Genomic DNA, 57671 nt, shown 5'->3' on the forward strand with positions numbered 1-57671 from the left:
TAGTTGAGGTACGTCTGCTTAACAGACCACGAAGACGAACCCTCGCTGACAGACGTCACACACTCGGCAGCCTCCTCACCCGCAAACGCAGAGGGAACGAGGACCGAACCGGCGAGTAGCGCGGTTCCCGCGATGAGGGAGGCGGCTTTTTTTGTCATGCTTTTCATTGTTTTTCCTTATTCGGCGGCGGTAGGTGAGATTGTTCACGTATGAATGAGATCAAGTAGTTCGCGGGCGGCTGCACTGGTCTTCTTTCCCATTCCACGTTCTGGTACTACCTGGAACTGTCCGGGATGTGGGCGGAGAACCTCGATTGGCCAGTCGTAGACACCACTGAGGATTTCTTCCGTGTAGACCTCTTCGACGGTTCCCTGAGCCGCTACGCCACCTCTTGCGAGGCAAGCGATACGGTCACAGTAGGCGCCGGCCGCATTGAGATCGTGCAGGACGATGATCACAGCGGCACCGGCACGAGCCATGCCACGGGCGAGTCCCAGTGCCTGTTCCTGGTGTCCGATGTCGAGTGCTGCTGTCGGCTCGTCGAGCAGAACAACGGGGGTCTGCTGAGCGAGTACGCGGGAGAGTGCCACCCGAGCTCGTTCGCCGCCCGACAAAGTCATGATGTCGCGCTCGGCGAGATGATCGACCTCCGTAGCTTTCAACGCTGCATCGATCAGCGCCTCATCGTTCTTCGCCCGCTTCGTACGAGCCCATGGTCGACGTCCCATGGCGACGACATCACGAACGAGGAAAGCGAAGGACACCGAGACATCCTGCAGCATGACCGAACGGGTTCGCGCAAGTTCCAGGGGTGTCGCTGAGGTCGGGTCCAAGCCGTTGATCGAGATACTTCCACTGCGCACCGGAATATCACCGCAGATGGCGGAAAGAAGTGTCGATTTGCCGGCGCCGTTGGGGCCGATCAGACCGAGGACTTCTCCGGCGTTGGCGGTGATTGAAACGTCTTCGAGTAGAACGTGTTCTCCGAAGGCGATGCTCACGTCACGTGTTTCAAGGATGCTCATGTCAGGCCCTTCCCCGTCGCATCATGCGGCGCAACAGAATGAAGAATGTGGGGCCACCGACAATTGCGGTGAAGATACCGATGGGCAGATCCGCGAAGGCAATGAGTGTTCGGGCGGCGACATCCGACAGTCCAATGAGCACCGCCCCCGCGAGCGCGGATGCCGGCATCAGGATCTTGTTCGAGGGCCCAGTGATCCCGCGGAGTAGATGGGGGATGATCAGGCCAACGAACCCGATGAGTCCCGCATAGGCCACTGCACCGGCGGTCAAAAGGGTCGATGCTCCGATTGCGGCGATGCGTACGGTCTGCACGTTGACACCGATGTGTCCCGCTGCTTTGTCACCGAGGGCGAGAATGTCGAGTGCGCCTCCGAGGAGCAGGGCGATGAAGATTCCGACGGCGATGATCGGGAGGACGACCGTCACATACTTCCACTGTGCCCCGTTCAGGGAGCCCATCTGCCAGAAGATGATCTGTTCCCTGGACGTAGCCGGTGCGATGTAGACGAGCAGAGAGATGGCGGCACCACATACCGCATTGACCGCAATTCCGGTCAAAATGAGGTTGAGGACGTGGACCTGTCCGTCATGCCGGGCAAGCTGGTAGACGGCCACCGTGGTGATGACAGCTGTCACGAACGCCGCGGCAGGGACGGTGGAGGTACCGAGCCATGTCCAGTTAAACACGATGACCACGGCCGCACCGACGCCGGCACCGGACGTGACGCCAATGACGCTCGGCTCTGCGAGGGGGTTAGCGAACACCGCCTGCATGAGTGCTCCGGCCACACCGAGTGCGGCACCGACAATGATACCGAGCACGAGTCGTGGCAACCGGATGTTCCACAGGACCGACTGCTGAATCGAATCCTGGCCGGGACCGATGGCGAGGAGACGCGGTAAATCGGATGCCTTCAGTGTGTACTGTCCGACGACGACGGAGAAGACCATCGTTCCGAACAGCAGCAGCACGAGAACGATGAAAAGGATGATCCGGTTGCGACGTCTCTTCTGGAAGGCGTCACGCTCCCGGACTGCGCCTCTCTGATCCGTTTCCACGGTGGTCGTTGGTACCTGCACCTACTTCGACTCCGGCGCGTAGAGCTCGATGGCGAGGCGCTCGAGCAGGTCACCGGTCTGGGGGCCGAAGGCGAGTGCTTGGCCGTCCGGGACCGTGACGATCCGACGGTTCTGGCCCGCGACGGTTTGGGCAACTCCGGGGCGTTCGAGCAGGCCGTCGATCCCGTTGGTGGACTCGAGCCCCTTCTCCATCATGATGAAGACCTCGGGGTTGAGTTTGGCCAACGCTTCCGCATTCGCGGGAGATGCGGTGCGGATACCGTTCTCTGTGGCGACGTCGATGCCACCGACACCCTTGATCAGCTCGTTCACACCGTCTTCCTCGCCGAGGATGAAGAAGACACCACCTGTGCCTCGTGCATAGAGAAACGCCATACGCAGGGGATTTTCCGGGGTGATAGTCCGGATGTCCTCAACCGCGCGTTCGTACTCCTTGACAGAGCGTTCTGCAAGCACCTCCGCGTCGTCGGGAAGCCCGACGACGCCACCGAGGTTGACGATGTCCTCGTGTATTCCGTCAACGGTGTGCAAAGGCTCCATGACAACGACGGGGACACCTACCTCGCGGATCTGGTCGATCGCCTCACGCGGGCCGATGGAATGGTCGATGATGACGAGGCTAGGATTGAGTTCGAGTACCGCCTCGACGTTGATGTTGTGTCCGCCCTGGGTGACCACCGGAAGGTTGGCGAGAGAGGCTTCATCAGAGCTGACCGTCCGTCCGATGATCGCGTCACGCATCCCAAGCCCGATGAGAGTTTTCGTGTACGCCCCGTACAGGTCGAGTGCGAGGATCCGAGAGACATCATCGACGACGACATCGTACCCATCCGCATCCGTGAGTTCGACGGGAAGCTGGGGCTGTGGATCCTCGGTCACCGGGATGGGCTCCCCGACACCGGTGACAGCATTGACTCCCGTGAGAGATCGCGGATCCGGTAGATCAGCGGGATCGGGCAGCTCAGGAAGTGCAGCGCTGACGGCAGCTTCAGCCGCCTTCCCGCCGGTCTCGGGGCTATTGTCGGAGCCGGAGCAGCCTGCCAGCACGGTGGTGGTGCAGGCGAGAGCGACGATAATCGCACGTGCTCTTCCGGAGAACCGTATTCGGAGTCTGTGTCGTGAAGTCAGCAACTTGTGGGGCCTTTCGCGGGGAAAACGTGGACCAGAGGAGGAAAGGGTTTTCCGACTACCCGGCGGGGTTTCGGGAGACGAACGATGTCAGGGTACTGCCAGCGACGACGAATGCGGCGAGGATCAGCAGCAGGGGCGTGACCAGGGTTTCGGTCTCACTACTGGCGGCAACGTTCTCCGTCTCAGGGGACTTGTTGGGACCGCTGGACTTGATCTTAAAGCGCCCGGAACCTCCCTTATCAGCATGGAAACTTCCGCTATCTTCCCCTGCTGCAGCACCGGGCAGTCCCGCTTTTTTGGTTGAGGAACCGGAAGCACCGGCTGTTGTCGCACCGACCCGTGCCGCAGCGCCACCGCCGCCACCGGAGGCGGGTGCACCGCTGCCTTGCCCTGAGGCGCAACTAGCTGATCCGCCAAGTGTCGCGGCAAAGCTCAGAGGCGCCATTTCCTGGCCTGCCGGGTAGAAGTCGGCGAACGCGGTGGAACCGGCCTGGGTGAGACTCACCGAGCTGGTCTGACCGGACACCTCGGTGGGCGAGACGTCTAGCTGGCTGAACGTCAGATTGGCCAGGGCGACGCGACCAAAGTTGTTCGAGTTGCCTTCCATGTCGTTTGACGTGACATTGGCGATGAGGACGCCGGAAGCTCCGTTCCACTGAACCTCCGGGTCCGCGATAGTGAGGTCCAGAACTCCGCCGTGCCCGGTAAACCGGACCGATCCGGACATAAGCAGGGAACCAGCTCCAGTTGATGGATTCACTGCGCCGGAGTTACCGGAGAAGAGGAATTGCCCGTTGTTGTGTCCGACACCGTTGAGTTCCCAGCCGCCGTTGGCGATCGATCCGGAGATGTAGGTTTGGAAGGAAGTCTTCACTCCCCAGGCAGCCTGTGCCTCTACCACTCCGAGAGAACCGTCATCGGTGCAGACATCCCCACCACCGGTGTTCGCTCCGGCAGTCGTTCCTCCGGCGGCGGCCCCCCGAGGAGCGGAGGCAGCTCCAGAGGTTCCGGATCTGGTACCGGCCCCCGAAGTTGTACCGGTTCCTGCACCTGTGGTCTTACCAGTGGTTGTCTTCCCACCGGTTCCCCCGGTGGTCGCACCGGGCACGGACGTACCGTCTGTCGTTGTCCTGCTACCGGTGAGGGTGTTGCGGTCATCGGTGAAGCGCTTGTATAGCTTGTCACTGTTACCCATGAACTTGTCGGCGGTGCCCATGAGGTTATTGAGGGAGTCCAGGTGATCGTTGACGGAGTTGACTGCATCGATCCCGACCGACTTGGTTCCGGTGTTCTTTCCCCCGCTGGTCCCACTCCCGCCGTCTGAACCCCCCTGGGGTTGCTTCCCACAGACCTTTTCGAGGGTTGCTGCCAATGATATCGGGTCGAACTCCTGACCCGGCTCGTAGAAGCCCGCAAAAATCGAAGCACCGTCGGCGGAGAGATTCACGCTTCCGTTCAAGTCGAGGGATCCCGAGGTGAAATCAGGTGCCTGCGCAAGCTGGATGTCCATGAAATCTGCATCATTGGCGGACTTTTCGCCGGAGACCATTGTGGTGCCAGGCTCGAGCTCAAGGCCTCTGTAGTCGACTACGAGGGTGGCGGATGTTCCGTCCACGACGAGTTTCATGTCCGAGAGCGTGAAGTCGAGGGCGTATTTCCCGGGCCCCTGGCCGCCTTCCCCTTCATGACCGAAGAAACGAAGAGATCCTTGGAGGGGAATCGTCGCGGTATCCGCATCGACGACTTTCATCCTGTCTGGGTCGGGTGTCAGGACGAACTGCTCGGAGCCACTGTCATAGCTCATACCATCCAGCTCCCAGCCGCCCTTCGTCCCACCGGACTGGATATAGGAGCGGAAGGACTTCTTGAATCCCCACCGCATGGCCCCATCGATCTTGGTGTAGGACTCAGAGCAGTCTTCGGCTGTGGCAGGTAGGACGGGCAGAACCAGGAAGCCCGCAGCTGCGGTGGCAGCCGCGACCGCGGTGATGCGGCGGACGATTTTGGTGAATGGCGAACGCAAGGTCATGCGTCGTCCTTTCTGGAGCAATGATTATTTCTCTTTGGCTGTATCTACGAGGGGTTCCCGGACGAAGGGCCCGTCGGCGGAGCGACTATCCCCGGAGACCGGCTCGTCACTGGAGTGAGGTGCCGGGTCGCGTCGCGGACATACTTTATATCGTCAGGCTAGACTAACCTAAAAAATCCGTTCGCCTCGAAAACCCGAATCTTCCCCCTGTACTAAGGATAGCCGCAGCACTCATGACCGACACCACGTTTGATCGCCTCTACCCTGACGTCGACCCGTCCACCCCCCTCCCCCCGACCCGGGGAGAACGGGCAGGCATGACGGTATCAGTAATGCTGTTCGCATTCGGCGCAGCTGCCGGAGATCTCCTCGTCACAGGAGTCGGTTTCGGACTACTCATGTTCTGCTTCGCCGCCAACAGTCTCAAAACTCAGCGGAAGATCCGCAACGAAGCGCGATCCCGATTCCCCGGTGAAGATTGGGCGGAATATGGAAGGGTTCGAAATCTCCGCCTTGACCTGCTCGTTCCCCTTCTATGGCTGGTCGCAACCGCGGCGTGTGCGCTCGTGTTCTTCTTCACCCCGGCCAGCTGGTATCCGTGGGCTCCCGCGGGAGCTGCGGTGCTGACCGCGGCGATCATGTGGTTCATGCCGGGAATGTCCCCGATCTGGTCAACTCCGGAGCCGCCCGACTACTCGGATGAGGAACAGCGAAACATCAGCACACTCCCCTACCCGCAGGCTACAGAAATTCAGACCGCATAGTCTGGAAACACGATCCAGTAGCTGTTCTGACTGGGTTTTTCCATCGATATTGAGCTAGACAGAGCGGTCCGTCTACGATGGTTGCACAGTGCACCGACCAACGGAGACCCCATGAACACCCAACCGTCAAAGCAGCTCATATCTCCTTCGCAATCATTTCCTTTTCCTGAGGAAGGGAAGGCGGAGATTTTCCCCGTGGGAGACATCCGCACAGAGGCCGGAGGAGTCGTCTGGGATGCGAGAATAGCTGTCCAACGATGGGGTGAACTCCGCCGTGACACCGACGGTTCGACGAACATCATCCTCGTCGAACATGCCCTCACCGGCGATTCCGATGCCGTGAACTGGTGGAACGGACTCATCGGCCCGGGTTTATCCTTGGATACGGACCGGTACTGCGTGATGTGCACCAATGCACTCGGGGGTTGCTCGGGCACCACTGGCCCTTCGTCCCCCCACCCCGACGGCCGCCCCTGGGGCTCACGGTTTCCCGCGCTCTCTATCCGGGATCTCGTTACCGCGGAACGTCAGCTCCTTGATGTCTTGGGCATCAGTAAGGTCACCGCCGTGGTCGGGGGTTCGATGGGTGGGGCACGCACCCTGGAGTGGATCCTCATGCATCCAGAGCGGGTGGGGGCGGCTGCGATTCTGGCGGTTTCCGCCCGCGCCAGCGCCTGGCAGATAGGTATCCAATCGGCGCAGATATCAGCTATAACGAACGATCCGGAATGGCTGAACGGTGAGTATCATTCAACCAGCGGATACCCCCGACAGGGGCTGGCGGCAGCGCGCCGGATAGCACACCTGACATATCGCGGGGAGCAGGAGATCGACGAGCGTTTCGGGACCGACGCCCAGGACGGGGAGAATCCTCTCGGGGTCTTCCGGGATCCGGGGCAGCGTTTCGCAGTGCAGAGTTATCTCGACCACCAAGCCAGAAAACTGGTCGAGCGTTTCGACGCGGGCTCCTATGTGGTACTCACCGAGGCACTGAACCGCCATGACATCGGGCGAGGACGTGGTGGCCTGAACAAGGCACTGTCGGAGATCCAGGTACCCACCCTCGTCGCCGGTGTGGACACCGATATCCTTTACCCGTACCACCAGCAGGAACACATCTCCCGCAACGTCGGGAATCTCCTAGGCATGGCGAAGATCGTCTCGCCCGTCGGGCATGACGCGTTCCTCACGGAGACCCGCCAGGTCGCCCGGGTGTTTCGCCGGTTCCTGTTACTGGCGACCGGTGCAAATCCGGCATGATTCCAGACCTGGGAGTATCACTCAGTCAGCTGCCGAGAGGATCAACGGACACCGCGAGGAACGCCATCAATCCCCCAATGAACAGGGTAAACAGGGTATCGAAACTCCGTGACCGGACGGAGAACACCCCGAGCACCCGGGAGTCACAGATACCCCGGACGACACTGAGCCAGACCAACGCGCAACCAAGGAGAAAAGTCGCACGCCGCCAGTGCTCCGTGAGTGCGAAAATGGCCGCAATCAAGAACGCGGCGATGAGCAGTGCCATGAACACCCGTTGTACAGCACGCGGAACCGGAGACGGGGACAACCCAATGTCGTGTGGATTGTCGATCCCCGGCACATAGGAGGAGTTCATCGACTGCTGCCCAATCACTCCGCCCCAGCTAGGTTTTCCGCACGCTCCACGACATTCCGCACCAGGAATGCCCTGGTGAGCGGGCCGACTCCACCGGGATTCGGAGACACCGCACCGGCGACCTCCCACACGTCCGGGTGGACATCCCCGGCGAGTTTGCCGCCCCTGCGGGACACCCCGACGTCAAGGATCGCTGCACCGGGTTTGACCATGTCCGGCGTGAGCATGTGGGGGACACCTGCCGCGGCGACGATGATGTCAGCTGCTCGGGTCTCGGCGGCCAGGTCCCTTGTACCTGTGTGACAGAGCGTGGTGGTCGCGTTCTCGCTGCGCCGGGTGAGCATCAGACCGATGGGACGCCCGACGGTCACACCGCGTCCGATCACGACGACCTTCGCGCCGTTGAGTTCGATCCCGAACCGCCGGAGAAGGTGGATGGCGCCATTCGGGGTGCACGGCAGCGGCGCCGGTTCGTTGAGAACCAGTTTGCCGAGGTTAACGGGGTGCAGTCCGTCGGCGTCCTTGGCAGGGTCGATACGCTCGAGGACGGCGTTTTCGTCGAGGTGCCTCGGCAACGGCAGTTGGACAATGTAGCCGGTGCAGGCGTCGTCGGCGTTGAGCTCATCGATGACCGCGTTGAGTTCCTCCTGGCTGACGTCAGCGGGGAGATCCCTGCCGATCGATTTCACACCGATCTGCTCGCAGTCACGGTGCTTCATCTTGACGTAGCTGTGGCTCGCCGGGTCGTCACCGACCAGGACGGTGGCGAGTCCGGGGACCACGCCACGATCGGCGAGCCGATCCACTCTCCTCTTCAGGTCCTCGAAGATCTCGTCGCGATAGAGCTTTCCGTCAAGTTTCTGTGCAGTCACACGGACTATTATTCCACGGTCCGGGGAGTTAGCGCAGGTTCCGGGCCGTATCCGAGGAGAAAGCAGGCACACACTAGGATCGGGACCCATGAGTGAGACCGGTGATCGCGCAGTTCTTCATGTCGTCTTCGATCGTCCGTGCATCCCGCCGAACACGGGTAACGCGATCCGCATGTGTGCGGGTACCGGAGCGCATCTCCACCTCGCCGGTCCACTGGGCTTCAATCTCGAAGAGAAGAACCTCCGCAGGGCTGGCCTCGACTACCACGATCTCGCGGAGGTCAGCATCCACGAGAACCTTGTTGCGGCACTCGACTCGATCCCCGGAGCCCGGGTGTTCGCATTCACGACCTCCGCCACCCGGTGGCACGGGAACATCAGTTACCGGGCTGGTGACGTCCTGTTATTCGGCACGGAACCCGGTGGCCTGGACGACGAGGCCCTGTCGAACCCGAGGATCACGGAACAGGTGCGTGTCCCGATGCTCCCGGCACGGCGGTCGATGAACCTGTCCAACTGCGCGGCAGTGGCCACCTATGAAGCATGGCGCCAGCTGGGTTACCCGGGGGCAGTCTAGCCGGAAACCTCAGTCGCGGGTGACGTAGATGGCCGCTATGCCGGCCGCCGTCATCGGTACGTCGGCAGCTGTGTCCTCCTCATGCGGACCCGCCGGCCGTTCAACGCGGACCACAGACATCCCCGGAAACGGGGGTGGGAGCACCGTAAGTCCGGTCCCCGGACGGATTCCGTGGTCCGCGAGGTAGCGCAGGAGTTCCGGATCGCGGTCACTGACCCTGTCTACCGTCACCTCGACCCCTTCTTCAACCCCGGTGAGGACCTCTGAGGGGATGTCGACCATTGCCCCGTCAACATCGGGGATCGGATCTCCGTGGGGGTCACGCACCGGATACCCGAGGTGGGCGTCGATACGCTCAATCAGTTTGTCTGAAACCGAATGTTCTAGGACATCGGCCTCATCATGAACCTCGTCCCAGGTGTATCCGAGGGTAGTGCAGAGGAACATTTCGAGGAGCCGGTGCCTGCGCATCATTCCGAGGGCCAGTTGGGTTCCTTCCTTTGTGAGTGTCATGCCAGAGTAGGGCCGATGACTGACCAACCCACGATCCGTCAGCCTTCGGACGGCTTCGGAGGCTGTCGATGTCTTCTGTCCGGTCTGGGCGGCGACATCCTTGAGCATCGCCGGCGACCCGGTTCGTTCGCAGATGTCCCAGATGACCTTCAGGTAGTCCTGAGACTTATCGGGAAGGTCCGAGAGGTTGGTTTCTGGCATTGCTCTTCCTTTCTCGGAGCTCGGCTTATCGGCGACCAGCCAACAGTCGACCAACCGCGAGGCAGCCGATATAGAAGACACCTGCGGTCAGCGCGATCATGCCACCTGCCGACAGATCTGCCTTCACCGCGAAGGCGAGCCCCACTGCGCCAATGGCAATACCTGCTATGGGAGCTGCGATGAACAGGCCCAAGGTCGACCTCACGAGCGGCTGCAGTCCAGCGGCTGGGGCAGCGATGAGCGCGATGGAGAGAATCGTACCGACAGCCGGGATGACCACGACGATAGCAGCGCAGATCAACCCGAGGATGATGCCTTCGGCGATCGTGGCGCTATGCCCCGCTGCCCGGTATCCACTTCCATCGAAGGCGTAGAAAATTAGCTGCCTACCAAAGATCGCCAGAATGATGAGGGTGATGACGAGCACGACTGCGGCTGCGAGAACATCGGTCCGGTTGACACTCAGCACCGATCCGGTGAGAAATGACTCGATCTTCAGCGGTAACGGCTGGAACCACTTGCTCAGGAAATAACCGAGGGCGAACCCGAGAGTCAGGACGATGCCCGCCGACGCCTGGGAGGACTGCCCAGCGATACGGGTCAGCCGGTGCATCAGCCAGGACAGGGGAACACACGCCAGGAGTGCACCGGCGAAGAGGAAGAGCGATAGCACTGCATGCTGCGTATCATTATCTAGGTTCCAGTCTGCGGCGAGTCCCTTACCGAGAACGACACCGAGGATAGCTCCGGGAAAAGTACCGTGGGCAACTGACTCCACGAAGAAGACCCGCTGGTTGAGCACCGCCAGGACACCGACCAGACCAGCGAGCACACCGACGACGACGATCTCCAGGATCGGGAGCTGGAGGATCGTCCACAAGGTGGAATCGAAGAAGCTCATACTGCACCTCCGGCGGGAATTCTGACGGGAGTGGTGGTCTCGTCCGGATCAACGGGGACGTTGTTCCCGGCGAACCTGCTACGAATCCACCGGATCGGCAGGGAGAGGAAGAACAGGGCGATGACGGACAGCGCGACCGACGCCTGCGGAGACACCGGGTGTGGGGTGTCCAGAGTCATGATGATCATGCCCGCATAGCCACCGATGACCCCGACGGCGATGGCGACCGGGACCATGAGTGAAACGCGTTCGACCAGGAGTCGGGCGGTTGCTCCGGGGACCACAAGATAGCCGATGACGAGAAGCACCCCGACTGCGGAGGCGGAGGATACGACGACGGCGGCGATCGCGGCGTTGACCATGAGGTCCACGGTGAAGCCCGAGATCCCCGCGGCACGGGCACCGTCACGATCAAAGGCCGTGAAGATCTGTTCCTTCCAGGACAGGGTGATGATGGTGAGTGCAACGAGGCACACGACGATGGACTCGACGAACCGATCAGGGGTCACCTCGAGGAGGCGTCCGAACATCAGTGCCTCAAGCTGACCTGATCGGTCACCCTTGTACAGGGAGAGCACGATACCAGCGGAAAAAAATGAGGTGAGCACGACGGCGGTTCCGGATTCGGAGACCTTCGTGTTACGCCTGCCAACGGCGGTGAGTGCAATGACAATGAACACCGCGCAGATCGCGGCGCCAGGAATGATCATGTCGAGTCCACCGTAGACGGCGCCCGCGACGATTCCGGGGAACACCGAGTGCACCATCGCTTCGGCGTTGAATTCCAGGCAGCGGAGATTGATGATGACCCCGACGAGGCCTGCGACGACGCCGAGGAACATGAGCATGAGGAAGGGACGGAAGAGATACGGCGCGGCCGCGACCGTCTGGAGACCCGGGACATCCATCACGGCCAACCGAAGGGATTCGACAGCATTGGTGACGCCGACGATGACGCTATCCCACATGAAGTTCCTCCTCGAGTCCCGATCCGACGAGTTGGTCGGTGCTACGGCTGCCGTACGCCTGCTCAAGGTTGGCCGGGGTGAGGACCCGGTCTATCGGGCCGAAGGCGATCTGTCGACCGGCGAGAAGTGCGACATCCTCGCAACACTCGTAGGCGAGCTTGAAGTCGTGGGTGGACACGACCACCGCGACGCCTTCCCGTTTGACCGAGTGAATGATTCCCAGCAGGGCCTCACGGTTGGGTTCATCGAGACCGTTGAACGGCTCGTCGAGGAGGATCATCTTCGGGGAGGCCACGATGGAACGGGCGAGCAGCACTCGCTGACGCTGGCCGCCGGACAATTGACCGAACCTCAGATTTGCACGGTCAGACATGCCGACTCGCTCGAGGGCGGCATCGACCCGCTCACGGTGCGCTGCACTGGGGCGGCGGAGCCAACCGAGTTCCGCGTAGAGCCCCATCATCACGACCTGCCGGACGGTGACCGGGAACGTGGTGTCGAGATCCGCGACCTGCGGCACGTAGCCGATGGATCCTTTGGGGACCTTTCCATCCGTGCGTCCGAGGATCTCCATGGTCCCGGACACGCTGACCGTCCCGAGGATGCCACGCAACAGCGTGGTTTTGCCCGCTCCGTTCGGTCCAATGAGCGCGAGGGCTTCCCCGGGTTGTACTTCACCGGTAACTCCGGTCAGTGTCGGGGGGCCGCCATAGCTGAAACTCGCATCGACGTAGCGTAGCGCCGGAGTGGACTGTGTCGTGTCCATTACTATTCTCCCTTGATGGAACCGGTATTTATTATTGGTGAAAGTGAATGTGGTTAAGGTTCCGAACACACGAGAGCCGCATCCCGAGGAATGGGACGCGGCGAACTCGCTTCGATCTGGGGAAAGAGCCTGCGTTACAGGTCCTTCGGGGTGTATGCCTTAAGAATCTCCGGAACAGGAGCCACCGTGCCGCCCCAGGCACGAACGAGGTTCGTGACGTTGTGCATGATGGAGCCGATGTAGGTCTCACCGTCGGTACCGTCCGGACCGAGCGAGTCTCCGTAAAGGGCGTCATCACCGATGACGGCCTTGACGCCCGCGGCACTCGCGATAGCCTCAATCGACTTGGAGTTGTTGGAGTTTTCCGCGAACAGCGCCTTGGCACCGGACTCACGGACCTTGTCAGCCTCGGAAGCGATGTGCTCGGCGGTGGCATCAGCCTGATCGTTGAAGTCGCTCAGCGCCGTGCCGATGAAGTTGATGTTGAATTCCTTGGACAGGTAACCGAAGGCATCATGCGAGGTGAACAGCACCCGGTCCGAGTCCGGGACAGAGGCGAAGGACTCAGCAGCCCACTTGTCGAGCTCGTCGAGTTCCTTCTCAAAGCGGCCAACATGCTTCTTGAACAGGTCGGAGTTCTCGGGGGATGCTTCTTCCAGTGCAGCACCGATGTTCTTCACCTGAACCATCGCATTGTGCGGTGAAGTCCAGACGTGGGGATCATAGATGAACTCGGGCTCTTCGCCCTCAGGTGCGGCGAACGGCCACTCATTGATATCGACCTGCTCCACCCCGCGGTAGACCTTGTAGGGCAGCTCCTTCTCAGCTTCCAGCACGGCCTTCTCGTCATCCTTCTCACCCGAGGTGAGGAAACCGCTGGTGACGACGAGGGTGCCGCCGAATCCGGAGGCTTCGACAGCACGATCGAGGAAGTGCTCCAGGTCCACACCATTGACCATGAGGAGGTTCGCCTCCCCCATTGCCTGCATCTGCTGCGGCGTCATCTCGTGATCGTGGGCGGAAGCGTTGGGCGCCAGAATGCAGGTTAGATCCAGCTCCGACTTGGCCTTGCCCGGCTCAGCCCCGAAGTGCGTGGTATTCCCGTCCGAGCCAGTCTTGTTGAAGGACAGTTCCGCATCATCCGACTCGTCAGTGGCGATCTGGGTGACGTAGTCACAGATCTGAGTGGTGGTGGCCACCACCTTCACAGACTCACCCGACACCTTCTCAACCTCCCCGGTTCCGGCATTGTCGGAACCGGAATCCGAGCCGCACGCGGTCAGGACAAGCGATACAACGGTGCAGGCAGCGAGTGCCGCAGCTTTTCCGAGCTTCATGGTTCGCAGTCTCTTTTCAGCAGTTTCCGGGCCTACATCCACCGACCCAAGAAAAAGACCGGGATGTCGCCCACCAGTAAGTACATGGTAACCATACCTAGATCGGCCGACTATATAAACCTGAATCTTCAACTGGTTGAACTTAATTGTGCACTGCATGCATCAATTGCACATGAATCCCATTATTGCCCCAGCACACACACCTCAGTGGCGAATACCAACCTTGCAGCACAACCCCTCATCCAGGGGTGTCACCGCAACTCAGTCACTGTAGCCAACACAGGCAATCGACGACGACGTAGTAGTTCCAGCAGCCAGACCGCATCCTCGGTTTCCAGGTTGTCCGCCACCATCAGCACCGGCCCCTCCACCAGGTGCATCTTCACCGAGGCGAAATCCAGCAACCTGCCGACCGGCCCTGTTTCCAAGGTGATCTCCTGGATGTGCGGCAGCGCGACCATCGACACCCGGCGGGAGAATCGACCTCCGTGGAGAATTACGGCCTCCGGCAGATCTTGTCCATCGTCTCCCGGTCCACCGGCAAACGTCACCGCCCGGCGGCGCCAACAGATCGGCGACACCCATCTGGCCCGGCGCGGGCTCCGCAACACCGGACGCGTCCACCCCTCCGGTTGCGCCGATTCCTCAACCTCCGCGGCAGTCAACGGGCTGAGCAGTACCGCGATCCGGACCGCCTCCTCCCGGGTACCCACCGGGAGGATCTTCGTCGTCCCCCCGCCCTCCGACACCCCGTAACCCGCCACGCAAACACGGACCGACCACCACCCGGTGAGCCGCCACAGTGTGCGCTGGCGGATCTCCACGGAGTGTACCCGGGACAACTTCAGTGTCTGTCTGCGTCGATCAGCGAGCCCGTAGGTGATGTCCAGATCTTCACCGCCTTCCCGCCGGACGGTGAAGCGCCAGGAGTTGTCGATGATGTTCCACGTGGACGGAAGCGAGCCGATGAATACGGGCCACAGCATCCCCAAAGCTCCCGGATGGATGATGACGATGATGAGCGTCGGCAACGCAAACAGGAACCACCCGGAGAGACACGCCGCGACGAGCGACCTGACGACGGGGATCGGGGCCACGATGATGTCACCGGCAGCCACCGCCGAATCAGGTTCCGTATCCGGGAATCCAGTCGACGGGGCATCCTGCCTGCCCGCTCCGACCGTCTCTCCGCCCAGCAGGCCGAGGATCTCCACACGGAGCCGCTCGGCCATCTTCTTGCGCAGGTAGGAGATCTCGATGACGGAGTCCTCCCCGCCCGCCGTCTCGACGCGGACCGCCGCGAGTCCACAGATCCGGGCGACGACCGACTCCACGATGTCGACCGCCTGGATGCGGTCGTAGCGGGCGGTTCGGACCCGGACACCCACCACCCCCTGCCGGTGGACGACTTCTTCCGCGGTGAGCCGGTACCCCATGGCCCGCCACCAGATGCCGGAGACCAGCCAGATCAGCACACACACCGAGATGAACCCGCCGACCCCGATCAACAGGGGACGGGTATCCACGTGAATCTGCCCGGAGATCAGGCCCCTGAGGATCCCGAACACCGACTCCCCCATGTTTCCCGCCGCGATGGCCACGAGCGCGAGCAGGACCGTCCAGAAGCGCAGCAGTGGACTGATCCGGTGCACCCGCCGGTAATCTTCGGTAGTGGCGTCTCCACCATCTCCGGTGCCGTTCACAGCCCGCTCATCCTCTCCCGGGCTTTGACCGCGAGACGGTCCCGGAGAGCGTCAGCGGTCACCGAATCCAGTCCGGGAATTTCACTGTCCGACGTTGATGACGCGGTGTGCAGGGTGAGTGTCTTCAATCCGAATCGGCGTTGCACCGGCCCGGAACTGACGTCAACGAACTGCACACGGCCATAGGGGACGACGGTGAACGTGTACCAGATCCGCCCTTTGGTGATGAGCAGTTCATCCGTGGTTTCTGCCCACCCGAGGAGCCGGACCTGCGCGGGAATCAACCAGGCGAGGTATCCGGTGGCGATGAGCATGAGAACGACACCGATCCAGAGCAAGGGGGTCCACCACCAGGCCGCCACCGCGCAGCCCAGCGCCGCGACCGCGGGGACGGGGAGGACGATGAGCAGCCGGGCTTTCGCGAGCGCGGGGGACACCGGGTTGAGCGGGGTCGAATCAGGCGCCTCAATCATGACCCCCACTATGCCGAAATCCATGGCCCCCACGCATTCACCGGAAGTCCCTCGACCCCGTGGAGAGCAGTTCCGCGGCGGGGAACGGTTCGAGCCGGTCCGCCAGGATCGCCGCCGCACCCGAGGAGTTCTGGATGATACCTCGGATAATCAGGGAGTGGGCGGTCCGGGCGAGTCGTCGCTGCCGGGCCCAGAGCCCGGGTGAGACGATGATATTCATCAGCCCGGTCTCATCTTCCATCCCGAGGAAGGTCACGCCGCTGGCGGTCCGGGGGCGTTGCCGGTGGGTGATGATGCCCGCGACCCGGATCCGGGCCCCGTCCCGCTGTTCGAGCAGCCGATCTGCCGGGATGATGCCCCGGGCATCGAGCGCGGTACGTAAGAGAGCGACCGGCTGCCTGTCGTGGGTGACGCCGGTCGCGGCGATGTCGACGGCAAGTAGTTCGAAGGCGGTCATTCCGGGCAGTGCGGGAGCGGCGATCCCGGAGATCCCCGGCAGCATCCCATTCTTCTCCGTTGCGGCGACGCCGGCTTCCCACCGGGCCTGACGACGTTCGATCCCGAGGCAGTCCGTGGCACCGGATCTGGCCAGCGCCTCGGTCTGTGCGATGCTCAGGTCCGCGCGTCTGGCGAGGTCCGCGACCCCGGTGAACGACCCACCTGTGGACCGGGCCGCGATGATCCGTTGCACCGCCTTGACCCCTACTCCCCTGACAAGATCGAGCCCGAGCCGGATCCGTCCCCCAGGGCAGTCCGCAACAGCAGCGGAGTCGTTGACGGATACCGGGTCGACCGGGACTCCGTGGCGGCGAGCATCAGCGATGAGGGACTGCGGGGAGTAGAAGCCCATCGGTTGCGCCCGCAGAAGGCCGGTGCAGAACTCAGCCGGATAGTGGTATTTGAACCAGGCGGAGAAGTAGACCAGGGACGCAAACGACTGGGAGTGGGATTCGGGGAAACCGTAAGCGGCGAAGGCGACCATCTTGTTCCAGAGATTCTCCGCGACGTCCCCCGTAATGCCGTTGTTCTCCCTGAGCCCGGTGAAGAACCGGTCCCGGATGCGGGCCATGCGCTCCGGGGAGCGTTTGGAGCCCATGGCCCGCCGTAGCGCATCTGCCTCGGCGCCGGTGAACCCGGCGGCGTCGCGTGCCATCTGCATGAGCTGTTCCTGGAACAGTGGCACCCCGAGGGTCTTGGCCAGCGCGGGTTCCAGACAGGGGTGGTCATAGGTGACCGGTTCCTCGCCGTTGCGCCGCCGGATGTAGGGGTGCACGCTGCCGCCCTGGATGGGGCCGGGACGGATGAGCGCGACCTCGACGACGAGATCGAAGAATTCCCGGGGTTTCAGCCGCGGGAGGGTAGACATCTGGGCCCGGGACTCCACCTGGAACACACCGACGGCATCGGCGCGCGCGAGCATGGCGTACACCTCCGGTTCCGCGAGATCCAGCTCCCAGAGATTCACCGTCCTGCCACGGTGTTCAGCGACGAGATCGATCATGTGGTGCAGCGCCTCAAGCATGCCGAGGCCGAGGAGATCGAACTTGACCAGCCCGGCCGCGGCGCAGTCATCCTTGTCCCACTGCACGATGCTGCGTCCGGATTTACGCGCCCACTCCACGGGCACGACATCGGCGATGGGTCGGTCGCAGATGACCATGCCTCCGGAGTGGATCCCGAGGTGTCGGGGTTGTCCGATGAACCGTTCCGCGAGTGCGACGACATCCGCGGGTGGTTCCGCGGTTCCCTTCGCCCAAGCGTCACACGCTCCCTGCGGGTGCCCCAGTGCCCGGCCTGCGTCGCGGACAGCACCGCGGCGACGGTACGTGATGACGTTCGCGACCTGCGCGGCGTTATCTCTGCCGTAGCGGGCGTAGACGTACTGGATGACCTCTTCTCGGCGGGTGGACTCGATGTCGATGTCGATGTCCGGTGGACCGTCCCGTTCCGGGGAGAGGAAACGCTCGAAGAGCAGTCCGGCACCGACCGGTTCGACGTTGGTGATGCCGAGTGCGAAGCAAACGACGGAATTCGCCGCAGAGCCGCGTCCCTGACAGAGGATGCCGCGGCCCCGGCAGAAGTCCACCAGATCACAGACGATGAGGAAGTATCCGGGAAAGTCGAGCTTCTCGATGATGCTTAGTTCGTGTTCCAGTTGCTGGTGAACGAGGGACCTGAGGTCCGCGCCCCGACCGGCATACCGCGTTCGGGCACGGCGGAGCGTCAATTCTGTCAACCAGCTCATCTCCGTGTGTCCATCCGGGATATCAAAACGGGGTAACTCCGGAGCCAGGAGGTCGAGGGTGAAGGCACATTCGGCGGCAACCTCCACTGCGGTCAGGCACAGTCGGTCACCACCGGGGAGCGCGCGTGTGATGTCCTCCCCACTCCGGAGCCAGGTACCGCCCATGGGATGAAGATGTGCCTCCGAGTCCGCGAGTCCGGACCGGAGCCTGAGTGCGTGTTTCGCTCCGGCCACACGCACATCATGACGGGTGGCGGCCCGGGGCATGGTGCTGACCACGGTCCGTAGGCCACGCCGTTCGGCTTCTGCGAGCAGATGTTCGTTTCCGTCCACGTCGCCGGGACACATCGTCCAGGACAGCTGGACCGTGACCCGTTCGGCACCGAACGCGTCGATCAGTTCGGACAGACGTTCCGTCCAGGTGGAGTCGGCGAGGATCTGCCAGGTACCGGACGCCCGCTCACCGAGGATCGGGAGCGGCGGGTACACGGGCGACCCCTTGGCGCCGGCGGCCATGTGCGCGTCGGTGATGGCGTGGCTGAGTCGACGGTAGCCGTCCGCACCGCGACAGAGCACACAGAGGATCTCCCCCTCACCGAGGGTGAGCTCCGCGCCGAAGACGGTGCCCAGCCCGGTGCCTGCGGCGGCTTCGGCGAAGCGGACCGCTGAATAGAAGCCGTCACGGTCCGTGATACCGAGCGCGGTGAGCCCGATTTCGATAGCCCGTTCGACGAGCTTATCCGGATCTGACGCACCGGAGAGAAAGCTGTAGGAACTCTGGGCGCGCAGTTCGGCGAAGGGATGCTCGACAGTCGGAACAATCGGCGGCCCGGACACGGTGGCCACCTCCAACACGGCTGGGTCGGGAAAAATCCGCTCAGCCCTCCCTCCGGAGAGAACTTTCTCCAGTGTCGCCCAGTCCATCGGGCATCCATTGACCCCAACACTGCCACCATCACCCCATTCCATATAGAACACAGTAGCGAATAGCTTTCCATCGCATCATCCCTCATGCATGCGGCACCCACTCCCGCCCGGCCAGTCACCCGCCCACCCACACCCCCAACACTAGACCGAGCTGTACACGAACGGGACACACTGCTACGGTGATACAAGCGGAATGGCAGAATGCTCTGTCTAGCCCCCACCGGGGTGCCCGCGCACCACTTCTCCACCGCGTCAACCGGGTGGAACAGATAGATATACAGTCAGACCCCGACAGAAAGCTTGAACCCATGAACCTCCGCCGTTTCACCACCCTCGCCGCCGCCGGCATCTTCGCCGCGGGGTCCCTCGTCGCCTGCGGAAACGACTCCGCCGACTCCACCAGCGCCTCCGGTGACGAAAGCAAGAAGATCACCATCGGCACCACCGACGCCGGCGGTAAGGCATGGGAGGTCTTCGAGGAGGAGGCCGACAAGGCGGGCATCGACCTCGACATCGTCAACTACTCGGACTACAACACCCCGAACAAGGCACTGTCCGAGGGACAGCTCGACGTCAACCTCTTCCAGCACCTGAAGTTCCTCTCCGAGTACAACGTCGGCACCGGAGATGACCTCACCCCCATCGGCTCCACCGAGATCGTTCCGCTGGCTCTGTTCTGGAAGGACCACGATTCCCTCGACGGCATCGAAGGCTCGTCCGTCGCCATCCCGAACGATTCCTCCAACCAGGGCCGCGCCATCAACGTGCTGGTCCAGGCGGGTCTCGTGACCCTCAAGGAGTCCGGCCTCATCACCCCCACCCCGGCCGACATCGACGCGGACAACTCCAAGGTCTCCGTCACTCCGGTCGCCGCCCCGCAGACCACCACCGTCTACCACGAGGGCAAGCCCGCCATCATCAACAACACCTTCCTGGACCGGGCCAACATCGATCCGAAGTCCTCAGTCTTCCAGGATGACCCAACCTCCGAGGAGGCCGAGCCCTACATCAACGCCTTCGTCGTCCGCGCCGAAGACGCCGACAACAAGGGCCTCCAGGAACTCGTCGAGATCTGGCAGGGTGACGCCGTCACCGAGGCCGTCGCCGAGGAGTCCAAGGGCACCTCAGTCCCCGTCAAGCGCTCCGCCGCTGATCTGAAGGAGATCCTGGATCGCCTCGAGGACAAGCTCAAGGACCAGAAGTAGCACTACCCCAGCTTTCAGCTGGTCACCCCGCCGATCATGACGGAAATGACCAGCCCACCGGCCCCGGCGGAGTACCGTCGGGGCCGGTGGCACGCCGTGACGGCGGCATCCATCCAGCAGACACCTGCTCCTCCTCACAGAATCGAGCACACACCGTGGCAGACACCGACACCTCACAGCCGGGAACCAGGGTCGAGTTCCGGAACATCACCAAGGTGTTCACGAACAAGAAAACATCGACCACCGCTCTCGATGACGTCTCCCTGACCGTCGAACCGGGCGAGATCATCGGAATCATCGGATACTCCGGTGCAGGTAAATCCACCCTGGTCCGGATGATCAACGGCCTGGACACCCCCACATCCGGGGAACTGCTCCTCGACGGCGTCGATGTCGTCGGCATGTCCGAGAAGAAACTGCGTCAGCTACGGCGCCGGATCGGCATGATCTTCCAGCAGTTCAACCTGTTCAGCTCCCGTACGGCTGCGGGCAACATCGCCTACCCACTGAAGCTCGCGGGGGTCGGCGCCGCGGACCGTAAACGCCGGGTGCAGGAACTCCTGGAGTTCGTCGGCCTGGGCGACAAGGGTGACAGTTACCCCGAGCAGCTATCCGGTGGGCAGAAGCAGCGTGTCGGTATCGCCCGCGCACTGGCGACGAATCCGTCGCTCCTGCTCGCCGATGAGGCGACCAGCGCCCTCGACCCCGAGACGACCCACGATGTCCTGGACCTGCTCCGGAAGGTCAACCGGGAGCTGGGGATCACGATCGTCGTGATCACCCACGAGATGGACGTGGTACGCAAGATCGCCAACAAGGTGGCCGTGATGGAGAGCGGCAGGGTCGTCGAGTGGGGCAGCGTGTATGAGGTGTTCTCCAATCCACAGACCCCGGTGGCCCGGAAGTTCGTCGCCACGACCCTGCGCAATACCCCGGATCAGGTGGAGGCCGACGATCTCCTCGCCGGCGAGGGAAGACTGTTCACCATCAACCTCACCGAGAACTCGGGTTTCTTCACCGCCGCCGCCCATGCCCGCTCCGCCGGCGTGAGCATCAACATCGTCCACGGCGGTATCACCACCCTGGAGCACCACTCCTTCGGCAAGGTCACCGTCCGACTCACCGGCGATGACGCCCCCATCGAGACGTTCCGTGACGCCCTGGACCGCACCACCGACATCGAGGAGATCCTCAGATGACCACCACAACCCAAGCACTGGACTTCGACTGGGACCGTTTCGGCGGTACCTTCATCGACGCGATCGGTGACACGCTGCTCATGGTCATCGTGACCATGATCGTCGGCGGATTCCTCGGACTGATCATCGGCGTCCTGCTCTACAGCACCCGCTCCCAGGGGGTGCTGCGCAACAAGTTCGTCTACACCGCGCTCAACCTGCTGGTGAACTTCATCCGACCGATCCCGTTCATCATCCTCATCGCCGCGATCGGCCCCCTGACCCTGAAGGTCATCGGGACGACCGTCGGCACGAATGCGGTCATGTTCGTCATGTCTATCGCCGCAACCTTCGGGGTCGCCCGGATCGTGGAGCAGAACCTGGTGTCCATCGATCCCGGTGTCGTCGAGGCGGCCCGCGCGATGGGTGCCTCCCCCCTGAAGATCATCACCTCGGTGATCATCCCCGAGGCACTCGGACCGTTGATCCTGGGTTACACCTTCCTGTTCATCGCCGTCGTCGACATGTCGGCGATGGCCGGGATCATCGGCGGTGGCGGTCTCGGTGATTTCGCCATTACCTACGGATATCAGTCCTTCAACTGGTCGGTCACGCTGGTGGCCACTCTGGCGATCATCGTCATCGTGCAGATCACCCAGCTCCTGGGCAACTGGCTATCCAAGAAGGTCATGCGCCGCTAGCTCAGTTCAGGCAGTTCAGAGCTCCCCGTTACGCCGGTAGCGGAGCCGGTGTAACACGAGATCCCCGGTGTCGGGCGTCAACGGTGACTCCCGACACCGGGGATCTCCGGCTTCAGGTCACGTACCCAGCCACGGCGAGAGCCATAGCTACGGGGACGCTCCGGGAGTGAACGAATAGATGACGTATCTGTCCGTCAGTGACGCCCCAGGACGCGGAGCACGGCCCGACTCGCGGCGCGGGCGGTCGCACCACCGACGCCCCGCGCTCCCCCGGTGACCTTCCCGACGCAGTTACGGACGACGGATGAGCGACGTACCCCAGCCAGCGCGCGACGCCAGTTCTGTTCGTATGAACTGACCCGAAGCCACCGTCGCCCCGGATAGTTCTCGCTGACCTCGGCGACGCTGATCGCGCTGACAATATCGCCCGAACCACTCCCAAGATCCGCCGTCCGGTCACGGACGACGTCAGGACCACCGGCGCCGAGACAGCGGTGCGTTGTACCTGGCCATCACGGTCGGCATGAGGAACGTTCCACGGAGCCGGGCGAGCGCGTTGAGGTGCCAGGTCTTGTACAGCTCACCGGATTCGACGACCGATGCGATCCCTCGGGCGAGGGCTTCGGTGTCTCCGGGACGGACGAGGACGCTGCAGGGCCCAACGACCTCGCCGTCGGGTCCGGGGAGTGGCAGACAGACGAGCTCATCCATGCCGCCAACATCGGTGCCCACGACCGGGAGACCGCAGGCCATGGTTTCGAGGACGACGATGGGTTGCCCCTCGTTGAAGCTGGCGAGAACCAGACCATCGTAGGTGTGCAGCCGCTCTCGGATGTTCACTGTCCCCTCGAAGTTGACGTAGTCCTCGATGCCCAGTTCCCGGGCGTAGTCGACACACTTCTCGTAGTATTCGGGAAGGTGGTCCGTCGGCCCGAGGATGTCCACGATGATGTCTTCATGTCCCCCGGACACGAGAGCTGCGACGGAACTCAGTAGTTCGTAAATGCCTTTGATGGGAACGGCCGGGCGATACAGGCGAAGCGCCACTGCTTCTTGGACCCCGCGGCAATCTCGGCCAGTACCGCTTCCCGGATGTCCCGTCCCTCGGCGAAGTCCTCCCAGCGCATTCCGTTGGGGAGCACTCGGATTTGGCGGGGTCTCCCCCGAGCGCTGCAGCCTCCTCAATGGCCGAGGGATACAGGTAGGTGATGTGGTCGGCCGAAGGATAGAGGATCGCCCCCATCTCGATCCACCACCGGGTCCACAGATATTCCAGGGTGTTGGTAGGCAGCCCAAGGTGACTGCTCCGGGTGACCGGGAGACTCATCGTACGACCAGGGAGGGTGTTCACCGTGTCACGGATATAGAGGGATATAGAGGTTGTGTTCCGTGAGCAGGAAGGCACCGTCATGTTGCCGGGCCGCAACGGATGCGACGAGGCTCGCGTAGCCCGTCGTGTGGGCATGATAGATCTTCGCCGGTGCGTGGATGCGGTCGATGAGTGCGTAAGCGAGGGAGAAGAAGTCCCGGACGGTCCAAAACAGGTTCCCGACCGTGGCGTCGTCATGGTCGGGCGTCGCCCGGATGGCGGCCTCCATCATTGCCCGCGTCCGAATGACTAGCCAGAGCCGCCAGGTCCGGGTCTGCGGGTTGACGGATTCGGACCACAACTGCCACAACTGCGCGGGATCTCCATTGATTCCCGATTCGAGTGCGGAGACGAACCACTGGGTCACCTCGCCATCGGATCTGTCCCCCGCCCCGTGCGATCATGGACCGCGACGTTGAAGTCATCTCCTCGGGGGAGAGGTAGATGACATCGATCCAGGCCACGTTGGCCGGAACTCCGTAGAGGTACTCTCGATGGCGGTCGAGGCTCAGACGATGTGGATGACGTATGCAAAGTCCGGATTGTGGGTGCTGATGTCATAAACCACCACAGGCACCCCGCCTTTGAGAAAGGGATATGTCGATTCCATGACGATAGCGACATCGACCGAGTCCAGTTCGAACGAGGACTCGGAGACGACTCTCCGACACTCCCGGACCCCCACATCGCGGCGACGATATCTACGACCGTCAGGATGAGTAGCGCCAGAGCCAATGGAACGATACCAGCACCCCGAGCGCGCCCGCCCACCGCACGGACTGCGCGTGAACGACACCGACATCCGGCTAGCTCCGTGCGGAAAGTCTCAATACGACATCCACGAGCGTCCTGACTACCACCCGCGCAGGCCCCGTCACAAGTCAGCACGCAGCAAGCTCATCGACGAGGGCCGGGGTACCCGATGATCGGAAATATCGCCTGCCAAGTATCCACACAGCCTCCCCAGGGCAACTGCGTCACCGCCACCGGCGGCTGTCAGAAGTACTGGGATCTGCTCCACCGGGCCGGGCGCGGGACGGCAGGGACCTGCGGTGGCGTCAGCCAGTGACACCACGTCGATCCAGCGCACTGACGCAGGTATCCCGTAGCGGTGGGTACAAATGGACGATCCCGAAGCTCAGCTCCGGATTCGCCGCCAGCAACTGGTCGACAACCGTCCCGACCCCACCGATATGGAACGGGTACCCGGAATCGACGATGAGCAGCACATCGACCGAGGAAGTTCAGTTGTGTCATCTCCCGTCCGGCGAATGATCAGCGGATTCACTCACCCGGATCCAGACTCCGGAACCCGATCACGCACCAGGTGTCCGCCGCCGCGGGTTCCTTACCGCAGGATTTCAGGACCGGAGGCAGCTCGCGGTGCCGGAGCTCCACCGACCAGCGGCCCCCACCGGGCCGGGCGACCGTACGGCGCACGGTATCGGTACCGGCGGGATCTTCCACTGCGGATACTACGAGTTCACCCGGCGCCACCGGGTATCCTTTCGCGGACAGTTCCGCCGCCACATGGACCTCGGCGGCCTGACCGGGCCCGTCGTAGCATCCGCGGCCTCGCAGCCCAGGTAGTGGCAATTCACCACGCGCCAGGGTCGCCAGCATCGCCATCCCCTGATCTGTGCTCATCCGACCGTAGGAGTATCCCCAGGGCAGGAGAATCATCGACGGTGCGAACCGATGTCCGCCGGTATGCGAGGACTCCCACACCACATCGACCGTGTCGTTGATCCCCGCGGCCTGCTCCGCGCCCCCGACAGCGCAGGGGTCCCCGTTCCTTCTCCGGAGAAGCGTCTCCATCGAGGAGGCCGCGGCGCGCATGGCACTCGCCATCGGACGCCCCTTCACCGCGCAGCACAGGTCCCGTTTACCGTGGGTACAGACGAGAACCAGGGGGTGGGGGACCCGGCGCGCCCCCAGCGCGGTGTTGAGTTCCGGCCCGCTCAGATCCAGGGCGAAGATGTCTTCCATCCCGCCGGGTAAGTCGTAGGCCTCGATCGTCGGTGGTGGTGCATCCGGATCGGGCGATGAGGTGAAGATCAGGTACGCCCGGACAGGAGCCCCCTCTCGCGTGTCCCGTCCGGGACGGCGGATCAGGTGGAACGCGGCCCCTGCCGAGTCCACGAGTTCCCTGATTCGCCCTGTGAGTTCCGCTCCGAGGGCATCGCCGTCGAGCACATCCCGTCCCCATCCGTGGGCATGCTCGACGATGAGGTAGGTGGTTCCTTTCTTCGCGGTTCCCGGCAGTGGTTCACGATGATCGTCGGAGCACCTCGGGGGGCGTCCGGAATCAGTTCTGGAACTCATGTTCCAAGAATAACCGCGACCGGATCAGACGTAGGCGGGCGGCAACCGCAGCTCAACGGAGCGGGGGTGTTTTCGCAACAATTCTCTCACGATCGTGCTCAATTCGGCTGAGGGCTTTCGCCGATGCCCCGGCGACAGTTACCGTGAAGCCATGATTCTCCCGCCTGTGAAATTCTCGCCGCGACGCACCGCCGGGGTTCTCGTGCTGGCCGGAGTCCTCGTCGTCTCCGCCTGCGACGCCCCCGGCGACGAGGACCGTTCGGTTGAACCTGTCACTGCGGTGGGCACAGTCACCTCCACTATGACGAAGACGTCCGCGCCGATCAGCCAGGAGGCGACGGACACCACCGGCACCGCGCGGGCCGACGCCGGTCTCACCCCGCTGGGGGACGCCGACACCACGATGAAAACGTTGCGTCCGGAGCCGAGTTCACAGCTTGTGGTCACCGGGGTGCGACTGGGAACGCACGAGGGCTTCGATCGCGTGGTCTTCGACCTCACTGGTGACGGGGCCCCGGGGTGGTTCATCGACTACAACGACCGTCCTGTCCAGCAGGGCAGCGGTTTCCCCATCGAGTTCCCGGGTGATTCCGCACTCGAGGTCAACATTGACGGCACAACGTATCCCTTCACCCTCGGCATCGATCCTCCCCAGATCGGGACGACGGTGGGACCCGGTCCCATCGTCGCCGGGGTGACCTCCAGCGGGAGCTTCGAGGGGCGAACCCAGTTCGTCATCGGTGTGAACGGTGGCAAGCACCCCTATTCTGTACAGACTCTGGATAATCCCTCCCGGCTGGTCATCGACATCCTACGGAGATAGGGTCGGGCCGGTCAACGGTAGCTAGCCTCGATCAGCCACCGTCCCGCCAACCACATCAACAACCACGCCTGCCGAACTGTGTTATCCGATCCCCCACCGTCGGCGGTAATTTGTATCCGTGCGCACCTGACCCGGGTGTCCGGATCCCACCACCGTTCGTCTACGGGCCACGGCCCAGCCCACCCGGTGACCCGATACCGGGCCGCACCCCAGCACACCGTGTACGGCGCGCGATCGAGCAGGACCTCAGCCGTCACCTGTACCGGATGATCCGCAGCGTCAAGGAGACACACACGGGACGCCGGGTGCGCGGATCCCCCTCCCCGCCTGGCAGGATGTGGTCCGGGTAATGCCCCGATCCACGCGGAGTCCTCACGGACCGGAGCCTGCTCATCCCCGACCGGGACGAGTTCGACGCGCTCCACCGGACTCCGACCCCCGGAGGGCTGCGGACGGAGAACCGCATCCACCCCCAACACCGACTGCACCCGGGCGAGTGCCCGTCCTGCAGCGCGCGCCGACGGAGTACCGGTGTTCCACAGTCCCGTGGCTTCCGGGACGGTGACCTCCACCGGGTCAAGCGTCAACCGGATGATCCCGGAGTCCGGGGTCCCGTCGTCCGGGACTCCGGTGTCGGGGGTCTCCGCTGTGCGGGACGTGAGCCATCCGTCAAGCTGCCAACGCACCCGCTCCGCCGTCGATTGTTCGGTGAGCGGTTCGCGCGTACGCCAGATCCGCTCAAACACGCTCTCTTTCCCGTCAGTGAGGAGCGTGGCCTGCACCTTCAGGCGCCGGCAGCACAGACCGGCGTCGGCCAGGCGCCGGTGTAACCGCATGGCCAGTGCCCGGGCGAGGAACGCGGCCTCATCGACACGGGAGACAGGCGCATCGGGTTCGTGGTCCACCGCGAGCGGGGTCGTCGGAAGTGCAGGGACCACTCCCCGTCTGCTTTCTGCGCGGGACAAGCGGTGCAGGCTCTCACCCGCGGTTCCGAAGCGGGTCGTCACCGCTGCTGCGGGGAGGGCCGCGAGGTCACCGAAGGTCCGCACCCCGAGCTCCGTGAGGGTCTCCACGATGGCGGGGTCACAGTCGAGTGATTCCTCCGCGACCGCCAGCCGGAGTGACCGCGGCGCGAGGAACCGTGCCGATCTCCCCTCGGGTACCACCGCACCAACCCGGGCGGCGATGAGTGCAGTGGCAATCCCGTCGGCGATCCCGACGAAACAGTCCACCCCGGCCAGGGCCACAGCGTCGATGAGCCGCTGCGCCGCAGTGTCCTCCCCTCCGTGGTACCTTGCCGCGGCAGCAGCGTCGACGACGAGCAGTCCCGACCGCAGAACCTCCACGGACGCGGCGACGGCGTCGACGCCTGCGAGCACCTGCTCGAACAGACGGGCGTCACGATCAGGGTCATCATCGATCAGTGTCAGCGCCGGGCAGAGCTCACGCGCCCGCCGCAGTTTCATACCGCGGCGTACCCCGGATGCCCGGGCATGGGCCCCGCAGACCTTCACCACACCCCGGGCCGGCCCGGTCCCGGCCACCGCCACGGGAGCGCCGTCCGCGGGGGCAATCCCGGCGAGCACCGCCGCCTGAACGGGCCAGTCGGGGAACCATAACGCCAGAACCCTGGTGGAGCTCATCCCGCCCGTACCACCCGCAGACCGGCCTCCCGGTCACCAGGCCCCGCGGCTGCCTGCGTTCCGGTTACCGGGCCGCATCCCACCCGCAGCAGCACCCGGTGGGGTGGTGCACTTTTCGTCGTGATCTCCACATCAATGTCGAAGCCCCGGATACGACCGAATCCGACACTGATACCGTGGTAGGTGACGATATCCGCACCGATGCGTATGGCCGGTGACGGGACGTGTGCGCCGACAGTGAGCAGCGCCGCCGTGCCCCGACGGACCCTGGCCAGCAGTGGTCTGGCCTGTGTCGCGCTCACCCGCGCGTCCCCACTTCCGTGGTGGATCACCAGGTCCATTCCCTCGACCAGCATGCCTGTGACGGACAGTGGCCGGTCTCCGGGGTCCGGGATGACGACGACCGCATCGAGGACCCCGCCTGCATCGGCGACTCCGGTGAGCAGGAGATCCGGCCACCCAACCACGGCGACACGGCACCCGTCCGCGGTCGCGGTGGCGATGAGTTCGACGATGAGAGCGGGACAGTCCCCCACAGCCGTGATTGACCGACGCGGGATCCCACCTCCCGGAAGTAGGTTGGCGAGTGCTGTCGGCACCGGAATCACGCCGGGGAGATCGCGGGCGGTTTTCCCGGGGACGGGATGGGGCCGGTCACCGTCGATGGGCCCCGGGGATCGCACCGGACATAGGTCAGCAAAACGGCCAGTACCGGCCCCGCCACCCCCGCCATCCATCGTCGCGAGGGCGGACTTCAGGGCGCGGACACGTGCTGGGCGGTCCAGCCCAGTAAGGTCGGGGGCTTGCACCGCACCCCACCCTGTTCGAACACCTGTTCTATCCACGCCCTCAGTCAACCCTCCCGGGGCGGTGATTTCAAGCCCGCACCTGATGGTTGTCAGATCGACCCAGGTGGATGGGTGTGGAATCAGTCCAGCTGGCGGGACTGCGCCCACCGGGTCAGCGCATACCGGTTGGACTGCTGGGTCTTACGCAGAATGTTCGAGGCGTGTGTCTCCACCGTCTTGATCGAGATGAACAGTTCCGCACCGATCTCCCGGTAGGTGTAGCCACGGGCGAGCAGCCGCAGAACCTCAAGTTCCCGGCGAGTGAGCGCATCGACAAGCGGATCCGACGACGGCGCATCCCGCTGCTTCTCGACGGCCGCGTCCGCCTCGGGGGCATCAACCACCCCGGCCCCTGCACCGGCGTCCGGCGCGCAGAAGGCGTCGAGGACGAACCCGGCGAGCCGAGGGGAGAACACCGCGTCCCCGTCCCGAACCCGGCGCACCGCGTCCGCGAGCTCCTCCCCGGAGATCGTCTTGGTCACGTAGCCCCGGGCGCCCTCCCGGATCACGGAGATCACGTCTTCGGCTGCGTCGGACACGGACAATGCGAGGAAGATCGCGTCCGAACCACGCCCCCGGGCGCCCCGGATCACAGAGCTTCCCCCACCGTCAGACATATGGACGTCGAGAAGCACCACTTCCGGATGCACGGCGACGATTCCCGCCACCGCCTCCGCCACGGTGCCCGCCTCCCCGACGATGTCGACCACTCCGGCTAGTTCCGCCCGCACCCCAGCGCGAAACACCGAGTGATCATCCACCAGAAACACCGTGATCATGCCGTCATCCGTTCTCCTCGTCCGTCTCACCCGCTCACCACGAGACTACCCATCTGAAACAGGTACTCGGAGGATGACCTCCGTTCCGGCACCGGGCGCAGATTTCACCACCACCGTGCCGCCAACCCGCGTCACCCTGCCCCGGATGGATCCCGCCAGACCGTGATGCCCGTCCGGAACATCATCCGGGTCAAAACCACGTCCCCGATCCCTGACGTAGACGGACAATTCACCAGCGAGATGCTCCGCGTAGACGTCGATGTCCCGCACACCGGAATGCCGGGCAGCGTTGACCATGGCCTCCCTGGCAGCGAGGATGACCGCGCGGGTGGTCTCGGTGAGAGGGCTGTCCGCGCCGACGGTGACCGGTGCGATCCGGACGGAGTAGGTGTCCTCCACCTCCCCGCACGCGAGTTCCAGCGCGGCGAACACGGTGGCGGCGGCACCTGCCGCGGCGTTCTCCTGCTGTCCGAACAACCACTGCCGGAGTTCACGTTCCTGACTGCGGGCGAGTCCGGCGATCTCAGTGTCCTCCCCGGCGCGTTTCTGGATCAGCGCAAGTGTCTGCAGGACCGAGTCATGCAGCCGGGAGGCGATCTCGGCACGCTCGGCGGCCGCGAGACGTTCCGCACGTTCCCGGGTGAGTTCCTCCCACATCTTCAACCACAACGGCACCCCGAGAACCGCGACTCCCGCGAGAGTGAGCAGAACCGCCATGAGAGTCGTCCCGAAGGCCTGCCGATTCTCCCAGTTCACCAGAACGAGGATGATGCCGGTGAGCACGAGCGTCCCACCAGCCAGGAGCGTGGGTACTCCACCACGCAGCTCCGAGAAATCCATGCCGCGGTCATAGGTGCGCCAGACAATGACGGCTCCGAGACCAATGATCAGAAGCGGCCACCATCTCACCGCCGTCGAACCGGTGACAAGCGCGAAGGCCACCAGCGCACCGATAATGGCGAGCACGACCAGAAGATGATCCGTCCGTGATGTCTCCGGCGACCCCGGGACAGGCTCTCCGTCCGTCTGACTGAACAGCACCCAGATCAACGCGTAACAGAGCACACCCGCACCGCTGAGCAGGCAACTGAGGGCGAGCAGCAACCGCACGATCCGAACATCGACCCCGAGGTGCCGGGACAGCCCTGTCGCAACTCCCCCGATGACGCGCCCCTGACGGACCCGGGTGAAGCGGGGATAGGGCCGTGGTGGTGCCTGGGCCGGAGCAGGGGGTGTCGCCATGGTCTCAATGATCGCACCGGTCTCATCAGGGAGCATCAGGGACCACCCTGATTTCTTGTTTTTCAGGGTGGTCCCTGATGTGCCGCCACCGTTCCGGGGATCAGAATGAAGACATGGACAGCACACCTCCCCCTACGGCCCCCGATTCCCGTGACCTCAGCGACACCCTGCGTCAGATGTGGGCGACCCGTCCGCCCCGTATTCCCTCCGACCAGGGTGGAAACGGAAAGATCGCCGGTGTTTGCGAGGGAATCGGTACCCGTTTCAACGTCGATCCCACGCTCATTCGTATCGCCTTCGTCGTCGCCGCCCTGTGCGGTGGTGGAGTACTACTCTATCTCCTGGCGTGGCTCATCATGCCGCGCTGGTCCGTCCCGGTGTCCCCGGTCGAGGCGATCGTCCGGGCGAGTTCCGACCCCCGGTTGAAGAGCGAACGTTCACTCGGCTACACGCTGATCATCGTGATGCTACTGATCGCCTGGCCTGCCAGTTCCTCCGACCTGTTGTCCTCGTCGACTCTGCTCACGACGCTCCTCGGTTTCGCCATATGGTGGCTGCTGCACAGCCGTCAACCGGTCCCCCCGGAGGGGCTGCTCGTCACTTCCCCCGAAACCTCCGACACCGAAGCAGGCCCTGCCACCGGAAACCCGTCACCGGACTCCGGAGACAGTCGGATAAAGGTCTCGCCGAACCCCGGTCTCGTGCACCTGAAGCCTGCCAAGGGCTACGACATTCCGGATGCACAGCCGGTGCCGCCCGATTGGGATCCGCTGGGCACGGTACCCGAGCTGTGGAACCTCCCGGAGCCGGGTCCCGTCCCGACACCGCCACCCACCAGGAGCCGGTGGCTCACCGCAGGCGGGATCATCGCCCTCATGATCGGGGCTGCGGGCGGGATCGGGCTGATCTCGCTCAGCGTCGGCACGGCATTCTTCGCTCTTGCCATTCCTACTCTGGCCTGGACGTCCTGTCTCGGGGCACTCATCGGGGGAACCGGGATCGGCGTGGGGCTCCTCTCCCGAGGAGGTCTACGAAAATCCGCACTGATCCTGGGAATCGGCGCCCTCGTGGCCCTGACCATCACAGTCGGCAATACCCCCAGGATCAACTTCAAGGTCGGAGGTGACACCGGATCGACCCGCATCGCCCCAACGTCCGGGGCTACTCTCCCCGCTGACGTGGACAACGGCGTCGGGAAAACCGAACTGGACCTGCGCGGACTGCAACCCCTGGCCGAAAGCCGGAAGGTGGAGGTGTCCAACGGGGTAGGCAAGACCATCGTGTGGTTGCCGACCGATGTGCCAGTCACCGTGACCTGCTCGAACGGGGTCGGCAAGTTGGTGTGCACCCCGGGTGACTACAACCCCGGTGCCGAGGGCGAACGACTCACCCTCGACATCAGCAACGGAATCGGCACGGTCGTGGTCCACACCAAATAACCGGCGGGTCACTCCCGTCCACGGAGAACGGCCCGGAACCGCTCCCGCAGACCGTCGAACCGGCTACCACGGTCTCGGCCGTCGTGGCCGGTTTCCGAGTCACCGCCCTCCATACGGAGCAGCTCTCTGACCCGGACGAACCCCGGGAGACCGACCAGCAGATGCGCGACGAACACAGCGACCCATACTCCCGCGAGCTGCGCACCGTACAACGTGGGGGCGGGATCACCGCCCGCGATCTGCCGGTAGGCCACCATGAAACCAGCGGCGACGGGAACCGTGATGAGCACGGCGGTGAACAACTGACGACGCAGGTGCAGCACGAAACCACTGACCCCCGCGTCCCGGTCTGCCGCGTAGTCGGCACGACGGCGTTCCCACATCCGGGCACCGGCGGTGAGTGTCAGCAGGTAGAACACGGAGAGGGCCACCGCGAACAGCAGCGCGGTCAGCAGGGCCGCCGTGGCCGAGGATCGCTGGACATCGGTGTACACGCCGTCACGCGCGATGGGATAGATATAGCTGTCCGATAGCCCGCCGACTGCCAGGGCCGTGAGCGGAGACGCCACCCGGTCGAGTTCATCCGGGTCGCAGAGGCACGTGACGGATTCGGCGAGTTCGCGTGTCCCCGGGAGCAGGTCGGGGTCGAGACGCTCGAAGTCTCGCGGGGTGAGGGCCACGATGGGCCGGTTGTCCGGACGGTTCGGTGCACCGGTGCCGTCCAGCATTGACACCGCCGCGGGATCGTTCCCCTCCCGGATGACGGTGAGGCCGTCGGTGACACCGGAATCGGTGATGGCCTCCGTGTCCCCCCACACCACGGCGACCCCCTGGCGGAGCTGGCCGGTGGCCGGGATCGACTCCGGCTGCCCGACGATGAGCAGGACTCTGTCGTCGGCGACGGGGATCTGCGCGGTGAGACCCGGATTCTCCTCCATCTCCCCGGCGAGCACCCGTAGATCGGGGCGTACCTCGAACGCCTTCGAAATCTCCTCCATCTGGGCCTGGAATTCGGGATCCACGTCGGATGTCCGCAGCACGCTGACGGGCCGGTCCGGTTCATTCGCCGCGACCCCCAGCTCCCGCATCTCCCCGCCACTGCGGGCAGTCGCGAAGGTGAGCGCCATACCGAGGACGAGACCACCGACGACACAGAGCACCGCCCATCCCGGAACAGACGCCAGGTCCCCGGGCAGACCACGCCTCCGGTCCACCACAGCTCTCCCCTTCCCGAGGTCGCCGAGGGAGATCTTCGCGGGGATGATCAGGACGGCCCCGATGATCACCGCCCAAATCACGGCACACAACAGCAGAGACAGCAGCCCGACGGTGAACACCGTGCCAAAACCGACGAGCGTCGTCGCACTGAGCCTGACGAGGTACACCAGCCACACCGCGAGCACGCCGGCCCCGGCACCCGCGGCGAGCACGGAAGCGAACCGGATCAGCCCTGCCCGGCCGTCGACACGACGTAGCTGGCTCACGCTGAGAGCGACGCCCACGGCAAGCAGGAGCAGCATCGTCGCGACACTGAACTTCCCGAACGTGGAACCGGCGAAGTCACTGCCGGAACGGGGCAGCGCCACGGTGGTCTCCACGTCGTCGAGACCGGCGGACCGGAGAACATCCCCGACGGTGCCTGCGAGCTCGGGTGCCCCGTCACCGGCGAACAGCCACGTGTCCCGGGGGCCCGGGACCTCGAAGCCCTGCAGCGCCACGACCGGTGTCTTGCCCACCAGGGCACCGGCGGGGAATGTTCCCGCGATCGGATCGTCCTGCAGTCCGTTGAACACCGCCACATAAATGAACCACATACCCGACAGCTCCGAGTTGAACGGCGCATCCTTCAAGTTCTCCGGTAGTGCGGTGGAGACCAGGGTGCGATCCTTCCCAAGCTCAGCATCCAGCTCACCCGCCCCCTCGACGTGGAAACGACCGTCCGGGTCATGCACCGCGAACACCCCCGAACCATCACTACGAGATGCCAACACCGACACCCCACGGGAATCCGCCAGTTCGGCGATCTCGCGCTGCAGCTCCACCTGCTCCTCCGGATCGAGGTCGCCGGTACCTGTTGCCGTCGCCTGGAGCGTCGGCCCGGAATACCCCAGCCGCATCGCGGTGGCGATCGAGCCACCTTCGACCACCAGGAGCATGAAGATCATCACGACGACCGCGATCAGAGCACTGATCACACCGGGGAGGACGATACGTGCGGGATTCCTGTCCACGTTGACTGCCACCTATTCTTCGACGGGTACCGTCCGGGCCATGACCGGTCATCCGGCGCCCGGGGGCAGAGCTGACCACCTTGGAGGGCGGCTTTTCCCCACAGTAGCCCACGCGGAGTTCCTCCGCCCGGGTGGTTTCCCACTGTCCCGGACCGGAAGCAGCGGATCCTGTACCCCCGGATGCGGTACATGACCGGAATACGGCAGATCACCCGGTCAGCATCTCCTAACGTGGAGAACTGAGAGTTTCTCCGGACCTTCCCAGTATCCCCACCGCACCGTTCAGCCACCCGAATCGAGGAAAACCATGTCACCCCAGCACGCATCCGGCCCCGCACGCATCGCGCGGATCACATCCCTCACTCTCGGGGCCGTCATGTCACTGGGATTGCTCATGGCCTGCAATGACCCGGATGAGTCGACCGGGGAGGACACGGGCGGCCGGGTGACGGTCACGGACAGCACCACGGAGGTCCGGACCGAGACAAGCACGGAGACCGAGACCGCCGCCGGGACGACGAGCACACAGACACCGGAACCGGCGCCAGCGCCTGAGCCGGAGGCAGACACCCGGATGCACGGCTTTCTCGCCCCCGCTCCGACACCCGCCCGCCCTGCGTCCACGCACTTCTCGAACTGCCGGGAGGCCCGTGCGGCAGGTGCCGCACCACTCTACGAAGGCAGCCCCGGGTACAGCCGGAAGCTCGACCGGGACGGCGACGGCGTCGCCTGCGAGTGATCCCCGGGATGCGCTAGGAGGGACGTGGAAGCTACTCCCATTCGATCGTTCCCGGGGGCTTCGAGGTGCAGTCGAGAACGACACGGTTAACGTCGGCGACCTCGTTGGTGATGCGGGTGGAAATGCGCTCCAGCACGTCATAGGGAATCCGGGTCCAGTCAGCGGTCATCGCGTCCTCGGAGGACACGGGGCGCAGCACGATCGGGTGCCCGTAGGTGCGACCGTCGCCCTGGACGCCAACAGAACGGACGTCCGCGAGCAGTACCACGGGGCACTGCCAGATCTCCTCATCCAGGCCTGCTGCGGTGAGCTCAGTGCGGGCGATCAGGTCAGCGGCACGCAGCGTTTCTAACCTCTCGGCTGTGACCTCACCGATGATGCGGATGCCCAACCCAGGACCGGGGAACGGCTGACGGCTGACGATCTCCTGTGGCAGGCCGAGCTGACGACCAACCGCACGGACCTCATCCTTGAACAGCAGGCGGAGCGGCTCAACGAGCTCGAACTCGACGTCGTCGGGTAGACCACCGACATTGTGGTGGCTCTTGATGTTCGCGGTACCGGATCCACCACCGGACTCGACGACGTCCGGGTAAAGGGTGCCCTGCACCAGAAAATCCACCGACGATCCCTCTGGTGCAGACTCGAGTACACCGGTGACGGCACGCTCAAAGGAGCGGATGAACTCCGCACCGATGGCCTTACGCTTGGCCTCGGGGTCAGTCACACCGGCCAGCTTCGACAGGAAGGAGTCCTGTTCGTGGGCGGTGACCAGCTTCGCTCCGGTCGCGGCAACGAAGTCCCGCTCGACCTGTTCCCGCTCCCCTGCGCGCAGCAGACCGTGGTCCACGAACACACACGTCAGCCGGTCACCGATGGCACGCTGCACTAGCGCTGCGGCCACGGCGGAGTCGACGCCGCCGGACAGACCACAGATCGCGCGCCCCTCTGGGCCGATCTGGGCGCGGACCGCCTCGACGAGCTCGTCGGCGATGTTCGCGGCGGTCCAGTTCTGCTCGATCCCTGCGATCTCCGTGAGGAAGCGGGTGAGTACCTCCTGACCGTGCGGGGAGTGCAGGACCTCGGGGTGGTACTGGACACCCGCCATGGACCGTTCCGCGCACTCGAAGGCGGCGACCGGCGCACCCACGGAGGACGCGGTGACGGTGAAGCCCTCCGGTGCGGCGTGCACGGCATCACCATGGCTCATCCAGACTTTATGGATCGCTTCGAGGCCGTCGTGCAGTACGCCGCCCTTGACGTTGAGGTCGGTACGCCCGTACTCGCGGTCCCCGGTGTTGGCCACGGTGCCCCCGAGGGCGTGGGTCATGGCCTGGAAGCCGTAGCAGATACCGAACACCGGGATCCCCAGGTCGAGCAGCTCGGGACGCAGCTCCGGCGCGCCCTCCGCGTAAACCGACGCCGGGCCACCGGAGAGCACCAGCGCGGCGGGGTTCTTGGCCCTGATCTCCTCGACCGTGGCGGTGTGCGGGACAACCTCGGAGTAGATCCGTGCCTCGCGCACCCGGCGAGCGATCAACTGCGCGTACTGGGCGCCAAAGTCGACGACGAGCACCGGGCGGTGATTCGATGCGGTAGCTTGCTTTGAGTCAGTCACGGGACGTACTTTACCGCACCCGGAGCTGCACGCTGCTTCTTCCGGTACTGCGTCGTACCGACGGGACGAACGCCAGGGATCAGAAAACGGTGGAACGGACGGACAACTGAACTTTCTGGAAGCTCTTCAGGTCCGTGTACCCACACTTGGCCATCGCCCGACGCAACCCACCGACGTAATTGAGCAGGCCGTTGGGGTCGGTGGAAGGACCGTGCAACACCGTCTCCAGGGAGGGCTGCCGCGCCATCTGGTCAAGGTTGTCATCGGACGAATCCGCCGACTTGACGATGTCCGCCCAGGATGGTTCGACAGCGCCACGGGGGAACCGTGGGTGTGCCGCCGTGTGTGGCCAGAAGTAGCCACCCGCAGCGGCTTCGCGGGCCCGGGCGAGCGCGCGACCGAGCATGACTCCGTCGGCACCGCAGGCGATCGCGGTGACCGCATACCCGGAGGAATCAAACTCCCCGTCGGCGATGATGTGCACGTAGCGGCCGCCCGTCTCGTCAAGGTAATCACGACGGGCTGCTGCGGCGTCCGCAATGGCTGTGGCCATCGGGCAACCGATGCCCAGCGCGAGATCATTGGTGTTCGTCCCACCACCGACAATGATTCCCGCAGCTCCGGTCCGCATGAGATGCAGAGCGGTCGTATAGTCCGCAACCCCACCCGCGATGACGGGAACGTCCAGCGAACCGATGAACTCCTTGAGATTAAGCGGTTCACCCCCCGTCGCGACGTGCTCTGCGGAGATCATCGTGCCCTGGATGAACAGTAGTTCAGCACCCGCCTTGATGACCACGGGCGCGAGTTCCCGTGCATGCTGCGGAGTGACCCGGACGGCAACGGTCGCTCCGGAGGCGCGTACCTCGGCTATCCGCGCTGAGAGCAGGTCCTCGTCAATGGGGGCGGAATGCAGTTCCTGCAGGACCCGGGTACTCGGAGAACCGAAACCCAGCGGACCGGACATCCCCGTCAATTCCATGCGACAGGCCTCCACGATCTTCGCGATCGCGGCGTCGAGATCGGTGTGGCGCCCCCACAGCCCCTCGGCGTTGATGACACCGAGACCACCCTGGCGCCCCATCTCCACGATGAACTCCGGTGAAGCCAACGCATCCGTCGGATGGGAGAGGAACGGGTTGTCGAAGGTGTAGGCGTCGATGTGCCAGGAGGTGTCGATGTCCTTCGACGACCGTGTCCGACGGGAGGGAATGATCTGGATGTCCGCGAGCTCGTAGCTGCGGCGGGCCTCGCGCCCGATTCCGATTTCGACGATGTCACGCATGGGTGATGCTCCTTGGATGTTTTGGGTCCCACCGGTTGGTCAACTCCCGGTGGGCAAAGCGGTGGCTTCAGCGCTGATAGTAGTTGGGGGCTTCGACCGTCATCTGGATGTCGTGCGGGTGGGATTCCCGCAGACCGGCAGCCGTGATCTGGACGAAGCGCGCACGCTGCAGGTCCTCGATGGATGCGGAACCCGTGTAGCCCATCGCTGCGCGCAAGCCACCGACGAGTTGGTGGGTGATAGCGTCAATCGAACCACGGAACGGGACACGTCCCTCGATGCCCTCGGGAACGAGTTTCTCCTCGCTCTTGACGTCGGCCTGGAAGTAGCGGTCCTTGGAGAAAGACCGCTTTTCGCCACTGAGCCCACGGCCCTGCATCGCGCCGAGGGAGCCCATACCGCGGTACATCTTGTACTGCTTGCCATTGACGACGACCGTCTCACCGGGCGCCTCCGAGGTACCGGCGAGCAGCGAACCGAGCATGACCGTGGATGCGCCGGCGGTCAGTGCCTTGGCGATGTCACCGGAGAACTGCATGCCACCGTCGGCGATGACCGGCACGCCCGCCGCCTTCGCGGGCACGGCGGCCTCCATGATGGCGGTGATCTGCGGCGCGCCGACACCGGCGACGACGCGGGTGGTGCAAATGGAGCCGGGGCCGATGCCGACCTTGATGGCGTCCGCGCCGGCATCGATCATGGCCTGCGCCGCAGCGCGGGTAGCGAGGTTACCGCCGATGACGTCGACCTTGTGGCCGAACTCTTTCTTCACCCGGGACACCATCTCCAGCACACTCCGGTTGTGGGCGTGCGCAGTGTCCACCACAAGGACGTCGACACCGGCGTCGACGAGCGCCGCAGCGCGGCCCCACGAATCCTCACCGGTTCCGATGCCCGCGCCCACGAGCAGCCGCCCGGAGGAATCCTTAGACGAGTCAGGGTACTTCTCTGTCTTGACGAAGTCCTTCACCGTGATCAACCCGACCAGACGCCCCTCGTCATCGACGATCGGGAGCTTCTCCACCTTGTTCGCACTGAGCAGCTGGAGGGCATCTTCCTTCGCCACGCCCTCCTTCGCCACGACGAGGGGCATCGCCGTCATCACTTCGGCGACCTTCCGATTCAGGTCTCGTTCGAAGCGCATGTCCCGGTTGGTGCAGATACCCACGAGCGTGCGATTCTCGTCGATGACGGGGAGACCGGAGATGCGGTAGCGGGCACACAGGGCATCCACCTCGCCGATCGTCATGTCCGGGGTACAGGTAATCGGATCGGTGACCATGCCCGATTCGGAGCGCTTCACCATCTCCACCTGCTGGGCCTGGTCCTCCACAGACAGGTTGCGGTGCAGGACGCCCATACCACCCTGCCGCGCCATCGCGATGGCCATGCGTGCTTCCGTGACCGTGTCCATCGCAGCCGAGATCAACGGGATGTTCAGCCGGATGTTGCGCGTGAGTTGGGAGGATGTATTCACCTCGCTGGGTATCACATCGGAGGAGTCCGGGATCAGCAGGACATCGTCGAAGGTGAGTCCAACGAGAGCGACCTTGTTCGGGTCATCGCCCCCGGTGGAGACGTGGTTGTCAGTCAAGGTGAGTCATCCTTTTCTCGGGTGGTGGGGCTGAATAGACACAGGGTTCCCTCCCCAGAACGGCTTTCGGTGCCCATTCTCACGATCGGGCCCGGAGACACGTCCGAGTTGTATCGGTCCGGAGAGGTGCCATAACCCACAACAGTAGCGCGCAGGGTGGTCGCGGGGGTCACCGACCGTGGGTTCGTTTCGCCTGTCTTTGGTTGCTGTTTACCGGCCACACCCTTAGGGTGGCCTGTGTGAACTTTGATTCTATGATGCCGCCGGATCCTTTCGCGGGTGACCCGAACGACCCCGCGTCGTTCCTCGAGGCGGACGAACCACTGCCGCCGCTCAGCGATGAGGAACGCGAGCGGGTCCGCGAGGATCTCGAGCTCGTCGGCGAATTCCGCCGTGCATTGGAACCCCGGGGAGTTCTCGGAGTGTTCTTCATGTGCGAGGACTGTGACGAACAGCACTACTACGACTGGGATATCATGGCGGCGAACATGCGCGCCACCCTCGCCGGGGAGCTGTCCCCCGTGCATGAGCCATCCGCGCGCCCCGACCCCTCGGCGTATGTCCCCTGGGACTACTGCCTCGGATTCCTCGACGGGATGGAGGCGAAGTAGCACACGACCGATAGGTTGCTGTTCTCACCGACCAACGAAGGGAAAACCCCGGACTCCTCAGACAGGATTCCGGGGTTTCGCGGTAGCTGGGCCGGGTCACTGACCGGGTACGATGATCGCTTCAGTCGTCGAGATTCCGGGGACACCCGGAACCACCGGTTCACCGACGTTGTCGGCGGTCTGTCCCTCACCATCATCCGGCACCGGCAACGTCTCGGTGGTGTCGCCGGAACCGTCAGGAACCGGTAACGGAGAGGTGGACGGGGGAATCACCGGCTGCGGAACCTCGGGTGCCCCGGACGGGGCCGCAGGCAGAGGACTCGGGGCAGACGGGGGAATCCCGATGGTGGAAGTGACGGTGATCGTCGCGGGTTCCGGCGGCTCCTGCTGCTCGGGTGTGACCGTGACTGTCACAGTGCGGGGAGCCTGCGGGCGCTTGTCGGCGTCCGTCTTGGTGGCGTTGCGCGCGTTGATTTCCTTCGCCATGAGCTTGGCTTGCTCGAGAAGCTCCAGGGCACCGGCTACATCCCCGTTGGCGTTGCGATTGTCCGCTTCCTCCAGGGTGCTCGCAAGCTCCACAACGGACGCGTGATCACCGAACATGGCGGTGTTGACACCCCAGAGGGCACTACCGGGTTCCGCGTTGTACACGGCAGTACCGCCACCAGCGATGACGAGAGTCGCCGCCGCCGCGCCGATCAGGCCGTGGACGAAACCAGGGACCCCCCTGCGACGACCTGCGAGGCTGAGTACCTGTGCACCGCCATCGGCGGCAGGAGGTTCCCCCACCGCGGATTCTTCGACGGGGGCGAACCGCGTCGTCACCGGTGCCGCATCCGACAGCCGCAGCTTTTCGAGCGACGGCACGGGAGGCATCGGTGCGTCGACCTCCGATTTGAGACCGAGCAGCAGCCCGGCAAGTTCGTCGTCTCCCCCAGAAGGGTCAACGCCGCGGGCGAGGTCGTCAAGGAAGGCGTCGGTGAGGAACAGGTTGTCGTCCTGTCCCGCACTCACGCCTGCGCCCTCGGTTCGGCGGTCACTCATGCCTGGTGCTCCTGCTCATTCAGCTTCTTCCGCAATGCTCCGAGCGCCCTGTGCTGGGCAACTCTGACTGCTCCGGGGGTACTCCCCACGATTCGCGCAGTTTCTTCCGCAGACAGGCCCACGAACACCCGGAGGGTGACAATCTCGCGCGCCTTGTCACTCAATGAATCGAGAAGTGCGTGCACTCTGTTACTACCATCACTGACCAGCACATAGTCTTCCGGGGTGTCCCCGTCTCGGACGTAATCCGGAACATCATCGGTGGGATTCGACAGGTCCCTCGACAGCGACCGGTGTGCATCCGCGACCTTGTTGGAGGCGATCCCGTAGACGAAAGCCATGAACGGGCGCCCCCGGTCAACATAGTTGGCGATGGAGGTCGCCACCGCGAGACAGATCTCCTGGGCAACGTCATCGGGCGTGGGATGACGCCCGCCGCCGATCCGGGCACGGGCGTACCTCAGCACCATCGGATGCACGATCTCCATGATCCGCTGGAGCGCCGACCGGTCGCCACCGGCCGCCAACGGCACAAGTGCCGCCAGTTCGCGCTCTGCATCATTCACCCGTGGACCCCTGCATCTTCCGGCTTTCATGGACACCGTCAGCCCCGAATCTCCCCGGCAACAAAAAGCTGCGGGGAAGGCTCATGGGCTCACTGTCTCAACAGTCTAGTTCACGAGCCGGAACCCGGGTTCGACACCGTTCGCGCACTCCGCAGTATCACGCCCGCTGCTGCTCTCCGCGAAACCCCGAATGAGAACTCCTGACCGGCGGTGTCGACCTTTCTCTCTCCCGGGTTCGCCACCATCACGCCGAACGTCGAACACTGTGTGAGACGGCAGGCTCCGGCTCCGTTCTACATCCGCTCCGGGGTCCAGGAGACATTGGGGGGCGAATCGTCCCCGTCCGGGATATCTAGCTCTCTTCCCCGACGGGGATGCCGAACTCGGAACAATAATTTTCCATCACGGTCAACGCTCCGACAATCATCAGTTCGAGCTGTTTGTCCAGCTGTATGTCCGTCAGCCCGGCGCCGGTGAAGATGGCGCAGTCGGTATTGAGGAAGACACCCTCATCGTCACTGTTCATGACGGCGGTGATGTAGTGGGTGCCGGCGTTAGAGGCCTTCGCCCACTCAAGCACCTCGTCCTCCCGCTCAACGGGAAGCCGCCCGAAGGTCGAGGCGCTGACCACCACCGATGTCTCGAACGCGGCGATGAACATGAAAGGGAGGTTGTTGATGAAGCAGTAGTACCGGGGGGCACCGCCCTCATCGCGCTGCACCTTCAGTTCCTGGCGGGCAAGGGCAGCCTCCAACCGTTCCGGGGTGACCGGGGTAGGTTCATCAACGGCGTTATTCGATTTGAACCAGGCCATCAGTTGTCCTCTTCTTCGGTGGCGGGCAGGAGGTCGGGCAGATCCTCGGCAAGCTTCGATGCCGCGTGGAAACTGCTCTGGAGTGACCCCACGAGGTAGGCGTTGAGCTGGTCATCGGTGAGACCCTCGGAGGTCTGGAGAGCGTTCTCGAAGATGACGTTCGGCCCGTTCCCGGCAACGACGGTCTTCGGTATCACCAGATCCCTGTTGAGCATGTTGGCTGCGGTCACAGCCCGTTCGACGGCATCATCGTCCGTCAGTTCCCCGCGCCACCAGCCTGCGACACGGAGCAGATTATCCTCGATGGTGATGAAGAAGATGATGTCCTGGAAACCGACGACAATGTCACCGTCCTCGTCCCGGTCGAAATTGAGTTCCTCGCTCCTGAGGAAGCTCTCCACCCGGGCGTGGGTGACCATGGGTAGCGCCATGTGTGGTGTGTCCCTTCATAATTGGGTCCCCGCCTGGCACAGCAGGATCCGGGGCGACAGGAGTGCACCCTCCACTGTAGTTTTACCGGGCTCATTTTGCTGTACAGGTTCCGAGGGACGCGATTGTCAGTTGTTCTCGATCTCCCTGATCCGTTGTTCGGCAGCCCTCCGCACGGGATGACCGATGAAACGCTTACCGGACAGAACCTCGAGGGCCTCACGCGCGATCGCCACGGCTTCTGAAGGCTCGTCACCGTAGAACCGGGCATCGGACGCCATCATCAGGGCACGTGCCCGGTCCACGGGCTCGCCGAGGCGCTCGAATCCGGACGCCGCCGCAGTTGCGTAGTCCACCGCGGCGAGGAACCGCATCGCATAGAGATTCATGTACGCCTTGTCGACTAACCAATCGGCCTCCCTCCACTCCGGGGTCTTCGGCCCCGGGTGTTCGGGATCGTTGACCAGGGCACGCAGGGTGTCGAGGAGACCATCGACCACGGCCATGTCGGCGTCACCGACGTATCCGGGCTGATTCACCGCCGTGGCACAGCACTTGTAGAGCGCCAGGGCATAAGCCTCGCGGTACTTGTCCACCCGCTCCTGCAACTGCTCGTCAGCGCTGTCCCCCGCCGTGAGACGGGTGCCCGCCTCCTGCCACATGGAACGGGACACCTCAATGATCCGGTGCCAGGTTGACACCGCACGACGGGTTTCCCGGGCGTGGTCGAATGCGACGGCGGCCTGCTGAAGCGCCCCGAGCTCCCGCTCCCGCTCCTTCCGCCGGGCCATGTGCGCGGCGATCTTGAGCAGTTCCTCACCGGCCTCATCATGGAACTCAAGTTTGGCGAAGACCTGGACCAGTGACTGCCGCAGATCCAGCTCAGCCCGCGAGCCGGGATACTCGGAGGTCTTCATCAGCGCGGTCTCGAGAACTTCGGCGGCCTCATGGTACCGGCGTGCGGAGATCAGCAGTTCCGCGAGTGTCTGTGCCGCGATGAACGTCAGGCCGGGTAGTTCCGCGGCAGCGCAGAGGTTGAGCATTTGCCGGGCGCAGTCGATGCCCTCGTCCAAGTAACCGGCGTCGCGGGCACCCCGGGAGAGGAACTGCAGGGCCGCCAGTCGGACACCGACGGGTTCCGCGGACGGGGTCCGCATGGCCGTATCGGCTGCCTGGCAGGCCTCCATAACCCGACCGGAGTTGAGGGCCGCGGCGGCGTCCTCGATCAACCGGTACGCGGGATCCTCCGTCGTAGCGGCCGCCGCATCGGGCTCGGCGGCGAGGTCGATCCCGAGGAACCACTCCGCGTCCTCGACGGCACGGCGCCACGCATGCTCCAGGTCCTTGGGCACACCGGCGGCCTCCGGGCTGGTGCGCAGCCCGGGATGGTCGAGGAGCAGGTGGACCGCGTGGTGCCAGTGGACGGTCTCGATCTCGTGGCCCACTGCGGCGTTGGCGGCGAGGGCTTCCGCAAGACCATTGCCGCGCCACCAGCCGGTGACATCGATGGGGACCACCGGCGGCTCATCATCCCCGCCACCGTCCCGGCCGGGAGCCGCGTCCGCGGCGGGACCGGCGGTGGTCTCCGTGGAAGCGACGACCCTATAGTCGGCCTCGTCGGGGGTGAACATACCGGACACGTCGGCGACGGTACCCTCCGCCGGTGCGGGCAGGGGAGCGACGGGTTCTGGGTCGATGAGCCTCTGCAGCGACGCGACGTGCACGGCGTGTTCCATGCCCGGGCGGGCGTCGAAGTGTTCGGCGATCATCGTGGCGAGAGTGAGGAACCAGGCGCGCGCCTCGGCGAGGGTCGGACGGGTAAGTGTCTCGATGCCGGTCACCCACGGCAGGTTCTCACCGGGCAGCGTGACGTCCAGTGTGCGGTCCGTGGCACCGGGAATCCGATCGAGGAGAACGACGGCGGCGGCGGCGAGATTCAGCAGGTCCCGGTGGTCCTCGGCACGTTCCCACCAGGGCAGGTGACGGATGAGGATCGCTTCGGCGCGCTCGAGGCGTTCCGGCCTGCCTGCGGCGCCGGACAGCGCGAGATAGCGGAGGTGGTCCGCGTGCTGGGCGAGATCAGCCGGGTCTCGGCGGTAGCGGCGGTATCCGCGCACGTGGGCGGACCAGGCTCTGGCGTCCTGCCCCGTCCGCAACCATGGTTCGAGTAGCTCGGTGAGCAGGCCCTCGGGCTGCGACGAGCAGCTGTCCTCCATGTCGGGGAGTGCTGCCTCGCCGATCTCCCGGGCGGTCTCCCACTCACCACGACTGGCGTGGTACTCGACCCGCTGTTCGGGGCTGCAGCCTGCACAGTCGGCGAGCTCGGAGTCAGGGAGGTTCAGCCACTCGGCGTAGGCGTCCTCCACTCCGTCCTCGCCGGTGTTCCGGAGAAATCCCAGGCGGCGCATCGCCACAGCACGCCCCGGGTCCCCCAGCTCCGCGTAATATCCGCTCATCAGATCGAGTAGTGAACGGTACTGGGCCACGGGCACATCCGGGTTGTTCGCAACCGCAGACAGCACGTACTTGAGGTTCCAGGCGTGCTTGTGGTGCAGGCCGGCGCTGAACAGATCGGGTCGGCGTGAACGCATCTCCTCGACGTAGGAGAAGGGCGCGATACAGCGGTAGGTCCGCCCGTCCATGCAGTAGGCCGTACAGAGTTCAGCGTGGCAGATCAGGGACTCCTCCAACCGGTCACTGTCAACGGCGAGTTGGGCAGCCTCCGCCCAAAGTTCACTGCAGGTGCTTCCCCACGGTGTGCTGTCTGCACGCTGCATGAGGAGGCGAAGTTCATCGTGCTGATTATCGGGCTCGGTCATGGGGTGCTCCTGGTCGTCAGGTACGTGGTTCATGCGCGGTCCCCGGCATTGAGGGACGCACTGATCAGTGCGGTGAAGAGATTGGAGGACCAGGCCCGCACCTGGGCATCCATGCGGTGTCTGCCGCTGAGTAGGGCCTGGACGTAGAAACCCCGGATCGCCGATTCCACGACCACCGGGCTACCGCCCCCGGAGGCCGCACCGGCGAGCTGGTGGATGATCCCGGCGTTGGCATTCAGGATCAACTGGGGCGCGTGGTCATCGGCCTTCTCGGGGTGCATGAGATCGACCAGCCCGGCGAACAGACCCTCGTCGCGCCGCTGCCGCTCCTCGAGCGCCCGGCCCGCGGCATCCGGGTTGGGCAGGAACAGGACAGCCATCGTGGCGGGCAGGAACTTCCGCACGACGATGTTCAGTTTCTGTCCCTCGAGGGCGAGTTCAGCGGCGTCCACGAGGGGGATCAGTGCCGCCTCGGTACCGAGGTCGACGTTCTCAAGCACACCGAGAACGTCCCGGGGGTCGAGTTCGGCGATGTCCTCCTCCGGACGGTCGAGCCTGATCTGCCCGATGACCTCCTCGTCGTAGGAGAAACCGGCGTTGACGATGCACAGTCCGTTGGCCTCGGCCACGGGGCGCAAGGCGCGAAAGCGGTCATCGGTCGCCGCGTAGGCGATCCGACCGTGTTCGGCGAGGATCTCGTCGAGGGTGAGCATCCCGAGCGAGGTGGAGAACGGGACGCTGGAGGCCACCAGCGCGCGGGTCTCCGCGTCGGTCACGGCCAGGGCCTTCAGGCCCGTGAGATGGAGGGCGAGGAACTCGCGGAACCGGGCGGGCTCCCGCTCGGCGAGGTTGTTCATCCAGGTCCGGACAGCGGTCCCTATGCCCTGACGGGTCTCCTCCAGCAGTTCATCGTCGAACAGCCCCTCGCGGGAGGCGGTCGGTTTGAGGTGCTCGGCATCGGCAACGACACGGACGAAGTACGCCCACTCCGGCACGACGTCATAGGCGCGGTCGGACAGCAGCATCCTGCGGAGGTACACGCGGTGGTGCTGCTCCTGTCCGGGATGTCCCGCGCGCGCGGACACGAACGCGATCCCGTGGAGACCGGCCGCGGGAACGTCGAGGAGAACCTGGTCGAAGGGTTCGAAGCCGAACTCGTCACGACACCAGCGTGCGGCGGCGGCACGACTCATCTCCCAGGGCGCGGTGGTCTCGCTGAGGAGTTCCGGTTCCGCTCCTCTGCGGGCAAGCGTGACAGTCACCGGGAGGTGACTGCCGTAGGACAGGATCCGGCGGCGCAGCACCTCGTATTCGGCGTGCCGCTCCCCCGGCATCACGTCGAGGGTCACGGTGGTGCCGGGGCCGGTGAGTTCCGGGGGGAGTTCGTCGTCGGTGACCACGGTAGCGGACCAGGTTCCGTCGTTGGAGCCACGCCAGCACACCGGTTGCCCGGGGGTCGCGGCGGAGCGACTGTGGACGGTGATCTGCGGGGAGATCATGAAGCAGGACAAGAGTCCGATACCGAACTGCCCGATGAAGTCGCTGCGGGACATCCCCCACTCGTCGCGTTTCGACGACGCCCCGATGGTGGCGAGCAGCCCCGCAGCCTGCTGCGGAGTCAGGCCGATGCCGGTGTCGGTGACCGTGATCGTGGTGCCGTCGGTGACGATCCGGATCACGGCGGGGCAGCCGGGGTCGATAGCACGGTGTGCGGTGATCGCGTCGACGCCGTTCTGCAGGAGTTCCCGGACGAAAACCTGGGGCCCGGAGTAGAGGTTCCGGCTGAGGATCTCGACGATCCCGCCGAGATCGACCTGGAAGTTGTGGCTTTCAGCGCGTACGCCGTCGGGCTGGGTCATGGATCGTTCGATGCCTTTCTCGGACGGTCTCCGGGGACTGCACCAAGAATACGGTTTCTCCGTGAAAATGGAGCAGATCCGGCCCCTCCTTCCACCGGACGTCGGGCGTTCGGTGTGGTGGGGCCGGGTCTGTGCCGGTGTCAGTCCTTCAACCTAGTGATGGTGGTGCCCACCGGCCGCGGAATCCTCTTCCTCGGCGGGCTTCTCCACGATCGACGCCTCGGTGGTGAGCACCATGCGGGCGACGGACGTGGCGTTGACCACCGCGGAGTGGGTCACCTTCACGGGATCGATGATGCCCGCATCGATGAGGTTGCCGTACTCGAGGCTGGCGGCGTTGAAGCCTTCACCGTTCGGTAGCTCCGCCGTCTTGGAGACGACCACGGAACCGTCGACTCCTGCGTTCTCGGCAATCCAGAACGCGGGCTTGACCAGTGCGCGGGACAGGGCGAGGATGCCGACCTTGGCGTCACCATCGAACTCCTCGGCGTAGGCCTTCAGCTCGTGGGCGATCTGCACGAGTACGGAACCGCCCCCGGCGATGACACCCTCCTGCGCCGCCGCGCGGGCGGCGTTGATGGCGTCCTCGACGCGGAGCTTGCGCTCACTGACCTCGGTCTCGGTGGCGGCGCCGACCTTGATGACGGCGATGCCGCCGGACAGCTTCGCCAGGCGTTCCTGGGCCTTCTCCCGATCCCACGAGGAGTCGGTGGACTCGATCTCGCGGCGGATCTGGCCGCGACGGTTCTCCACGGCTTCCGCGCTGCCCGCGCCATCGACGATGACGGTGGAGTCCTTCGTCACGGTGATGCGGCGTGCGGAACCCAGCGAATCGAGACCGATCTCGGAGAGGTTGATACCGACCTCCGGGTCAACGATCGTTGCATCGGTGACGACGGCGAGATCATCCATGAACGCCTTGCGGCGGTCACCGAAGTACGGGGACTTCACGGCGACGATCTTCAGCGTCTTGCGGATCGAGTTGACCACCAGCATCTGCAGCGGTTCACCCTCGATGTCCTCGGCAACGATGAGGACCTGCTTACCGGAATCGACGATCTTCTCCAGCAGGGGAAGGAAGTCGGGCAGGGAGGAGATCTTGTTGCGCACCAGGAGGATCAGTGCGTCATCGAGGATCGCCTGCTGCGCGTCGACGTCGGTGATGAAGTACGGGGAGAGGAAGCCCTTCTCGAAGGAGATGCCCTCGGTGATGTCGAGGGTGGTGTCCATCGTCTGGGACTCCTCAACGGTGACGACACCGTCCTTGCCGACCTTCTCCATCGCGCCGGCGACCATCTCGCCGACCTCCGGGTCACGGGAGCTGACGGTCGCGACATTCGCGATGTCCGATGTGGACGCGACCTCGTTAGCGCGTTCCAGCAGCAGCTCGACGGTGCGCTCGGCACCGGCGGCGATACCGCGGTTCAGCTCGATGGGGTTCGCACCGGCCGCGACGTTGCGCAGACCCTCGTTGATGAGCGCCTGGGCGAGCAGCGTGGCGGTGGTGGTGCCGTCGCCGGCGATGTCGTTCGTCTTCACGGCGACGGACTTCACCAGCTGGACGCCGAGGTTCTCGAAGGGCTCGTCGACGTCGATCTCGCGGGCGATGGTCACACCGTCATTGGTCACGGTCGGGCCACCGAAGGGCTTGTCCAGCACGACGTTACGGCCGCGCGGGCCGAGGGTGACCTTGACCGCGTCGGCCAGGGTGTCCACACCGGCCTGGATGCCCTTGCGGGCCTCCTCGTTGAATGCGATCAGTTTAGTCATGGAAAACCCTCTTACTTGGTCACGATGGCGAGAATGTCACGGGCCGAGAGAATGAGGTACTCCTCGCCCGCGTACTTGATCTCGGTGCCGCCGTACTTGGAGAAGATGACGGTGTCACCCTCGTTGACGTCCAGCGGGATGCGGTCGCCCTTGTCGTCGAAACGGCCCGGACCGACGGCCACGACAGTGGCCTCCTGCGGCTTCTCCTTGGCGGAGTCCGGGATGACCAGGCCGGATGCGGTGGTGGTCTCAGCTTCGTTGATCTGGACGAGGATCTTGTCCTCGAGGGGCTTGATGTTGACGTTCGCCACGATGAATTCCTCCATGTGCTCGGGAAGTTGAATGTGATTGTGCCGGTTGAGCTTGCCCAGCACAGCCGTCGTCGCGGGTGAACAACTGTGTGTCAAACAACCTACTGGCACTCTACCCTCGCGAGTGCCAGCACTCAACCGTGTGGGGTGCCACCGCGTGGCGATGGCGATATCCGTTCAGCACACCGGTGTCCGCAGGGTCACGCACTCCCCGACCACGAGGGCAGTGCCCGCAGCGCCCCGTCGAGTTCCGCCGCGACATCTCCGGAGTAGACCCGCACCCACCGCTGGTCCGTCCCCGTACGCCCGAGGGAGTCAGTCACCGTCAACGTCACGCGGTAGGTCCCTGGCCACCGCCACACATGCTCCACGTAGCCGTCCCCCACAGGATCCACGACCGTGCCGTCCCCAAAATCAAGTCGCTGGCGGACGGGGCCATTGACAAATACACGGGACAGCATCCCCGTCAGCCCGGCGGGCTGACCAGCAAACCAGACGCCCGGCGCGTCGAGGACCGCATTCGGCGCTGTTAATTGATCGGTGACCACAGCGAGAACCGCAGCTGCGGCGCCATCTGCGGCATGGCTGATGATCGTCCGCCGCGCGCGTACCTCCGTGTCAGTCACCGTGATCACGTTCCGCGCTGAACGCACCTCGGGCCCCGGATCCGCGACGGCGTCCCCGGCGGGCCGTCCCGTGGGATCGGTCAGGATCGCTGCGACTGCGGAGGGGTCCCGGGTCGGCGGGAGCAACCACCGTTTCTCCCCGTCGCGAATTACCGCCACCCCGACGCGCGACTCGGGATTGGCCCTGGTGACCGCCTGCACTATCCGGGGAATCCCGCTCGCAAGATCCGCGAGAACCGCCGGGTCGGAGGTGTCGATGACCAGTATCTCTTCGACGGGCCGCGTCACCGCGACGCGTTCCCCACCATCCAGCTGCGCCCGTGCCCGGGCCGTCCAGGCGGACACCGTGTCGATCATCGCGCGGTCCTCAGCATCCTCATCCGGATTTCCGGTGAGGTAACTGGTGTGGATGTCCACCGACGTTCCACCCGGATCGCAGAAGATGTCGTTCCGGTAGCAGTAGTCGATTCCTTCCTGCCCCGGGGCATTGAGCGACGGCACAGGCTCCCAGGGCCACACAGGTGGCAGCGCACGACCGGGTACCGTCGGCGCACTGCCGATGTTCCGGGGAACTCGTCCATCCCGGATCGGGTTACCCAAGTACAGCACACCCGGCAGATGGGCCGCGTCAGCGAGTGCCCGCTCAGCACCGTTGAAGACCATCGCCCCCTGCGAGTATCCGACCGGTATGACCACCGGCTGACATCCGGCCGCCTGCAGGTCGGCCACCCGGTGCACGGCGGACCGCCGCCCCTGCTCAATGGAACCCATGAGTTCATCGAGGCGCCACGCCTCGACGGCCGGGTATTCCTCCGGGGCCAACGCGTCGACGGTGAACCCGTGGAGATCAGCGCGGTCCAACAACCGGGCGATACTTGCGCCCTCCCAGCCTGTCGACGGGCCGGCGGCCCCGGGATACGTCCGTGGGCCACTGAACTCAGATCCGGAACCCCGGGCGGTGAGAATCACAGGCTCCGGACAGAGCGGAACCATGGGCGCGGTGACGGTTTGGGCGGCAGCGATCCCTATGGCGCCCATCGACACCCCGGTGGTCAGCAGCGCGAGTGCCATTCGGATGATTCTGCTGCGAGACATGGGGCACTCCTGACAATTGCCGGTGGTTTTCCGCACGATCCTAGCGGAACCGCAGCACCCCTATCAGGTTGTGCGACGTCAGAGCTCCGGGTTGTCGCCTCAGGTACCTGCTGGCAACAGCGCCGAAGCGGCGGACGTTCTCCATCGAACGCCGCCGCAGGCACCCCCAGCTGGAGTTCCACACCCATCAGACCGCGGTGCGTCCAGCGAGATGAGCTTTTTCCGTCAGAGCTTCGGGGACCCCAATCCGAAAATCGTCTCGAACAACAGGACAACGAAGCTACCCAGCAGTGAGAGTACGCCGAGGATGGCCGCGAGCGTAAGCGGTCCAGGCATCGAGGACCCGGAGTCACTTCCGTCATCGCCACCCGGTTCGGGTACGTCTCCGGTGGGCTCTTCAGCTGCCGCGATTGCGGTGCGCAGTTCCTCGAATCGGGCATCTGCCGCAGCGGTTTCCGCAGCCGAATTGATATGAACCGTCCTGATATCGCGGCCGGTGTTGCCTGCGCCGTCCGTGACGGTGAGTACCACCCGGTAGTCACCCGGTGCCGTCCAGGTGTGCTGGGTGAACTCGCCCACCGGGATGTCCTCCACAGCGCCGTCGCCGTAGTCCACGGTGTAGGTCGGATCGCCGTCGACGAAGACATCGGACAGCATGCCCGTCACGTCGGCGGGAACGCCGGGCTCCCAGACTGAGGGCACGTCCAGAACGGCGTTCGGGATCTTCGCATCAGCTTCAGCGGCGTCAATGATGGCGTCAGCCGCAGCAGCCCCGTCGTAGTTGTAGACATTGCCACCCAACTGGCCGAACAGGCCGTCGACCCTATCCGCCAGGTAGGGATTGTTGGTGACGAGATTGACGGAGATGTCACCTCGTCCCTCAAAGTCGCCGTCGGCACCATCAAGGAGAAGATCGATGGGGTCCATCGGCGTTTCCGCGTCCCGCGCGGCCCGGTCATCCGAGTATGCGCCGCCACACGAAGTGAGCGCGCCGCGTTCCTCCTTGAGTTGGTCCGCGAGATTGACGGTCACAGCAGACTCACGCGCCAGATTGATGATCTTCTGTGCGGTCAGCCCGGTGACGCATTCCGGATCGTGCGGTGGCGCGTCAGAGATAGCGATGACACTGTGGTTGGCGCCCGCGCTCCACTCAGCATGCAAGAACACATCCATCAGGCCGCTGTAGAGGTCTTCCGGTTCATCTGCACCCCCACTAGTGGTCAGAGAATCCAGACCCCGTTGGAACTCATCGAAATCAGTGGTCAGCGGGACCACCCATCGACTCGCTCTGGGGGCACCACTGCCGTCATAGAAAGGCGTGGACCAATCGCGGTACTCAGCAAGTCCGATCTTCGACTTAGGGTTGGCGGCCAGTACTTTCTCCGCGATCTTCGCTGCATTCCTGCGGGCACTGTCGATGTCATCAGTCATCGAACCGGTGGTATCGATGAGCAGCACCTCTTCCAGAGGTTTTGTCACTGGAGTCACTTCAGCGGTAGCGATCTTGCGCTGGGCGTCACGGGTCCATGCGGAGAACCACCGCCGCACCTTGGCGTCGTTCTCCGCCTGCCCCCTGTAGCCGTTGAAATAGCTTGTATGAGCCTTAAAAGAGGTACCTCCCCCATCGCAGAAGAAGTCCCCTTCGTAGCAGTAATCCACTCCCGTCTGGCCCACAACGTTCTGGGAGCGCCCGAAGAGACGTCCACTGACGTCGGCGGCAGCAGTACCGAAGTTGCGGGCCTGACCAGCCTCGCGCTCCGGATTACCGATATAGAGGACACCGGGCACATAGGTTCCCTCGACCAGCGTCTCCTCCACCCCATTGAAAACCATCGCACCCTGTGAATAGCCGATGGGAATGACCACCGGCTGGCAACCGGCCGACTTCATCGCCTGGATCCGACGGATCGCCGCCTTCCGCCCCTGCGCCAGCGAGGCGTTGAAGCTACGACGGTCCAGGAAGTCCTCCGGGCCGACCGACACCGCCTCATACTCCAGATCGCTCAGGCCAGACACCCTGAATCCGTTGAGTTCCACGTCATCACCACTCAGGAATAAGCGGATGCGTTCCCCCTCCCAGCCGTTGGATTGTCCGTTCGCACCGGTGTAATCGACCTGACCGACGTTCCCTTCCCCGGATCCGCGGGCGGCGAGCACCAGGGCATCGGCACAATACGGCCGATCCACCCCGTCGGCAACGGCCACTGCCGGACTGACAATCCCAGCACCGAATGTCGCAGCCACTGTAACCAGCGTCAGAATCCCCCGAGCCATATTTAAGCGTGTCACCATGAATCCCTTTCGCTCACCTAAAATTATCCTTATAGTCGCAAAACTATACTGCGGAATGTTCTTAGGCAAGGGGAAGGAAACCCTCATTTTTCAGGGTGCGGATGATCGTGAATGATGGACTTCCCTGTGCTGTGTTCGTATGCACCCAGAGTCCCCATTTCCGCTAGCGGACATCCGCGGGCGACAACATCCACAGCGCCGACGTCTCCCTTCCACGAAATCACCACGGAGAAAACGTCATGCCGGAGCATGCGGCTCCGGTATTGGACGCACAGAGGGGGTCAACGAGTCCCCAGTATCACCTACCGGATAGCCGAGACCCCCGCGCGAAGAAGCTACTCGTTGTCGCCGTCAGCCTCCCGGCGAGCGATGTTCAGTACCGCACCCCGCCAGAGGGCGTACTCGTCGGGTTCATCCTCCCGATAGTTGCGCACCGCGCGGATCCCGCGGTCGACCTTCGCGATATCCCTCTCCGTGACATCCGCGCCGTCCGCGCCGATGAAGATGACCGGCCCACAGATTGCCGACACCGGATCGGTGAGGAATCGGGAGTTTCCTGTCGCGGCCTGGTTCCGGGCCATCGACGCCACCGGATTCGGCTCGGCGCCATTCGCTTTCGCCCCCGCCGAGTACAGCGCAGCCAGGGTCTCGCCGTCATCCTGGAACGCGACATAGACGCGGTCATTCTCCAGATCACCGAGGAAGCGGGCGGCCTCCTCGATCTCGAAGGTAAGGGTGCGGCTGGTCAGATCGGGGTAGACCAGGTAACCGATGCTCATGCGGGGGATACTCCAGGGGTTTCGTCGGGACAGACAAAAGTTCAACGACGCCACGGTATCCCGCCCGACGCACCGGAAACGGCGGTGTCGGGACATCTTCCCCGACAATTCACCGGCGCGTACCCGGTTGTTTCCCGGGGTTACACCTGCGGGATCTCAACATCGAGGCCGGGGTCCGTCCCCGCCGACAGCTCACTCGGCCCAGCACCCGCAGCGATCCGGTGCGCGGCGAGAGCCGCGATCATCACGCCGTTATCTGTGCAGAGCTTCAGCTCCGGAACCCGCAGCTCGACACCGGCGGCACGGCAGCGTTCCTCCGCAAGTTCCCGCAGCCGGGAGTTCGCGGCCACTCCCCCGCCGAGAAGCAGCACCTTCGCCCCGACATCCCCGCACGCACGGACCGCCTTCCGGGTGAGCACGTCGACCACGGCCTCCTGGAAGGACGCACACACGTCCGGCACATCAATGACCCGCCCCTCGCGCTCGGCGGCCTCGACGTGGCGAGCCACCGCCGTCTTCAACCCGGAGAAGGAGAAGTCGTGGCGGGAATCATCGCGGCGCATCATGCCCCGCGGGAAGTCCACCGCCCTCGGATTCCCCTGCTTCGCCAACCTGTCAATGACCGGGCCACCCGGATACCCCAGGCGAAGCAGACGCGCCACCTTGTCGTAGGCCTCACCCGCGGCGTCGTCAAGCGTGGACCCCAGCTCACGCATCGGCAGCCCGACACCGTCAACCTCGAGCAACTGCGTGTGACCGCCGGAGACCAGCAGCGCCACCGAATGCGGCAGGTCCCGGCCATCGAGTGTCGCCACCGCGACATGCCCGCCGAGGTGGTTGACCGCGTAGAACGGCACCCCCCACGCCGCCGCGAAGGCCTTCGCCGCACTCGCGCCCACGAGCAGCGCACCGGCGAGCCCGGGGCCGATGGTGCAGGCCACGGCATCCGGGCGGTCGATGCCCGCCTGCCGGAGTGCCTCCCGGGTGACCGGACCGATCGACTCCAGGTGCGCACGCGACGCGATCTCGGGCACGACACCGCCGAAACGGGCGTGCTGATCCATCGACGAGGCGACGGCATCCGCGAGGATTTCCAGTTCGGGTGTCAACCCCGGACCGTGCGTGATGCGCACGATGCCGACACCCGTCTCGTCGCAGGAACTCTCGACGCCCATGACGATGGTGCGGCGGATCGTGTCGTCACCGTTCTGTGCCGGTTCCGGGATGGTCGACGTGTTCACAGGTCGTGTCCTCACAGGTTGTCCTCGGTGGCCGTCCGCGCTGATGCGGGATCGCGACGCATGGTGTACGCGTCCGCACCGGACGGCTGATAGTAGTTGCGGCGCACACCCAGACGGACGAAACCGTAACGCTCGTACAGGGTGATGGCCGGTTCATTGTCGCACCGCACCTCCAGGAACACCGGGCCGGAGCGTTCATCGGCGGCGGCGAGCATGGCCTCCAGCAAGTGGCGGCCGATACCGCGACGCTGGTGTGCGGGGTCCACGCCGATGGTGTGTACCTCGAACTCGGGGTCATCCGGCGGGCCGGCCATGGCGAGGATCGCGTAGCCCACGAGCTCACCCGTTCCCTCGGACATGGCGCCCGCACCACCGGACTGATCCGCGCCCCCGGTCTCCACCGCCGCGAGACAGAGGCAGAAAGGGTTGCCCATCTCCGAACGGAACGCCGCGGCACTCCACGGATCATCCCCGGGGAAGAGGATCCGCTCAAGCTCGGAGCACCGCTGCGCGTCGCTCGGGGAGAGACGCCGGATAATGACGGAACCCATCACAGTTCCACGTCCGGCACAGCCGGGCTGATCGGTTTCGGCTTCGGCGGCACCGCGTCCGGGCGCCGCAGATAGAGCGGGACGATGGGCTCCGGTTCCCGGGCCAGATCGGCCGCACGGACGAGCGACACCGGCGACGGGGAGAGGTCCAACGCCGGTACCTCGGCGAGTGTGTCGACGCGGAGCTTCTCCGCCAGGCTGTCCGGGACGCTGAGCGAACCGACGACGCCGACGAGTTCAGCGACGTCGGCGGGCTTGTTCACCGCCGGACCCCCGACGCGGACAGGTCCCGCACCGGTGTCGGTGCACTCGTAGCTGGCCCAGTAGACCTCCCGCCGACGCGCATCGGTGGCGACGAGAAGCCGGGACTGTCCGGGATTCTTTTCCGCAAGCTGGATCGCAATCGAGTCCAGCGAGCACACACCGTGCACCGGGATACCGAGCGCCTCCCCGAAGGCGGTCGCGGTCACCATCCCTACCCGCAGACCGGTGAACGGCCCCGGCCCGCACCCGACGACCACCGCGTCGAGATCCGCAGGCTTCAGTCCCGCCTCATCGAGACACTCCAGGATCGACGGCGTCAGACGCTCACCGTGCTGGCGGCAGTCCGGGAGGATGCGCTCGGCAACGGAGCGGGCAGTCGGGGCGGTGGTTCCGTCGACCGATCCACCGGAGGCCGTGACGATACCGGTGACGATGGTCGGTGTGGACGTG

49 protein-coding genes and 1 pseudogene (1 of these 50 running past the window's edge) are annotated in these 57671 nt (G+C 64.4%); 10 read left to right on the forward strand and 40 right to left on the reverse strand.

The window, feature by feature from the left end:
- Nucleotides 1–203: 203 nt before the first annotated feature.
- The 4 genes from JDV76_RS00055 to JDV76_RS00070 all read right to left on the reverse strand — a co-directional run bounded on the left by JDV76_RS00055 (nt 204) and on the right by JDV76_RS00070 (nt 5266).
- Nucleotides 204–1025, reverse strand: coding sequence for a heme ABC transporter ATP-binding protein (locus tag JDV76_RS00055; RefSeq protein ID WP_198734854.1), 822 nt, complete (start codon nt 1023–1025; stop codon nt 204–206).
- A 1-nt stretch (nt 1026) separates the two neighbouring features.
- Nucleotides 1027–2085 carry a FecCD family ABC transporter permease gene (locus JDV76_RS00060; RefSeq protein WP_248140703.1) on the reverse strand — a complete coding sequence of 353 codons (1059 nt, stop codon included), beginning with the start codon at nt 2083–2085 and terminating at the stop codon, nt 1027–1029.
- Between the two features lie 21 nt (nt 2086–2106).
- Nucleotides 2107–3066 (reverse strand): heme/hemin ABC transporter substrate-binding protein, encoded by a 960-nt coding sequence (locus JDV76_RS00065; RefSeq protein ID WP_232958728.1) that lies wholly within the window; start codon nt 3064–3066, stop codon nt 2107–2109.
- A gap of 226 nt (nt 3067–3292) precedes the next feature.
- Nucleotides 3293–5266 carry an HtaA domain-containing protein gene (locus tag JDV76_RS00070; protein WP_198734855.1) on the reverse strand — a complete coding sequence of 658 codons (1974 nt, stop codon included), beginning with the start codon at nt 5264–5266 and terminating at the stop codon, nt 3293–3295.
- Between the two features lie 233 nt (nt 5267–5499).
- Between JDV76_RS00070 and JDV76_RS00075 the strand changes: the two genes are divergently transcribed.
- Together JDV76_RS00075 and metX are read left to right on the forward strand one after the other, a co-directional pair.
- A complete protein-coding gene (locus JDV76_RS00075; protein WP_198734856.1) occupies nt 5500–6030 on the forward strand; it encodes a hypothetical protein in 531 nt (176 codons plus the stop codon).
- Nucleotides 6031–6141: 111 nt separating this feature from the next.
- Complete coding sequence (gene metX, locus JDV76_RS00080; protein ID WP_198734857.1) at nt 6142–7290, forward strand: homoserine O-acetyltransferase MetX; 1149 nt, start codon at nt 6142–6144, stop codon at nt 7288–7290.
- 25 nt (nt 7291–7315) lie between these two features.
- Here the strand turns inward: metX and JDV76_RS00085 are convergent, their stop codons facing one another.
- Together JDV76_RS00085 and JDV76_RS00090 are read right to left on the reverse strand one after the other, a co-directional pair.
- The gene (locus JDV76_RS00085) at nt 7316–7648 is read right to left on the reverse strand and encodes a DUF3017 domain-containing protein (protein WP_198734858.1); all 333 of its coding nucleotides are present in this window, start codon (nt 7646–7648) and stop codon (nt 7316–7318) included.
- 14 nt (nt 7649–7662) lie between these two features.
- Nucleotides 7663–8520: a bifunctional methylenetetrahydrofolate dehydrogenase/methenyltetrahydrofolate cyclohydrolase gene (locus JDV76_RS00090; RefSeq protein ID WP_198734859.1), complete on the reverse strand. Its 858-nt coding sequence runs from the start codon at nt 8518–8520 to the stop codon at nt 7663–7665.
- Nucleotides 8521–8608: 88 nt separating this feature from the next.
- Here JDV76_RS00090 and JDV76_RS00095 point away from each other — a divergent pair, with 88 nt between their 5' ends.
- A complete protein-coding gene (locus JDV76_RS00095; RefSeq protein WP_198734860.1) occupies nt 8609–9097 on the forward strand; it encodes a tRNA (cytidine(34)-2'-O)-methyltransferase in 489 nt (162 codons plus the stop codon).
- A 9-nt stretch (nt 9098–9106) separates the two neighbouring features.
- On the opposite strand, the gene JDV76_RS00100 is transcribed toward JDV76_RS00095, so the two are convergent.
- The 8 genes from JDV76_RS00100 to JDV76_RS00135 all read right to left on the reverse strand — a co-directional run bounded on the left by JDV76_RS00100 (nt 9107) and on the right by JDV76_RS00135 (nt 19173).
- Nucleotides 9107–9811 (reverse strand): metal-dependent transcriptional regulator, encoded by a 705-nt coding sequence (locus tag JDV76_RS00100; RefSeq protein WP_198734861.1) that lies wholly within the window; start codon nt 9809–9811, stop codon nt 9107–9109.
- A gap of 25 nt (nt 9812–9836) precedes the next feature.
- The gene (locus JDV76_RS00105; RefSeq protein WP_232958693.1) at nt 9837–10712 is read right to left on the reverse strand and encodes a metal ABC transporter permease; all 876 of its coding nucleotides are present in this window, start codon (nt 10710–10712) and stop codon (nt 9837–9839) included.
- Nucleotides 10709–11620 carry a metal ABC transporter permease gene (locus tag JDV76_RS00110; RefSeq protein WP_198735299.1) on the reverse strand — a complete coding sequence of 304 codons (912 nt, stop codon included), beginning with the start codon at nt 11618–11620 and terminating at the stop codon, nt 10709–10711. Before JDV76_RS00110 ends, JDV76_RS00105 begins: the two co-directional genes overlap by 4 nt.
- 49 nt (nt 11621–11669) lie before the next feature.
- On the reverse strand, nt 11670–12446 hold the full coding sequence (locus JDV76_RS00115) for a metal ABC transporter ATP-binding protein (RefSeq protein WP_198734862.1): 777 nt from the start codon (nt 12444–12446) through the stop codon (nt 11670–11672).
- 134 nt (nt 12447–12580) lie between these two features.
- A complete protein-coding gene (locus JDV76_RS00120) occupies nt 12581–13783 on the reverse strand; it encodes a metal ABC transporter substrate-binding protein (protein WP_198734863.1) in 1203 nt (400 codons plus the stop codon).
- A gap of 251 nt (nt 13784–14034) precedes the next feature.
- Nucleotides 14035–15486, reverse strand: coding sequence for a PH domain-containing protein (locus tag JDV76_RS00125; protein ID WP_248140705.1), 1452 nt, complete (start codon nt 15484–15486; stop codon nt 14035–14037).
- Nucleotides 15483–15959 carry a PH domain-containing protein gene (locus JDV76_RS00130; RefSeq protein ID WP_198735301.1) on the reverse strand — a complete coding sequence of 159 codons (477 nt, stop codon included), beginning with the start codon at nt 15957–15959 and terminating at the stop codon, nt 15483–15485. The genes JDV76_RS00125 and JDV76_RS00130 overlap by 4 nt, the downstream gene beginning before the upstream one ends.
- A gap of 37 nt (nt 15960–15996) precedes the next feature.
- The gene (locus tag JDV76_RS00135) at nt 15997–19173 is read right to left on the reverse strand and encodes an error-prone DNA polymerase (RefSeq protein ID WP_232958694.1); all 3177 of its coding nucleotides are present in this window, start codon (nt 19171–19173) and stop codon (nt 15997–15999) included.
- 266 nt (nt 19174–19439) lie between these two features.
- Here JDV76_RS00135 and JDV76_RS00140 point away from each other — a divergent pair, with 266 nt between their 5' ends.
- The 3 genes from JDV76_RS00140 (at nt 19440) to JDV76_RS00150 (ending at nt 22215) form a co-directional block, all read left to right on the forward strand.
- Nucleotides 19440–20336 carry a MetQ/NlpA family ABC transporter substrate-binding protein gene (locus tag JDV76_RS00140; protein WP_198734865.1) on the forward strand — a complete coding sequence of 299 codons (897 nt, stop codon included), beginning with the start codon at nt 19440–19442 and terminating at the stop codon, nt 20334–20336.
- Nucleotides 20337–20491: 155 nt separating this feature from the next.
- A complete protein-coding gene (locus JDV76_RS00145) occupies nt 20492–21535 on the forward strand; it encodes an ATP-binding cassette domain-containing protein (RefSeq protein WP_198734866.1) in 1044 nt (347 codons plus the stop codon).
- Nucleotides 21532–22215: a methionine ABC transporter permease gene (locus JDV76_RS00150; protein ID WP_198734867.1), complete on the forward strand. Its 684-nt coding sequence runs from the start codon at nt 21532–21534 to the stop codon at nt 22213–22215. Before JDV76_RS00145 ends, JDV76_RS00150 begins: the two co-directional genes overlap by 4 nt.
- A gap of 468 nt (nt 22216–22683) precedes the next feature.
- On the opposite strand, the gene JDV76_RS00155 is transcribed toward JDV76_RS00150, so the two are convergent.
- The 4 genes and pseudogenes from JDV76_RS00155 to JDV76_RS00175 all read right to left on the reverse strand — a co-directional run bounded on the left by JDV76_RS00155 (nt 22684) and on the right by JDV76_RS00175 (nt 25909).
- Nucleotides 22684–23262 carry a glycosyltransferase gene (locus JDV76_RS00155; protein WP_198734868.1) on the reverse strand — a complete coding sequence of 193 codons (579 nt, stop codon included), beginning with the start codon at nt 23260–23262 and terminating at the stop codon, nt 22684–22686.
- A 308-nt stretch (nt 23263–23570) separates the two neighbouring features.
- Nucleotides 23571–23960, reverse strand: a pseudogene (locus tag JDV76_RS00160) (DUF3492 domain-containing protein); the annotation flags it as partial.
- A 682-nt stretch (nt 23961–24642) separates the two neighbouring features.
- Nucleotides 24643–24813 (reverse strand): DUF3492 domain-containing protein, encoded by a 171-nt coding sequence (locus JDV76_RS12975; protein ID WP_198734871.1) that lies wholly within the window; start codon nt 24811–24813, stop codon nt 24643–24645.
- Nucleotides 24814–24868: 55 nt separating this feature from the next.
- Entirely contained in the window at nt 24869–25909 is a 1041-nt protein-coding gene (locus JDV76_RS00175; protein ID WP_198734872.1) for a sucrase ferredoxin, read from the reverse strand.
- A 151-nt stretch (nt 25910–26060) separates the two neighbouring features.
- On the opposite strand from JDV76_RS00175, the gene JDV76_RS00180 reads away from it, so the two are divergent.
- Nucleotides 26061–26732, forward strand: coding sequence for an AMIN-like domain-containing (lipo)protein (locus tag JDV76_RS00180; RefSeq protein ID WP_376992975.1), 672 nt, complete (start codon nt 26061–26063; stop codon nt 26730–26732).
- An 11-nt stretch (nt 26733–26743) separates the two neighbouring features.
- On the opposite strand, the gene JDV76_RS00185 is transcribed toward JDV76_RS00180, so the two are convergent.
- From JDV76_RS00185 to JDV76_RS00200, 4 genes are all read right to left on the reverse strand, one after another.
- On the reverse strand, nt 26744–28375 hold the full coding sequence (locus JDV76_RS00185; RefSeq protein WP_198734873.1) for a DNA polymerase Y family protein: 1632 nt from the start codon (nt 28373–28375) through the stop codon (nt 26744–26746).
- A complete protein-coding gene (locus JDV76_RS00190; protein ID WP_198734874.1) occupies nt 28372–29184 on the reverse strand; it encodes a hypothetical protein in 813 nt (270 codons plus the stop codon). The genes JDV76_RS00185 and JDV76_RS00190 overlap by 4 nt, the downstream gene beginning before the upstream one ends.
- Nucleotides 29185–29303: 119 nt before the next feature.
- Nucleotides 29304–29999 carry a LuxR C-terminal-related transcriptional regulator gene (locus tag JDV76_RS00195; protein WP_198735303.1) on the reverse strand — a complete coding sequence of 232 codons (696 nt, stop codon included), beginning with the start codon at nt 29997–29999 and terminating at the stop codon, nt 29304–29306.
- A gap of 48 nt (nt 30000–30047) precedes the next feature.
- Nucleotides 30048–31280: an ATP-binding protein gene (locus tag JDV76_RS00200; protein ID WP_272487602.1), complete on the reverse strand. Its 1233-nt coding sequence runs from the start codon at nt 31278–31280 to the stop codon at nt 30048–30050.
- Nucleotides 31281–31357: 77 nt separating this feature from the next.
- On the opposite strand from JDV76_RS00200, the gene JDV76_RS00205 reads away from it, so the two are divergent.
- Entirely contained in the window at nt 31358–32683 is a 1326-nt protein-coding gene (locus tag JDV76_RS00205; RefSeq protein WP_198734875.1) for a PspC domain-containing protein, read from the forward strand.
- Nucleotides 32684–32691: 8 nt separating this feature from the next.
- Here JDV76_RS00205 and JDV76_RS00210 read toward each other — a convergent pair whose 3' ends face one another.
- Nucleotides 32692–34914: a hypothetical protein gene (locus JDV76_RS00210; RefSeq protein WP_198734876.1), complete on the reverse strand. Its 2223-nt coding sequence runs from the start codon at nt 34912–34914 to the stop codon at nt 32692–32694.
- Between the two features lie 307 nt (nt 34915–35221).
- On the opposite strand from JDV76_RS00210, the gene JDV76_RS00215 reads away from it, so the two are divergent.
- Nucleotides 35222–35653, forward strand: coding sequence for an excalibur calcium-binding domain-containing protein (locus JDV76_RS00215; RefSeq protein WP_198734877.1), 432 nt, complete (start codon nt 35222–35224; stop codon nt 35651–35653).
- A gap of 31 nt (nt 35654–35684) precedes the next feature.
- Here JDV76_RS00215 and guaA read toward each other — a convergent pair whose 3' ends face one another.
- The 3 genes from guaA to guaB form a co-directional block, all read right to left on the reverse strand.
- Nucleotides 35685–37271 (reverse strand): glutamine-hydrolyzing GMP synthase, encoded by a 1587-nt coding sequence (guaA, locus tag JDV76_RS00220; protein WP_198734878.1) that lies wholly within the window; start codon nt 37269–37271, stop codon nt 35685–35687.
- A gap of 79 nt (nt 37272–37350) precedes the next feature.
- A complete protein-coding gene (locus JDV76_RS00225) occupies nt 37351–38556 on the reverse strand; it encodes a GuaB3 family IMP dehydrogenase-related protein (protein WP_198734879.1) in 1206 nt (401 codons plus the stop codon).
- Between the two features lie 67 nt (nt 38557–38623).
- A complete protein-coding gene (guaB, locus tag JDV76_RS00230) occupies nt 38624–40150 on the reverse strand; it encodes an IMP dehydrogenase (protein WP_198734880.1) in 1527 nt (508 codons plus the stop codon).
- 239 nt (nt 40151–40389) lie between these two features.
- On the opposite strand from guaB, the gene JDV76_RS00235 reads away from it, so the two are divergent.
- The gene (locus JDV76_RS00235) at nt 40390–40761 is read left to right on the forward strand and encodes a DUF5319 domain-containing protein (protein WP_198734881.1); all 372 of its coding nucleotides are present in this window, start codon (nt 40390–40392) and stop codon (nt 40759–40761) included.
- A 96-nt stretch (nt 40762–40857) separates the two neighbouring features.
- Here the strand turns inward: JDV76_RS00235 and JDV76_RS00240 are convergent, their stop codons facing one another.
- The 14 genes from JDV76_RS00240 to tsaB form a co-directional block, all read right to left on the reverse strand.
- Nucleotides 40858–41805, reverse strand: a complete 948-nt coding sequence (locus JDV76_RS00240; RefSeq protein WP_198734882.1) for a hypothetical protein — start codon at nt 41803–41805, stop codon at nt 40858–40860.
- A complete protein-coding gene (locus tag JDV76_RS00245; RefSeq protein WP_323374257.1) occupies nt 41802–42371 on the reverse strand; it encodes a sigma-70 family RNA polymerase sigma factor in 570 nt (189 codons plus the stop codon). Before JDV76_RS00245 ends, JDV76_RS00240 begins: the two co-directional genes overlap by 4 nt.
- Before the next feature lie 352 nt (nt 42372–42723).
- Nucleotides 42724–43185 (reverse strand): YbjN domain-containing protein, encoded by a 462-nt coding sequence (locus tag JDV76_RS00250; protein WP_198734884.1) that lies wholly within the window; start codon nt 43183–43185, stop codon nt 42724–42726.
- The gene (locus JDV76_RS00255) at nt 43185–43616 is read right to left on the reverse strand and encodes a YbjN domain-containing protein (RefSeq protein ID WP_198734885.1); all 432 of its coding nucleotides are present in this window, start codon (nt 43614–43616) and stop codon (nt 43185–43187) included. The genes JDV76_RS00250 and JDV76_RS00255 overlap by 1 nt, the downstream gene beginning before the upstream one ends.
- A 126-nt stretch (nt 43617–43742) precedes the next feature.
- Entirely contained in the window at nt 43743–46433 is a 2691-nt protein-coding gene (locus JDV76_RS00260; protein WP_198734886.1) for a hypothetical protein, read from the reverse strand.
- Between the two features lie 29 nt (nt 46434–46462).
- Nucleotides 46463–48292 (reverse strand): HSP90 family protein, encoded by a 1830-nt coding sequence (locus tag JDV76_RS00265; protein ID WP_198734887.1) that lies wholly within the window; start codon nt 48290–48292, stop codon nt 46463–46465.
- 153 nt (nt 48293–48445) lie between these two features.
- Complete coding sequence (gene groL, locus JDV76_RS00270; protein ID WP_198734888.1) at nt 48446–50062, reverse strand: chaperonin GroEL; 1617 nt, start codon at nt 50060–50062, stop codon at nt 48446–48448.
- A gap of 11 nt (nt 50063–50073) precedes the next feature.
- Nucleotides 50074–50373 (reverse strand): co-chaperone GroES, encoded by a 300-nt coding sequence (groES, locus tag JDV76_RS00275; RefSeq protein ID WP_198735305.1) that lies wholly within the window; start codon nt 50371–50373, stop codon nt 50074–50076.
- A gap of 200 nt (nt 50374–50573) precedes the next feature.
- Nucleotides 50574–52094: a PKD domain-containing protein gene (locus tag JDV76_RS00280; protein ID WP_198734889.1), complete on the reverse strand. Its 1521-nt coding sequence runs from the start codon at nt 52092–52094 to the stop codon at nt 50574–50576.
- Nucleotides 52095–52319: 225 nt separating this feature from the next.
- Nucleotides 52320–54338, reverse strand: a complete 2019-nt coding sequence (locus JDV76_RS00285) for a cutinase family protein (RefSeq protein ID WP_198734890.1) — start codon at nt 54336–54338, stop codon at nt 52320–52322.
- 383 nt (nt 54339–54721) lie between these two features.
- The gene (locus tag JDV76_RS00290; protein ID WP_198734891.1) at nt 54722–55165 is read right to left on the reverse strand and encodes an SH3 domain-containing protein; all 444 of its coding nucleotides are present in this window, start codon (nt 55163–55165) and stop codon (nt 54722–54724) included.
- A 140-nt stretch (nt 55166–55305) separates the two neighbouring features.
- Nucleotides 55306–56340 (reverse strand): tRNA (adenosine(37)-N6)-threonylcarbamoyltransferase complex transferase subunit TsaD, encoded by a 1035-nt coding sequence (tsaD, locus tag JDV76_RS00295; RefSeq protein ID WP_198735306.1) that lies wholly within the window; start codon nt 56338–56340, stop codon nt 55306–55308.
- A 77-nt stretch (nt 56341–56417) separates the two neighbouring features.
- Nucleotides 56418–56957: a ribosomal protein S18-alanine N-acetyltransferase gene (gene rimI, locus JDV76_RS00300; RefSeq protein ID WP_198734892.1), complete on the reverse strand. Its 540-nt coding sequence runs from the start codon at nt 56955–56957 to the stop codon at nt 56418–56420.
- Nucleotides 56957–57671: the 3' portion of a tRNA (adenosine(37)-N6)-threonylcarbamoyltransferase complex dimerization subunit type 1 TsaB gene (gene tsaB, locus JDV76_RS00305; RefSeq protein WP_198734893.1), read on the reverse strand. 20 nt of this gene lie beyond the right edge of the window; only the last 715 of its 735 coding nucleotides appear in the window; its start codon lies off the right edge, out of view — the gene reads right to left on this strand; its stop codon occupies nt 56957–56959. The genes rimI and tsaB overlap by 1 nt, the downstream gene beginning before the upstream one ends.

The organism is Corynebacterium marambiense (assembly GCF_016342275.1).
GTDB classification, from domain to species: Bacteria; Actinomycetota; Actinomycetes; order Mycobacteriales; family Mycobacteriaceae; genus Corynebacterium; species Corynebacterium marambiense.

Bases quoted from the DNA above. Each gene is read 5' to 3' on its own strand.
- JDV76_RS00055 (WP_198734854.1), bottom strand. From the start codon at position 1,025: ATGAGCATCCTTGAAACACGTGACGTGAGCATCGCCTTCGGAGAACAC.
- JDV76_RS00070 (WP_198734855.1), bottom strand. From the start codon at position 5,266: ATGACCTTGCGTTCGCCATTCACCAAAATCGTCCGCCGCATCACCGCG.
- JDV76_RS00075 (WP_198734856.1), top strand. From the start codon at position 5,500: ATGACCGACACCACGTTTGATCGCCTCTACCCTGACGTCGACCCGTCC.
- metX (WP_198734857.1), top strand. From the start codon at position 6,142: ATGAACACCCAACCGTCAAAGCAGCTCATATCTCCTTCGCAATCATTT.
- JDV76_RS00085 (WP_198734858.1), bottom strand. From the start codon at position 7,648: ATGAACTCCTCCTATGTGCCGGGGATCGACAATCCACACGACATTGGG.
- JDV76_RS00095 (WP_198734860.1), top strand. From the start codon at position 8,609: ATGAGTGAGACCGGTGATCGCGCAGTTCTTCATGTCGTCTTCGATCGT.
- JDV76_RS00100 (WP_198734861.1), bottom strand. From the start codon at position 9,811: ATGCCAGAAACCAACCTCTCGGACCTTCCCGATAAGTCTCAGGACTAC.
- JDV76_RS00105 (WP_232958693.1), bottom strand. From the start codon at position 10,712: ATGAGCTTCTTCGATTCCACCTTGTGGACGATCCTCCAGCTCCCGATC.
- JDV76_RS00110 (WP_198735299.1), bottom strand. From the start codon at position 11,620: ATGGATGTCCCGGGTCTCCAGACGGTCGCGGCCGCGCCGTATCTCTTC.
- JDV76_RS00115 (WP_198734862.1), bottom strand. From the start codon at position 12,446: ATGGACACGACACAGTCCACTCCGGCGCTACGCTACGTCGATGCGAGT.
- JDV76_RS00120 (WP_198734863.1), bottom strand. From the start codon at position 13,783: ATGAAGCTCGGAAAAGCTGCGGCACTCGCTGCCTGCACCGTTGTATCG.
- JDV76_RS00130 (WP_198735301.1), bottom strand. From the start codon at position 15,959: ATGATTGAGGCGCCTGATTCGACCCCGCTCAACCCGGTGTCCCCCGCG.
- JDV76_RS00135 (WP_232958694.1), bottom strand. From the start codon at position 19,173: ATGGAATGGGGTGATGGTGGCAGTGTTGGGGTCAATGGATGCCCGATG.
- JDV76_RS00140 (WP_198734865.1), top strand. From the start codon at position 19,440: ATGAACCTCCGCCGTTTCACCACCCTCGCCGCCGCCGGCATCTTCGCC.
- JDV76_RS00150 (WP_198734867.1), top strand. From the start codon at position 21,532: ATGACCACCACAACCCAAGCACTGGACTTCGACTGGGACCGTTTCGGC.
- JDV76_RS00175 (WP_198734872.1), bottom strand. From the start codon at position 25,909: ATGAGTTCCAGAACTGATTCCGGACGCCCCCCGAGGTGCTCCGACGAT.
- JDV76_RS00180 (WP_376992975.1), top strand. From the start codon at position 26,061: ATGATTCTCCCGCCTGTGAAATTCTCGCCGCGACGCACCGCCGGGGTT.
- JDV76_RS00185 (WP_198734873.1), bottom strand. From the start codon at position 28,375: ATGAGCTCCACCAGGGTTCTGGCGTTATGGTTCCCCGACTGGCCCGTT.
- JDV76_RS00200 (WP_272487602.1), bottom strand. From the start codon at position 31,280: ATGCTCCCTGATGAGACCGGTGCGATCATTGAGACCATGGCGACACCC.
- JDV76_RS00205 (WP_198734875.1), top strand. From the start codon at position 31,358: ATGGACAGCACACCTCCCCCTACGGCCCCCGATTCCCGTGACCTCAGC.
- JDV76_RS00215 (WP_198734877.1), top strand. From the start codon at position 35,222: ATGTCACCCCAGCACGCATCCGGCCCCGCACGCATCGCGCGGATCACA.
- JDV76_RS00225 (WP_198734879.1), bottom strand. From the start codon at position 38,556: ATGCGTGACATCGTCGAAATCGGAATCGGGCGCGAGGCCCGCCGCAGC.
- JDV76_RS00240 (WP_198734882.1), bottom strand. From the start codon at position 41,805: ATGAGTGACCGCCGAACCGAGGGCGCAGGCGTGAGTGCGGGACAGGAC.
- JDV76_RS00250 (WP_198734884.1), bottom strand. From the start codon at position 43,185: ATGGCCTGGTTCAAATCGAATAACGCCGTTGATGAACCTACCCCGGTC.
- JDV76_RS00255 (WP_198734885.1), bottom strand. From the start codon at position 43,616: ATGGCGCTACCCATGGTCACCCACGCCCGGGTGGAGAGCTTCCTCAGG.
- JDV76_RS00260 (WP_198734886.1), bottom strand. From the start codon at position 46,433: ATGACCGAGCCCGATAATCAGCACGATGAACTTCGCCTCCTCATGCAG.
- JDV76_RS00265 (WP_198734887.1), bottom strand. From the start codon at position 48,292: ATGACCCAGCCCGACGGCGTACGCGCTGAAAGCCACAACTTCCAGGTC.
- groL (WP_198734888.1), bottom strand. From the start codon at position 50,062: ATGACTAAACTGATCGCATTCAACGAGGAGGCCCGCAAGGGCATCCAG.
- JDV76_RS00280 (WP_198734889.1), bottom strand. From the start codon at position 52,094: ATGTCTCGCAGCAGAATCATCCGAATGGCACTCGCGCTGCTGACCACC.
- JDV76_RS00290 (WP_198734891.1), bottom strand. From the start codon at position 55,165: ATGAGCATCGGTTACCTGGTCTACCCCGATCTGACCAGCCGCACCCTT.
- tsaD (WP_198735306.1), bottom strand. From the start codon at position 56,340: ATGGGCGTCGAGAGTTCCTGCGACGAGACGGGTGTCGGCATCGTGCGC.
- rimI (WP_198734892.1), bottom strand. From the start codon at position 56,957: ATGGGTTCCGTCATTATCCGGCGTCTCTCCCCGAGCGACGCGCAGCGG.